The following is a 57,671-nucleotide window of genomic DNA, read 5'->3' on the forward strand; positions in this document are numbered from 1 at the left end:
TTGAGAGCTGCTTATAAGCCTGGTTTTCGTCTAAGAAAAAATAGTACTATGAAAAAAATATTACTCTTGGGAGGCTCTAATTCGATAATAAAGGCCGGACTCAATTTAGGGTTATGTGACATTGATGATATTCAACTCGCATTAGGCGCATCTTCGTGTTTACAAAATATACACGCAATAGTCAGCAACAATACGTTGATCCAACAGGTAGATGTCGTTGTGACAGAATCGAATGTCAATGATAGCTATAATGTAAGCAACGTAGGGTATTGTATCGTTCGAATGAAAGAGTCCATCAGGCTCTACTATGAAGAACTGTATAGGCTGGGGAAGGCTGTTTTCGTTTTATTATTGCCGGTTAAACAATATTCTAGTCGCTCTCCAGAAAAAATAGTCGTAGATCAGATCAACAATGTTCATAGAGAGTTGGCAAATGAGTACGGCTACTATTTAGTTGATGTTGACAAAGCTCTTTCTAGTTCAGTGTTTTCAACATTTGAAGAAAGGGTATTGCAGCCTGACAGCTTGCATATGAATGATGCTTTCATGTACTGTTTGGGTGCTAACCTACGTAACTATATCCTACGGAGTGAGTTTGAAGTTAGAGAGCAGTTCCCGTCAAATTATTACGCCATCAATCTTGAACCAACGGGAGAAAAATCAAACTCAAAGTTTAGTAGATCTACAAGCCGTATTGCGAAGAAGACTTTTGTTCACAATGAACAGGGGCTTTGTGTTGGTGTTGAAACATGGTCAGATGGTCCAAGCCAGTTGATTATAGAAGACGCGAATAGAAAAATAGTAAAAGGATTTAATAAAAACCTTTCTTTTAATGAGTTGGATGCTTTTCAATCAAAAAGCTTTTCTCTAGAATCAGTTATAGGTCCTGCGATGATATCTACTGAAAACAGTGTGAATGTGAAGACCCCTACTATGATTGAGCACCTTACTAATATCACTTCTTTACTATTTATAAAAAATACTGTTAGTTATGTGAATAAAAATATTTCTAATAACGTTATTGATATCAGTTCGTTAATACCCGATTTTAATCCGTTCTTAAGTGCTGCTGAAAAACTACCATTTTATATTGCTAATGACAGTGACGCGAACATTTTAAGAAGTGCCGCTTTGCAGTTAGAAAAGAAAAATGTCTCATTAAGCCTAAAACTAATGACACTTGCAGCTAAAATAAGACCAAGTGGGGTTTATATTAAGAGCAAGGTTAAAGAGTATAAAGCATTGATATCACAAAGAAGAGAAGAACAAGGTTAATAGCGCGTGATCAAAACCCTCAAGGCGATTTTTTGGTCATTGCCTTTCTCTAATGCGTTGTATAGTAAAGTGGTAGCTAGGATGCCTGAACAAGTCACGCTTGGTCTTATTAAGCGAAAGCAACTTCAAGAGCTAGCTTCATTCGCGGCAACTTCAGATAAAAAGGTGCTTCTTATACTTGACTTGAGTAGGGGCGGCTATGACATTGATGTATTAATTTCCACAGTTCGTTCAGTTCGTAGTCAGAGTTTCTCTGACTGGCAGTTGCTTGTTACAGGTGAAGTTGAAGAGGCAAAATGCCGTATTAAATCGGTGTTTCAAGATGATAGAGTGCTATTCGAGCAATTAGAAGTGGGTTCTTACACATTCGTAGCCGAACTTTATCCTGGACAACAGTTGAACTCTATGGCGCTGAGTGCGTTATTACATTTTTCTTCTGACGACACAAATGTTCTATATTCAGATAGTATGGAAACCATAAGTGGAAAGGGAAAAGCGATACTTCGATCAGGTTGGAACTTGGAGTTGGCTTATTCACAGTATTACTTAGGTGCTTTTGTTCTTTATCGTGCTTCTGTGTTTGGTGATTTGCATACTTGGTTGGTAAAACCTTCTCATTTTCAACGAGTATTACACATTATTGCCAATACTTACTCAGAAGTTAACGCTATCCATGTACCTTACATGCTCTATAGTGACAGTTCCGAAACACCTAACTACAGTGCTGATTCTGATGCAATCGCATTGGAGCGATACCTAAATAGTACATATAACATCGACAGAAAAGCCAATGTCAAAGTAGTTAATGGCATGGTGCCTAGATCAAATAGGGTTGTTTGGCCTACACCAGCTATTCCTCCTCTTGTTTCCGTAATTATCCCAACTAAGAATGGTAAAAATCTGGTGGAGCAGTGTATCGATAGTATACTCCGCTGCAAAAAGTCAATACCTCTGGAAATCATTCTGGTCGACAATCAATCAGATGAATATGAGTCTTTACATTACTTTGATTGTCTTGAGCGTGATGAGACTGTGCGGCTGCTTCGATATAATCGACAATTTAACTATTCAGCTATAAACAATTTTGCTGTAGAACATGCTCGTGGTGATCTGATCGTGTTTATGAATAACGATATTGAGCTTATTGATAACCTTTGGTTAGATGAGTTTGTTCGCCAACTTAGCCGAGATACAGTTGGGTGTGTTGGTGCGAAGCTTTACTATCCAAATGATACAATTCAGCATGCCGGAGTAATTCTAGGTTTAGGTCGTTGTGCAGGGCACAGCCATAAACACTTTGCACGAGATGATGATGGATATTTAAATAGATTAAAGCTGGTCCAAAACTATCAAGCTGTCACGGCTGCTTTGTTGGGAGTGCGAAAGGACGTTTTTGAACAAGTTGGTGGCTTTAACGAGGTAGATCTTAAAGTTGCATTTAATGATGTCGACTTTTGTCTTAAAGTACAGCAGGCTGGTTACAGTAACGTTTGGTCACCATATATTGAAGCGTACCATCATGAATCTATTAGTCGAGGAGATGACTTCTCACCACATCACCGACAAAGGTTTTTCAGTGAAGTCGCATATATGCAAACTACATGGAAGCTAGATTCTATAACGGATCATCACTATAACCCATGGCTTACATTGGGCAAAGAAGACTTCTCGGTAGACCACACAAGCTTGTACGATAAGTAAGCAGTATCATGAATATTGCAAGATAAACTAAAGATAAATTGGTCACAACAGTTGGAATTAAAAAAAATAATTATTCACGCAGGACCTGGTAAAACAGGGACTTCCGCTTTGCAGAAATGGTTGAACAGTAACCGTGAGCTCCTATCTAGTCATGGCGTTTACTATCCTAAGCATTCTGTGGCAGGGCACGACATCAGTTCTGGTCATATGGGACTGTTATTAAGAGAGAAAGACAAACAGTGGGTGCTGGATGACAGTAAGTTCAATAATCTGATTTCAAAATTTGAGTCGATGGACGAACATACTCTTTTATTGTCATCAGAGTTTTTCTTTCGATTAATACCAGACCTTGTAAAACGCTTGCCAGATGCAGAGTTTCTTTTATACGTTAGAAACCCTACTGAAATGCTGGAGTCCAGCTATAACCAGGGGGTAAAGCGTCATGGGTATTTTCATAAGCTAAAAACCCCTGAAAAGGCCCCTAATCAATTCTGGAATACGTTAGACAAAATACTGTGTGCTAATGAACCTATAAAAATGGTCCTTAGGCCCTATCATAAAGAGTGTTTCCACAATGGAAGCATTGTCGCCGATTTTCTGTTTAGTTTAGGAATTGAGTACAGAATCGAAGATAGCCGTATCAATCCATCTTATACTCTTCCCGCGTTGGAATTTAAGCGTCTCGCGAACTATTTTCCATTGGAAAAGCTTTCTCATCGACTCGACAGTGCACTTCAAGGTTATACAAAGGGTAGCCAGCGTTATTCATTGATAGAGCCAGAAATGTTTGCTAAGTTGAATCGCGAAAGCATGAGTAGCTTGCAGGGGTTCCTTGAGAAGTATGATTTTGGTAGTTTGCAACCACTTCTAGGCAAGTTTTCTCAAGCCAAACAAAAGTCTTTTGTGGAGCAGCACGCCACTCAAAGCGAGCTTGGAGAGGTTTGGCAATATCTAAATGAAATCGATCGTACTTTGTCGATAGAACTAAGAGATTTAGTGGCGAAGCATGCAAACATCCCATTAGATAATGAAACGTTCTATGCGGTTCTTGGTGTTACTTCAAAAGTGCGGGATATTTCTGACATCATGGATAGGGAACTCATAGAGAGCGTAGGGCGGTTTACAATCTCGCCCGACAAGCGTGGTAAGGTATTGTTTGAGTTGGCTCGCTACCATGAAACTAAGGGTGAGCTTAATTTGTCAGTGTCGTATTCTAGCGCCGCTCACTATTACTCGCCTCACAATCAGCGTTTCTTCAGTTTCTACATTAAGCAACTTGTAAAAGTAAATGAGCTTACAGCATCATCAACGGCTAACTCAGACAGTAAGAGAAAACTCAGTCAGCGCGTTCAAGGGCTATTGCAATTGAGACGCAAGAAGTGAGTTAGTATGATTATTTATATGAAATTTAAGAATTCAGTTGAGAGTCAATACATTGGCTAGTATTTCTCTAACATTGTTTGCGCTGACAATCTTTGGCCTTGTCTACTTTCAGTCTAAGCCCGAAAGGGTATTTGGCATTCTGTTAATTATGTTAAGTACATTGGGCCTGGTCACAACTCAGCAAATAGTGGACAGCTTTGCCAATGTAGGCGTTCTCACACTAGTAATGCTGATGGTCTGCTCCCTTGCTTTAGAGAAAACTAAGTTCTTGCGAGTGGTTGCAAAGTTTGTCATGAAACCAAGTTACAAGCGCTCGTGGATAAACCTGTTTGCATTTAGCGCACTGTTCTCGGCTTTTTTGAACAACACTGCGGTTGTTTCGAGTATGCTCGCTCCTATTCGTAACAACCGCCATCATGCTGCAAGTAAATTGCTTATACCGTTGTCCTATGCTGCTATTTTAGGGGGAACGCTGACCCTCGTGGGTACTTCAACAAACCTGATTGTAAATTCGATGGTTGTTGAGGCTAATTATTCGCCGTTAGGTTTTTTTGAGTTTACTAAAGTCGGTAGTTTGCTTTTAATTAGTTGTGGTGCAGTCTTGATGGTGACTTCTAGGTGGTTGCCTCATCGTGTACAAGATACTGCTCGCGCTGCAGACTATTTTATCGACGTTCAAGTAGATGAAGACTCCCCACTGCTTGGTCAATCAATAGAAGCGAACGGATTGAGAAACTTAGAATCGCTCTTTTTGGTGGAGTTGGTTCGCGGTAAACAGCTTATATCTCCGGTAGCGCCAACAGAAGTTCTGCAAGAGGGGGATCGTTTGCTTTTTAGTGGTGACATTAAAAAGGTCACACTATTAAAGCAGTTTAGCGGACTTTCGATGTTTGCGACTGAAAATGGTTTGCCTCTCAACAATTTGTCAGAAGTAATCGTGAGACCAGAAAGCACTTTGGTGGGTAAAACACTCAAGCGAGCAGGCTTTCGAGCTCTGTTTGACGCGGCAGTGGTTGCTATTAAGCGCGATGGCCAGCGCATTTCTGGTAAATTGGGTGATGTTACTCTACAGCAGGGCGACTTTTTGATTCTGGCCGTAGGTGAGGATTACAAGTCTCGACACAATATCAACAAGAACTTTTATGAACTTAGCGGTGTAGAGACTGAAAAAACCTTATCTAGCAGCCGAGAATGGTTAGCGGTGGTTGGTTTTGGGTTGGCGATAGGCTTGTCAGCGCTAGGTATTGTGCCTTTGTTTACAGGTATGTTGGTGTTACTAGGGTGTTTGTTGTTAACAAACACGCTGAACACCAGTGAGATTTTACAAAGACTACCTGTTCAAATTTGGCTAATCATTTCCTCTGCTCTAGCGCTTTCTTTTGCCTTTACAAATACTGGCGTCGACCAACTTTTGGGGTCTTGGATAATTGGTTATCAGGACACTCTCAGCCCATTTATGCTTTTGGTATTGGTCTACATCAGTACATGGGTGTTAACCGAGTTGGTTACAAACAATGCAGCTGCTGCACTGATGCTGCCCATTGCTATAGGATTGGCAAATGGTCTCGGAATTGACCCTATGGCGTACATTATGATTGTCGCTTTTGGAGCGAGCGCTAGTTTTGTGAGTCCTTATGGGTACCAAACTAACTTGATGGTGTTTACTGCGGGTCAGTATAGATTGGCAGACTTTGTAAAAGTTGGATTACCTGTAGCGATCACTTATGGCTTTGTTGCTGTTGGGGCAACGGCTTGGCTTTATCTTTGAGATAATTGTGAGTTACTTCCTCGCATCGGTGCAATAGCGACGTCGTTTCTCGAAGCGCAGCGCTCTCGCTCCTGCCCAGCTTGAAAACATATCTTATAACCAAAGGCTCAGTGCTGAGACTTCTCACTGAGTCCCAAATTGATTATTCTGTGCACATACAGAATGGAAATTCGTCCTAAGGTTCTTAGGGCACAACTATCTAAAATGGAAATCGGAATGAAAATTTCTCCAGAAAGAATGACTCACCTAAAACAGCTGGAAGCTGAGTCGATTCACATTATGCGTGAAGTCGCGGCCGAGTTTGATAACCCGGTTATGCTGTATTCGGTGGGTAAAGACTCGTCGGTAATGTTGCACCTTGCGCAAAAAGCGTTTGCGCCTGCCATTCCGCCGTTCCCACTTATGCACGTAGACACTACGTGGAAATTCAAAGAAATGATTGAATTTCGTGACTACATGGCTAAAAAGCTAGGCATGAAGTTGATTGTGCATCAAAACCCTGAAGGGTTGGCGATGGACATCAGCCCATTTACTCACGGCAGTTCTATGCACACCGACGTTATGAAAACTCAAGGTCTTAAACAAGCCCTCGACAAACATGGGTTTGACGCAGCCTTTGGTGGCGCACGTCGTGATGAAGAAAAATCTCGCGCAAAAGAGCGTGTGTACTCGTTCCGTGATGAACACCACCGTTGGGATCCTAAAAACCAACGTCCAGAGCTGTGGAACATTTATAACGGTAAAGTAAACAAGGGCGAATCGATTCGTGTCTTCCCTTTGTCTAACTGGACCGAGCTCGATATTTGGCAGTACATCTACCTAGAAGACATCGAAATCCCAGGCTTGTACCTGTCTGCTAAGCGCCCAGTGATTGAGCGTGATGGAATGCTTATCATGAAAGATGATGACCGCATGGAGCTGAAAGAAGGCGAAGTGATTGAAGAGAAAATGGTTCGCTTCCGTACATTGGGTTGTTACCCACTGACTGGTGCAGTGGAATCTGATGCTGCAACTCTGCCAGAAATCATTCAGGAAATGCTGCTAACGACAACGTCTGAGCGCCAAGGTCGAGCGATTGACCACGACTCTTCTGGTTCGATGGAGAAGAAAAAGCGCGAAGGGTATTTTTAGGGGCGAGGAGCGAGAGGCGAGGGCGGCTTCGCCTTCGAGTGGGGGATACCCACACTTCGTTTGGAATAACCTTTGTGTAGTATATTATGAATTCTCCTTATCAAAGAAAAGATAATGACTCGGTGAGTGATGATGTGGTTTGGCATAATTCCACGGTGACTCATGAAGACCGAGTTGAATTGAAAAAACAGACGCCGGCTATTTTGTGGTTTACGGGGCTAAGTGGCTCGGGTAAGTCAACAGTGGCCAACGCCGTTGAAAGCAAGTTGCTCAGTCTAGGCAAGCACAGCTACCTACTCGACGGCGATAATGTACGCCACGGCCTAAATAAAGACTTGGGTTTTGGGGATACCGATCGTGTTGAGAACATTCGCCGCATTGGTGAGGTCGCTAAACTGTTTGTCGATTCTGGCACGCTAGTGCTTACTGCGTTTATCTCGCCATTTGTGTCAGACAGAGAGCAAGCTCGCGCATTAGTCGAAGATGGCCAGTTTTTGGAAGTCTTTGTGGATACGCCGCTTTCTGTATGTGAGCAGCGCGATCCTAAAGGCCTTTATAAAAAAGCGCGAGCCGGTGAAATCAAAAATTTCACTGGTATCGACTCTGCTTATGAAGCACCAACCTCTCCAGAAATTCACCTTCTAACAGAAGGTAAATCGGTAGAAGAGTGTGCGGAGTTTGTCGTTGCTGAGCTAAAACGGTTGGGATACCTCTCGTCAGAGGAAGGTACGTCGTCTCAAGGGAGAGCCGTATGATGCATTACGATGTGTTTAATGGTGATGCCGACGGGATTTGCGCGTTGTTGCAAATTCGTCTGGCCAATCCTCTCAAGACTAAGCTTATTACTGGCGTTAAACGTGACATTAAGTTGCTGTCCCAAGTTGCCAATCAAAACGATGTGAGTGGTGTGACTGCATTGGATATCTCTATGGAGAAGAACCTAGAGCCACTGCATGCGATTTTAGAGCAAGAGATCCCTGTCTTTTATTGCGACCATCACCGTCATGGCGACGTACCCGCGTCGAACTGCCTTACTGCGCTAATCGACCTCGATGCCGAAACCTGTACCAGTTTGCTGATCAACAAACACCTAAACGGAGCCTTTGCAAAATGGGCTGTCGTCGGCGCGTTTGGCGATAACATGTTTGTACGTGCAAATGCGCTAGCGCAAGAGCTAGGGCTTAGCGATATCGACGTCGAGTTTCTAAAAGAACTAGGCACGCTCATTAACTATAACGGTTATGGCGCGACGCTAGACGATTTGCATATTGCTCCTGCAGAGCTCTATCAGGCATTGCGTCAATTTGATTGTCCTTTGGCACTGCGTGACGACAAAGATTCCCCTTATTACGTGCTTAAAAAAGGGTATGAGTCCGATTATGCCAATGTTGAAGCGTTAACACCGATTCAAGACAGTGCAGTCGCAAAAGTCTTTGAACTGCCGTGTGAAGCATGGGCAAGACGAATCAGCGGCGTATTTGGTAATGAGTTGGCAAATTTGGCTCCGAGTACGGCTCATGGTGTGTTAACACTGAATGCGAATGGGGAAGACTACACTGTGAGTGTTCGTGCCCCACTGAGCAACAGAACCGGTGCCGATGAGATATGTTCGTCTTTCCCAACAGGGGGAGGGCGCAAGGCCGCTGCGGGGATTAATCAATTACCGGTGGGCGAGAAGGGTGAGTTTGTGCGTCGGTTGATGGAGTTTTACGCAAGTTAAAGGGGCGGGGACGCTTTGCTTCGGGGGCGCTGTTGCTTCGGGGAGCGAGGGGTTTCGTAAGTCTCATGATAAACAGTTAAAGGAGTTGGGGTGAATTACGAATCGTTGGAAGTTTGGCAAAGGAGTGTTGAAGTTTCGGTTCGTGTTTATCAACTGCTTGAAGGTACACGGGATTTTGGGTTTAAAGACCAAATTTGCCGTAGTGCGGTGTCTGTGCCTAGCAATATTGCTGAAGGCTGTGAACGGATACATTCAAAAGAAAAAATCAACTTTTTGTCAATCGCAAAAGGTTCTGTGGGTGAGTTAAAAACGCAGTTGATCATTGGCCAGCGAATTGGGCATATAGCCCAGAAGGACGCTAACCAATTAACAACTGAGTGTGAAACCATATCAAGAATGATTGGTGCCCTAATTACCCACAACAAGAAACGAATGAACTAAAAACAATTAAATTTTTAGGCCAGGGGCCTAACGCAACTGTAGTGAGAAAGGACAATCGTCCACCCGCTCCCCGCAGCGAAGCGTCCCCGCTCCTCGCCTCCCAAAAAACAAGGATATGAAATGTCACATTCTTCAGACTTAATCGCTACAGATATAGAAGCGTACTTAAAAGTCCATGAAAATAAAGACTTACTGCGTTTCTTAACATGCGGTAACGTAGATGACGGTAAATCTACGCTTATCGGTCGTTTGCTATTTGATAGTAAGCTTATTTACGAAGATCAAATGGCTGCGATTGAGAAAGACTCGCAAAAGTTCAACACCACAGACGAAGCGTTCGATTTAGCGTTGTTGGTGGATGGTCTTCAGTCTGAGCGCGAGCAAGGCATTACCATTGATGTTGCGTACCGTTACTTCTCGACAGACAAGCGTAAGTTCATTATCGCCGATACTCCAGGACACGAGCAGTACACTCGCAACATGGTCACTGGTGCGTCTACCTGTGATTTGGCCATTGTGATGGTTGATGCCCGCCACGGCATTCAAACACAAACTCGTCGCCACAGTTACATTTGTAGCTTGCTAGGCATTAAGCACATTATTGTTGCCATCAACAAAATGGACTTGATGGATTACAGCCAAGACGTTTACCAAAAGATCAAAGCGGATTACCGCGAAATGGCGCAAAACTTCAATATTGACGACATTCGTTTTGTGCCAATTTCTGCGCTTAAAGGCGACAACGTTGTGACGCCAAGTGAAGAGATGGACTGGTACCCAGGTGCTACTCTGATGAAGCTTTTGGAAACGGTTAAAATTGATCAAGATAAAAATCTTGAGAGCATGCGTTTCCCAGTACAGTACGTTAACCGTCCAAACCTTAACTTCCGTGGTTTCTGTGGCACTCTTGCTTCAGGTATCGTTCAGATTGGTGACGAAGTTACCGCGCTTCCATCGGGCAAGACGTCTCGCATCAAATCAATCTTTACCTTCGACGGTGAACTAGACAGTGCTCAGCCAGGTCAAGCGATCACTATTACCCTTGAAGATGAAATTGACGTCTCTCGTGGTGACATGTTGGTACATACAGGTCATGAGCCTGCGGTTACTAACAAACTGTCTGGTCACGTTGTGTGGATGGATGAGAATCCAATGCGCACCCACAAAGAGTACATCTTTAAGTTCGCGACTAAGTCTTGCACAGGTAAGGTGTCGAAAATCGATCACAAGATCGATGTCAACACGCTGAAGCAACACGCCGAGAACGCTGAAATTTTAGAGCTAAACGAAATCGCATTGTCTGATATTTCACTTACGGACAAAGTAGCTGTCGACCACTACGACAGCTTGCCGCAAACTGGCGCATTTGTTGTCATTGACCGTCACACTAACGTAACCGTTGGTGCTGGTATGGTGGCTAGCATTGCTGGCGAAGCCGATCAGAACGCTCGTGAATACAGCGCTGCTGAGAAAGAGCTTAATGCCTACGTACGCAAGCACTTCCCAGAATGGGGCTGTTCTGAAGTATAAGTAAGCTTAAAGCTTGGGGTCAGAGTCGATTGACTCTGCCCCCTTTTTTTTGTCTAAAATTGAGGTTTGCCTCGAAGGTAATTCGTTTACTTGCTTCATGATTTGTCCATTCAAGTTCCATGCTTGGGGTCAGAGTCGATTGACTCTGACCCCTTTTCTTTCATCCAAAAATGAGGTTTGCCTCGAAGATCATTCGTTTGTTTGCTCTACGATTTAACCAAATATGTTCTAGTGTTTTGCATTGTTAAAATGCTAGCGAGACAGGACATGGCTAGACAATTGCGAAATATGCCACAAGGAATGGCTCAACATGTGATTCAGCGAGGCAACAATCGTCAAGCTTGCTTTGTAGATGACATGGATAGGCATGCTTACCTCTCTTGGTTGAACAAGTACGCCCTTAAATATCAGGTCCATATTCATGCATGGGTGTTAATGTCTAACCATGTACATATGTTATGTACCCCTCATAGCCAAGATGGGATTTCGAAAATGATGCAGTCTCTTGGTCGCGCGTATGTGCTTTACTTCAACCGTAAACACGAACGTACTGGAACCTTGTGGGAAGGGCGATTTAAAGCATCCACTGTGGATACTCAGCACTATTTATGGGTGGTTTCACATTATATTGAGATGAACCCAGTACGGGCTGAAATGGTGTCTAAGCCAATCGACTATAAGTGGAGTAGTTACCACACGAATGCACTGGGAAAACCCTCAGACTTAATCACGCCTCACCCTCTCTATGAGGCAATAGGCGAAGATAAGCAAACGCGTTTAGAAGCCTACCAAGCCATATTTGAAGAATTGGGGTCAGAGTCAATTGACTCTGACCCCAATTAATTCACCAAAAATGTAATCAAAAGTTCCTTCAACCGTTAATAGGTCGTGCTTGTGTTAGAATTAACGGATTAACATCGTGAAGCGGCTTTTCTCATACAATGGCGAATCAACCTAAACAATCAAGTGAACACTCTCTCAACGTTACCTACTCACAACATGAAGAAGAGATCGATCTTCGTGAATGTCTCATCATTATTTCGCGAGGCAAATGGTTAATAGCAATATTGACTGCAATAGTTGTTTTTATTGCCGCAACGTATGTAAAGCTACAACCAGCTATCTACCAATCCAAAGTATCATTCATTGTTTCAACGGGGCCACACTGGAATACTGATTTTCAGCCGGGAATAGAAAAGTATATCCTTCCTATTATCTCTAGCGAATCGTTTCAAAACCAAATGAAAATCGACTTTGAGGATGATTTCGAGTTTCCAACCGTGTCGGTCGATAGAGCTGGTGTTTATACTGCGACCGTTGAGCGGTCGACCGCAAAGGATGCGTATACTGCAGTTAGTCATTTTGTTGGCGAGCTAAACACCGTGTACAAAGCGCGGTTACATTCTGAAGTTAAAGTGCAGAGTAAAGTCGTTGAGTCGCTCGCAACATCTCAAGAAACTGAGCATCTAAACATCATTGCGGATAATTTGAAGATTGCTGAAGCACTGTTGTTGAATGAGGATTTTTCAGTTGTTCAAGTGTTGAACGCACCTAATATGCCACGAACACAAGCTAACTCAAATGGGGCAATTATTATTGTATTAGCAGCGATATTTGGTTTGATTTTGAGTTTGACGATCATATTTGTACGTCACGCTTGCCAACAATCGCCCAATTGCAATTCTCGTAACTAATGGGGTCAGAGTCAATTGACTCTGACCCCAATAGTTAGGCGTTAGTGTAGTTTTCTCTTCTTGGCATCCAACGCTCGATGATTTTGTCGCATTGTGGGCGGTGGTGCGTGTGGAGTTGTTGGGCGAGCCTTTGGACTAAAGGGATCAGTGCTTGGTCTCTCATGAGATCGGCGATTTTTAGGTCGGCAATGCCGGTTTGTTTGGTGCCTAGTAGTTCGCCAGGGCCGCGGATCTCTAAATCTTTTTGTGCGATCACAAACCCGTCGTTGCTTTCACGAAGTACCCCTAAGCGCTTTTGAGCGGTTTTGGACAGTGGCGGATGATAGAGCAGTACGCAGTGGCTCGCGACTTTTCCTCGCCCTACGCGGCCACGTAATTGGTGAAGCTGAGCAAGGCCTAAACGTTCAGGGTTTTCAATCACCATTAGACTGGCGTTAGGCACATCCACGCCGACTTCTATCACGGTGGTTGCGACCAAAAGATGCAGCTGGTTATCTTTAAACTGCTGCATGATCGCTTGCTTCTCTTTGGGCTTCATCCGGCCATGAACCAGTCCAATGTTAAGCTCGGGAAGAAGTAGCTTCAACTCTTCGGCGGTTATTTCGGCCGCTTGTGCTTCCAATACTTCCGATTCATCAATCAATGTGCACACCCAATAAGCTTGCTTGCCTTCACTTAGGCATGCATTGCGGATGCGCTCGATAATGTCGCGTCTTTTGGAGTCGGGGATCACCACGGTTTGGATGGGTGTTCTACCCGGTGGCAGTTCATCAATGACGGACGTTTCTAAGTCAGCGTAAGCGGTCATGGCGAGCGTTCTTGGAATCGGTGTCGCGGTCATGATCAGCTGGTGCGGGTAGACGCCTTGCTGGTGGCCTTTATTTCTTAGCTCTAAACGTTGATGAACGCCAAATCGGTGCTGTTCATCAATGATCACCAGCGCCAGTTTTTCAAAGCTAACCGCCTCTTGGAAGATCGCATGGGTGCCCACCACCATTTTGGCTTCGCCACTGGCAACACGCTCTATTTGCAGCTGTTTGGCTTTACCCGTCACTTTACCCGCTAGCCATGCAACTTGGACACCAAGTGGTGATAACCATTGTTCAAAGTTGAGCGCGTGCTGCTCTGCAAGCAGTTCTGTTGGGGCCATTAATGCTACTTGATAGCCTTGCTCGATAGCATTGAGCGCACTTAATGCAGCGACTAAGGTTTTTCCCGAGCCAACGTCACCTTGTACCAACCTCATCATTGGGTGTGATTGTCTTAGGTCGCTTTCTATCTCACTGACGACTCGGCTTTGTGCGTTGGTGGGTGAAAAAGGCAAATTGGCGAGCAGTTGCGGCTTTAATGACGTTGATGTGGCAATAGGCCATGCAGCATGCTGATGTCCTTGTGCTTTAACAAGTAACATAGACAGGTTCTGCGCCAGTAACTCTTCGATGATCAATCGCAATTGAGCAGGGTGTTGTCCTTTTTCAAACAGCGCCAGATTGGTGTCGGGTGGCGGTCTGTGAAGGGTATGCAGGGCCTGCTTAATGCTTATCTGCTGTGGATATAGGTTGTCTGGCAATAGGTCCTGAACCGCCATTGAATCGAGCAGTGACAGCGCTTGTTCGGTAATAGCACGTAAAGTGAGTTGCTTAAGTCCATCTGTAGTGGGATAGACTGGAGTCAATGAACTCTCGATTTTAGTGGTTGGCGCTTGGCTGTCTGCCTGAAAGCTAAACTCGGGGTGAACAATCTCAAACCCATATTGTCCACGTTTGATTTCGCCATAGGCGTGCACCCAACGCCCTTCACTAAATTGGTTTTTCATTCCTGCAGTGAAGTTGAAAAAGCGCAAGGTTACACTACCAAAGCCATCGCTGATCTTAACGGTTAACATCTTTCGGCGTGCAAAAACGGTGTCTACGGCTTTTACCTCACCCAGCACCGCACACCACAATCCCGCATGAAGCGCACGAACAGGGTAAACAGTGGTGCGATCTTCATAACGATGGGGTAAGTGAAACAGTGCGTCTTGGCAGGTCACAATATCTATTTTTGCCAGTTTCTCGGCAACTTTGGCCCCAACGCCTTTTAGCTCAGTAATGGGAATGCTCGACAGTAATTGTGACACTCAGTCTCCTTGCAGTGCATGCATAAACACTTTTAAAAACGCGTTGTTAGTATAAACCTGTGAAAGGTGTGTTGAAAATGGTGCTCTCGGCATAGAGGGCGTATTTAGTCGCAAGTCTTAACTCTGTCGACTAACTTCATTGACCCTGGCAGTAGCATTGAGTGGTATTTTGCATCAACCAATTGGTAATCCATGCTAGGTGCAAACCACATCGTAACCTCGTCGGCCCCTTTTTGCTTAATGGGAATAACTTGTAGCTCGCCCCATTGCGAATAGCGTTTGGTCTGTTGCGGTTCGACACTATAACGGTAGTGCTCAAGCGTATCTGACGCTTGTCGAGTCAATTGAAATTGTTCAACACCTTGCAATAACATGTAGCGAAGTTGCGCCGAAATGGTGTCAACGTCCAGGATAGGTCTGTCAGGATTGGTAAACTGCATATGCTGTTGATTCACTAGCATCACCGATTGATGACCGCCTTCAGCAATGTCGACGGTCATTTCACGGTTTTTGAATCCAGAGACATCCTGAGTAAACTCCGTGGTGACAAAGCCTTTTTGGTCATTCCAGACAAACTTAGCGTGCTGCTCAAAACGTGTGCCTATACCGAGTATTCCAGCGTAGCTGCTAGAGGATATTGCCCCTCCGCTCTCGCTCCACACCTCTTTACGAATTAACCAGCCGGTTTTTATGCCCGCAAAATAGACATGATACTTTAGCGTGTTCTCGCAGCTGAATGTTGAATTAGGAAATGCTATGGATTGCTGAGCAAGCACCAAACGAGACACTAAGATCAAACATGCAGCAGCAATGTATAGGGTCTTCATCGGTTATCACTCAAGGCCAAAATATCAATAGAGTCGTTATTTTGCCCGTATCGACGCGGCTTTACAATTTGCGAGGCGCTCTAAGTGCATAAATAGGCAACGATACTGTCCGTCTTCAGGTTAAGAATGCGCCTTATCGATACTCAATAAAGTGATACGCAACAGTATTGACCCATTGTTCAATACTTTGAATTTGATGATCGGGCAGTAAACTGCATCGATACTGCTCAATGATTTGCGGGACGTGGCTAAATAGATCATCGAGGTAGTGGGTTGCTGTCACTTCGCTTAGTCCTATAGCACAGCCAAAATCGATGAAGTCTCGGCCTGTATAAACGCCGTGCTGTGCAAACCCAGGGCAAGCATTCTGATTACCTTCTTCAAATTGACGCAGTGGCAATGCCATGGACGGCTCCATAATAAATGGATAGGCAGACACGGCGACATAGTCGTACACCGGTGCCAGTCTCATATGTCCACAATCATCATAAATGATGGCAAAATTTCGCAGGTGTAGATCACAATTCCCCAGTAGATAGGCAGCGATCACTCGTTTATAAAACTCATCTTCCAATACTGGGTTAGCAACTAAATGCTGTTTCAAAAAGTGGTATACCCGCTCGTAGCTAATGTATGAATGCTCGGTGTTGGGGTCGGTCTCACCGTATTTACAGGTGGCATTCATTGCGGCATCGAGTTGCTCTTGGTGGATAGGATTGCCATCATTGTCGCGATCAAAGCGCTTTATAACAAAGGCTCGTTCAATGGGACTATCTCTTTCTGGGATAAAATTTGCGAGCCAACAGTTAGGAACATCAAACCCCAGTTCCTGCATAATAGTCATGGTCGTGAATTCATTTTCAGCTAGGTAAGGGAGCTCGCGGGTAGAGGGTTTTACAATGCAGTCGCAACTCTCTGCCGAGTGATGATCCAGAGCCAGCTCCATCGTCAACTTGGGCTGAGCCCCAGAAATGCACTGCCCTCGATAGTGTAAGGTTAATTCGTGTTCAAACTGTCTCGCACTAAAAGGTAAAAACTGCCCAATGCTATGCTCATAACGTTGATAAGAAAAATGTTGTTTCATCTCTGTCCCCTTGTGATCTTTACTGCGCCAATCAAGTCATCTCCGTTGTTTATGAGCAGCGTGAAAAGGTCGTCATGGGCAATTCGCTGTGAACGACACATTTTATTTTTGAGCCAGCCTTCGGCGACGAGACTGGCAAAATATGGGTGTAAATGGGGGAGAGTGTAGGGCGACTCGCTAACAGGTAAGCTCAATGACAGCGGTTGCCCATGATAGTTCTGCTGATATTGAAACGAGTATGCGTGGGCCTCTTTATGCAGAGAGCCCACGAATTCCCCGTAAAGGAATACTTGTGCTGTTGTAGTCATTTGTATCCTCACGCTCTAGCCAACGCGTTGTTAGCGTTGAATCTTTTGACGAAATTTGTCTTGGAATTATTTTTTGTGGAGCCTGTTTTCCCAAGTACGAGAATAAGCTTAGAGAAGTTATTTAAAAAAACAGCTCAAATGTTATCAGTTTGTTGGTTATTTGCGCTATTTGCTCGGTTTTTGCGAGATATGCCGCAAAATATCGCGATTTAATTAGAGTGAAGTTTCAATAAATACGCCGAATTTTGTGATCTACATTCAAATTAGAGCTTGCTAATGGAGGGTTGGAGGGGGTACAAAAGGTGATTTTCATCAAGTTTTGCTTTTCCGCGAAGCGCTCGGTTTCATCGAGTAGCAATAGGGTATTTTTAATTGTGGCGGAAAATGGTTTTATTTTGAGAAAATCAAACAAGGTGACGAAGATTCGTTAGAGGTTTCAATCTGGGTTGTTCAACGAAACGGTTTTCACGGAAGGAAAACCGTAGCATTGAATCAATCGAATTTACTTGTCGGTAAATAACGTTTCGTATTTCACGAATTCCGTCGTGGTATCACCAAAGTACAGCGTGCCATCCAGCTCTGTGGCTACGCGCAATAGGTAATCTTTAGAGGACGGAGGAGGAAGCGTCGCAACCCAGCTTCTATTTTCGGTGTCGTTTGCCACCATGTCGATGGGTTGGCCTTGTTCACTTTCGTTCGCCACGACTGACACAATCACACCTTCCAGTGCGTGTTTAGAGGTCATGCTGATTTCCCAGCCTTGTTGGCTAAGAGACTCAGAACGAAATTTGATTTTAAATTCACCGTTTTCCATATCACACAGACCACTGGTGTAACGGCAGTTGGACTTACTAATAAGCTTGTAGCTTTCCCCTTTTTTGGCTGCGTGCGGTTTTTCGGATACCGCGAGATCGACACCAAAATAGGCGATAACAGCAAGAACGGGCGTAATAACTACAGCAAGAATAAAGTGTTTATTTTTAAACATACAACTGACTTTTTATTATGGATAATAACAACTTAGAACAGTTTTTAACCGCAGCAAAATGCAAAGTCTAAAACTGTGGCGTAGGTAGAAAGGTTGGTAAAAAGAAAGCCCTATCTTGCGATAGGGCTTAGACAAGTGATTAGTGGTCGATTGCGTCGCCAGCACCTGCAGGAACACGTACGTGCTCTACAAGGTCTTTCACTTCTTGTGGTGTTTCATCGGTTACTTTCGATACTAGGAAAGCAACAATGAAGTTAAACACGGCACCAATTGCACCAAATGCATTTGGCTCAATGCCTAGGAACCAGTTTGTACCCCAGCTTTCTAGGTATTTCCAATCAGCAATAAATAGAATGCCTTTGTGTTGGAATACGTAGAACAGAGTAATACTGATACCCGCGATCATACCTGCGATCGCACCTTCTTTGTTTATGTTCTTACTGAAGATACCCATCATCAATACAGGGAAGATGGAGGAAGCGGCTAGACCAAAGGCCAGTGCTACCGTACCTGCTGCAAATCCTGGCGGGTTAAGCCCTAGATAACCTGCAACCGCAATGGCGACGGCCATTGAAATCCGTGAGGCGAGCAGCTCTTTCTTCTCCGATATGTTGGGATTGATGACCCCTTTTATCAAGTCATGGGATATTGCGGAGGATATGGCCAACAATAAACCTGCCGCTGTGGACAGTGCCGCAGCAAGACCACCGGCAGCAACCAATGCAATTACCCAGTTTGGTAACTTAGCGATTTCTGGGTTAGCCAATACCATGATGTCATTATCCACTTTAAGCTCGTTTGTCGCCGCGCTAGAAGTGTAGTTAATGTTGCCATCACCGTTTTTATCATCAAAGCCAAGTAGGCCAGTTTTTTCCCAATTTTTAAACCAGTCAGGACGCTCGTCATAAACAAGGTGCTGGCCAGGTGCTGGGTTTACCGTATCCATTAGGTTCAAACGAGCCATCGCAGCTACTGCAGGAGCGGTAGTGTATAGGATCGCGATGAACACAAGTGCCCAACCTGCCGAGGTACGTGCATCACGCACTTTTGGCACAGTAAAGAAACGAATGATTACGTGAGGAAGACCCGCAGTACCAATCATGAGTGACATGGTGTACACAAACATATTGAGTGTGTCACCGCGCACATGAGTGGTGTATTCGGTAAACCCGAGTTCGGTCACCACTTGGTCGAGCCTGTCGAGTAAGTAGACATCGGTGCCAACCATGGTACTACCCAGACCAATCTGAGGAAGCGCGTGGCCAGTTAATTGCAAAGAAATGAATATTGCTGGAATAGTGTAAGCTAAAATGAGTACGCAATATTGTGCAATCTGTGTATAGGTAATGCCTTTCATGCCGCCCATAACCGCGTACATAAATACAATACACATACCGATTAGTAGGCCTGTGTCGTAGTCCACTTCCAAGAAGCGACCAAAGGCAACACCTACCCCTTTCATCTGACCGATAACGTAAGTGACCGACGCAATGATCAAACAGATAACCGCTACGATACGGGCTGTTTTAGAGTAGAAACGCTCGCCGACGAACTCTGGTACGGTGAATTTACCAAATTTACGCAAGTAAGGTGCGAGGAGAAGTGCAAGCAGTACATAACCACCTGTCCAACCCATTAAGAACACCGAGCCACCGTAGCCCATAAAGGCAATGAGGCCGGCCATCGAAATGAACGATGCAGCAGACATCCAGTCAGCCGCGGTTGCCATGCCGTTTGCGATAGGGTGAATACCACCGCCCGCAACATAGAACTCTTTAGTTGATCCAGCACGAGCCCAGATCGCAATGCCGATATACAGTGCAAAGGTTGCACCGACGACTAAGTAAGTAATGGTTTTAAGATCCATCTTCAGCAGCCCCTATTCTTCAACGCCAAATTCGCGGTCGATTTGTCGCATCTTCCACGCATAGTAAAAAATAATGGCCAAGAAGGTATAAATTGAACCTTGTTGAGCGAACCAGAAGCCAAGCTTGTAGCCTCCGATCTGTATATTGTTTAGTGCATCAACAAATAAGATGCCACAGCCAAACGAGACCACAAACCAGACAATCATTAAGCTAATCATCAGTTTCACGTTTTTGTCCCAGTAGGCTTTGGCTTTAGCTTCGTCTTTAAACGCCATTGCCGTCTCCTTACGGTATTGTTATCGGTCACTCGCGCAGCTTAGTGCAACGCTTGTTGAGTGTTAATGAAATGTTGCATCATTTACATTAGCAATCCTTTAACAAGAGTTCTTTTCAACTTTAGTCGCGCGATAAAAGTCGAAGAATGTCTAATAATTAGCAAGTTTTGTGAGCTAGGGACGGGTATGAGCGTGTTGTGATAATGTTAACTTAGACGTAAGTAGTAGAGTTTGTGCTTACAACACAAAAATAATGTACAGCGATGGGAGACTTTAGTCGGGCAACAAAGGGACATTTGAAGCTGTCATCATCAAATATCCCGATTGTGTTTGCAAAAAAAACGCAGTAAGAAGGAGATGTCTAACTTTCAGGTTGCATCTGTTGCAGCATAATCACCGCTTGGGTGCGGTTCTTAACCCCTAGCTTGCGGAAAATTGCTGTCATGTGCGCCTTAATGGTTGCTTCCGATACATTGAGCTCATAGGCGATCTGCTTGTTGAGCAATCCGTCATTGAGCATACCCAGAACCTTATACTGCTGCGGTGTTAAGGTGGCAATTTTGGTCGCTAGATCATCAGAAGCGGCTTTGTTAGTGATCAACTCTGCTGGGAAGTAGGGATCGCCATTGAGCACTTGCTTAAGTGCATCGGTGAGCGTTCGCATATCGCTCGACTTAGGAATAAAGCCAAATGCGCCATGCGTTTTAACCTGAGTGACAATGCTGGCATCTTCGCTGGCCGACACCACCACAATAGGAATGTCTGGGTAGTCGGCTCGCATCTGGATCAGTCCAGACATGCCGTTTGCACCAGGCATCTTAAGATCCAGCAACACCAAATCTGGCTCGTCTTGGGTCTCAAGCAGCTGCACTAATGACTCCAGAGAGTCCGCTTCAAGTAGGTTTGCGCCGCTAATGGCCATGTGCACAGCTTGAAATAACGCGTTGCGAAATAGCGGGTGATCATCGGCGATAACTATCGAGTAACTTGCATCCATGACTATGTACTCTTATCCGTTAGAACTTATTGAAATGATTATGGTTCTGAATGGCGGATTGGACAATATTTGTACCCGAAAAGTCTGAGGGGGGTCACTATGGTTGTCGCTTTAATGCAGCTGGTTCTGTCACACGTCAATTACCAAGGGAAATTTGTTACTTGTTACCGCTGCTCTTCTTATCCTCAATGACGTATCCAAATGATAGGAAGTTCAACGTGGGCGTTAGGATCGCAGGTAAAATGGCATAAGCGAACACTCCTAAATTGAAGAGATCCGTGAGCATTAGACCACCGGCAACTGAGAGTGCAACATTCACGCAATTAGTTAATGTAGGGACTTCTAAGTTCGCGCCACACGCGGAATGAGTGATGTTGGTGCTGTAGAAGTGCGAAAAACGGTCTTTTCTTGAGATAGGTTTTTGGCATTTTGGACAAGATTTGATTAGGTGTTTGTTGTAGTTCATATCAATAACAACGCTAAATTTGGTTAGGTCAATTTAAAAGTGGATGAACAGATTTAATGCGATTGATTGTCTTCGTTGAGCTACTGCTTTTGATTGATTTACCTGAAAATATAGAAGGCCAATTAAACAGTTTGATTCTAAAACTTTCATGCATCGTGAGCCCTTTAGGTACAACTGTTTTTAGTGATTTTTAAGCCGCTACTAAATTACAATATTAGGCTTGGCTACTTTTCTATTTACATTTCAATAGATCTAGCAATCTCCTTACAGATTTTTTTAGTTAGGAATGATGTTTCTTCAGGTTCATTTTTTGCAAGAAAGTCTTCTAATTCAGTTTCAAATTCCCTTTCTAGATTTCCTTCGAAGCGTTGAAGAATATTAAAAAACTGCGCATCAAAATGACATTTATGTCTATTTAAACATTCCAATGATTCGGTTAGTACACGGTCTATCTCATTGTTGTTTAATAGTAGGCTTATTAATAGAGAATATGCAGAGTGACTATATATATCCGGAGTTAAGGCCGAACTAGCCAACCGTTTTGATAGTTGTATACGCTCTGACACAGGCGTGCAATTATTGTCGTATAGGAGGTAATAGTATAACCAACGAGCGTTACTAGGCTCTTCTCTATGTTGCATTGTAAGTAATTTAAGATTTCTTTCAGATTTATATTGGAAGTGAGTTGTGGATTTGTCGTAACCACTATGAGTAAAGGTAATAGGCAGTTTTTTAACGGTAGCGCTACGTGCTTCTATATACTCATGTACTCTACCATGAAATCTATGTTTTCCATTGTTGGGTAAAATCCTGATTAGAGAGTGTGTTATTCTAGACTCTGAAATAATTCTTGGGCATCCAAGTGAGTAATCCTCTCCATTTACTAAATACCTATGAATGGAATTTCTAATACTATTATTAGGGTCATCTATCAATCTTTCATCCGCATCTATGAAGATTATCCACTCATTGCTACAGTAATCTATTGCAGCATTTCTTGCTTCAGAAAAGGAGTTATTCCAAGAGCCTTGATATATTAGAACCTTATCACTAGGATAATTGCGAGCTAAACTAATTGTACTATCAGTGCTACCTGTATCATAAATAATTAGCTCATCTATGGATTCTATAATGGAACTTATGCAGTCATAGATATTTTTCTCTTCATCTTTAGTGATTATTACTGCACTAAATTTAATATCACTAACCATTATTATGATACCTTAAGTAGTAGAATATCGCCGACGATATCATGCCCAACACTTGTGTGGTTGTATTTTCTAAAGAACCACTGTGGTAGAATGAATAAATCGCTGAAACAAGAAAGAAGATGAATATTAAAATAAGTGTTAATTTCATATCACGTCCCATTTTGCCCGCTTTAAAAAAGCGGGCCGATTATTTTACCTAGCTCCACCCACACATCCGTATGGTGATGGCGTAGGAATTGGTCTATTAGATATATATCGGCCGAGGGCACGACCAATATCATAGGATAGATCACCAGGATTGCCACCACTGACTTTTAACAATTCACTTTCATCTAGTGTTTTATTTACCTTTTCCATTTGAAATATCTCCTATTTTTTCTCGTTGTATCCATCTCTAAATCCACGGGAAAATTTGTAAATCTCATTGGCAGCGGCAACTAATCCAGCCGCTGCACCTATTGCGACAATAACAGGAGGAATGCCACCAGAAACTTTCTGTAAATTGTCTTTGTTTAATTCTCTCATAATTATATCCTTTTAATTTATTACTTCATTATTGAAGCTATATAATTATGGGTGAAAGTTTCATTAAATAAACTACTCGTATGGGTAGTTATATATTTGTTGTTTTCTATAAAATAGTACTCAAATTTAATATGGTCACATTTTATGAACAATGTAATGGATGATTTGGGAGCAGCTTCAAATTAGTGATGCAACGAAATGAAAACTTAAAGTATCCAAGAGAGGCGGATCGATATTTGGTTATAGATAAGGTGGGGAACACTCATAACTCCAACACCCGATCAGCACTTCGAATAGTCTCCGGCCGATGCGCCACAATCACGCGGGTTATGTTTAACCGCTTAATATTCTCATTCACGATCGCCTCGTTGGTTACATCCAAGTGCGAGGTGGCTTCATCCAAAAACAGGATTTTTGGGCGTCTATAGAGGGCTCTAGCCAACAGTACCCTCTGTTTTTGCCCTCCTGAAAGCGCAGCACCCATATCACCGATTAGAGTGTTGTAGTTCATTGGCATCGTCATAATATCGTCGTGAACGTTTGCCATGCAGGCGCACTCGACTAGCCAATCTCGGTCTAAGTTTGCGTCAAAAAAAGCGATGTTGTCTGCGATGGAGCCAGAGACTAAATGGTCGTCTTGCATAACGGCAGCAATTTGTTGTCGGTAATTGTCGATGCTGTGAATGTCGCTGCCATCGATTGTGATTGTGCCGGAGCTGGGAGTGAGTAATCCCATCAGGCATTTCACTAGGGTGGTTTTTCCGCAGCCGGACGGTCCGGTGATTGCGATGGAGTCACCGGCGTTAATCGTAAAAGATAACTCGGTAAAAGCGGGAGGCTCAGAGTCACTGTAGCGGTAGCTGATGTTGTGGATGCGTAGTTGCCCATTAATGTTTTGTACAAGCGGGATACCGCTGCGGGCGGTCTCTGTTGGGGTTAGAGCAATATCGGCTAGGCGCTCCAAATGCACGCTGAGCATTTTGATTTCGATGCCTTTTGAAATGAGCGAGTCGATGCTGTTGGTGAAATGGTTTTTGTAACTCATGAACGCATACAACATGCCGATGGACAAGACGTTTCCCATCACTGCGGTTGCAGCAAAATAGACCACCAAAATGTTCTCTATGCCAAACAGCAGTGCGTTTGCTAGCGAGAAACTGAGCGTCCATTTGCCTATGGCGATGTCTTGATTCATCGCATCGGCGTATCTGTTGTGCCAAAGGTTTTGTCGCTCGCTTTCTTTGCCAAATACTTTGACGCTTTGTATGGCGCGAACGGTTTCCATAAAGTTTGAGTTTTCTTTGGCGTGACTAATAATGCTGTTTTCGGTAAGTCGCTTTATAGGCCTATACAGTGCCGCGCGCAACATCGCGTAAAGGGCGACACTCGCCAAAACAATCAAGGTGAGTTTAACGCTATACAGCAGCATCATTACCAGCGTTACTATCGCGAGTACACCGTCAACGATAACCGACACAATTCCAGTGCTAAGGAGCTCTTTAATTTCGTGTAGCGACCCAAACCTCGACACAATGTCGCCCATGTGGCGCTTTTCAAAGTAGTCCATCGGCAGGTGCACTATGTGCCGAAATAGATTGGCTGCCATTTGAATGCTGAGTTTGCTCGATAAGTGAAGCACCAACAGGCCTCGTAACCACTCGGTTAACGACTGAACCAGCATCAATAAGGCAAAGCCTATGGCAAGCACTGCCAGTAACTGGGTATCTCGTGTGAGCAGTACATCGTCTATGACAGTTTGCATATAAAAGGGGCTGGCTATGGCAAATATCTGCAATAGCAGTGACAGCAGTAATATTTGTAAGATGTGCCGTTTTAGCCCCGTAACACGCGTCCATAGCTGGTGGAAGTGCAGCGTTTGTTTGTATTCTGCTGCCGAAAACTGTTGTGAAGGGGTGAGCTCTAAGGCAATTCCGGTGAAGTGATTAGAAAACTCAGACAACGTCATACTTTTTTGGCCGCTTGCGGGGTCGTGGATCACCGCATGTTTGCTATTAACGTGTTTGAGTACCACAAAATGGTTCATGTCCCAGTGAAGCACGCAGGGAGTTTGCAACTGGGGGAGGTGCTCCATATCGAGTTGAAGAGCGCGGCCGATGAGGTCTAATTGACTCGCCATACTCATTAACTGTTTTAAGTTCACTCCATGGTTAGACACCGAAAAACGCTGCCGAAAGTGCGCCAGATCGCCGCGATACCCATGGAAATGCGCAACCATCGCCAAGCACGCCAAGCCACACTCTGCCGCTTCGGTTTGACGTACCACAGGCAGATGCTGTGACGTCCCTAGTTTCAATAATGTATGTGTCGACACTACACAAATCTCCCTTTTAAACTGAGTAATGGCTCGAGCAACCACTCCAGCAATGAGCGCTCATCCAGCCGAATGTGAGCGTCAAACTGAATGCCTGGCTGCAGTGAAAAGCTCTTGCCGTAGGCCTGCACCTGTTGTGAGTCGATTTTCACCGTGACCCTATAGCTTGGCTGGCTAATATGCAGAGGGAGATGCTGCCATTCATTGGGAATGAGCACATTTTTACTGATCTCGACGACCTCTCCTTGGTAGACCCCAAACTTTTGAAACGGAAAAGCGGTGTATTTGAGCGCGACGCTTTGCCCAGGTTGAATAAAACCAATCGCGTGAGAAGGCACCAGCAATTCACCTTGCAACGTACTGTGTTGTGGTAAGACGCTGAGCAGTGGCGTTTGGCTGGAGACATGTTGTCCCTGGTGCAGCTGCATACTGCTAATCACGCCAGCTTGCTCTGCACGTAGTACAAATTGATGGTTGGATTGCGCGTCAAGCAGCTGGCGTTGCAGTTGGTAATGCTGTGCTTTAAGCTGATCGAGTTGGTTTTTCTGCTCGGTAGGCAGCAGGCTAAGCTGTTGGTCAATGTTGATGAGTTGCTGATGATTTTGGCTTTGTTGCTGCAGCAGGTTTTCTCGCTGCGCAACTAAATTTAGGTACTGGCGGTGTACTTCATTATGTTGCACCTGCGTGATGTGCTTTTGCTTTAGTAGCCCATCGAGGGCAGAGAGCTGCTGCGCAGAAAGTCGCTGCTGCAGCTCCAGTGTCTCCAGTTGCGCCTCAATGTGAGTGAGTCGCTGCTCGATGCCTTTTCGGTCTAAAGACAGTTGTTGGGTGCGATGTTCAATGGTGTGCAGAACGCGATCTTGTTGTTCTTGAAGCAGGGCTTGCTGGCCTTGCAGTACGCTGATGTGAGCCGCGAGGGTCTCTTTACCTGCGGTGCTGACTTTTGACGAGCCAATAATGGCCAGCGGTTGCCCTAACTCAACATTAACCCCTTCTTCTACTAAGACTTTTTTTACAATACCGGACTGCGGGGAATACACTTTAAGAATGCCTTTATCTGGCATCAGCACGCCGGTAACACGCTCTTGCCGCGCAAAGCTGGCGTGGGCTAGGAAGGTGCCAAAAATGACAACAAGCGTAAGTAGAACACCCACTACCATAGGCTGAGACAACGGTTGTAGCAGCAGTACATCGCCTTCCAGACGAGTCTGTTGCTGCTTAAGGGCTTTGCGCCGAAACAGTGTGCTTCTCATTTTGACGCCTCAACACCGAGTAGGAAGGCTTGGTCATTGAGCAGTCGCGCGGTTAACTCGGTGCGACATTGCACCTCGTGAATCCGAAACAGTTGCTTGCAGTGATACTTTACGGTGTTTTCAGAAATGTAGAGCTGGCGCGCAATCTGCTTATTGGACAGTCCTTGGCAAAGAAGTTGCGCGACTCGTTGCTGTTTCATGGCTCATCTCCCCACGTAATGACGTTATGAGTGTTGGCTGAGCGTGGTTTATCTTCCAAGTGAATTTGGCTTGATTGAGAGAGGTTTATCGTTCTTGTATGTAACGACATAAAGGCATGCAAAGAAACGGGATCTGGCTAGTAAATTGATGCCCTCAAGTGCAGGGAAGTGCTAGCCTCAGAGAATTGGCTCCAAGATAACTGTACGGAGACAACTGTGCAGGTTTTGGTATTAAAAAGGCCAAGCGATGTGTGAGTCGCTTGGCTGTAATGTTGGCTTCTAGCGTCGCTTTGCGCTGACTAGAAAACTGTACATAGAAAACTATATATAGAAAACTATGTATAGAAACTACGGCTGAAGAGTTAAGTGCGCATTGAGATGCTGACTGAACCGGTCTGCATTCATAAACCCAGTCACGCGGGCTTGGGTGATTTTTTGTCCCCGTTCATTCCAAAACTCAATGGTCGGCAAACCAAGAACGCCTAGCTCTTTTAATAACTCAATGTCTTGGACGCGGTTTTTGGTGACATCCGCTTGCAGTAGCACCATGTTTTCCAATAGCGGCTCAACTTGAGCGTCGTGGAAGGTGTATTTTTCAAACTCCTTACATGCGCTGCACCAGTCGGCATAAAAATCGAGCATGACTGGCTTGCCTTCAAGCTTGGCACGAGCCAACTGTTTATTAAGATCAAACACGGTGTCAATTTTGACAAACTCAATGCTCGATGCCGGAGCTTGTTGCGCAGCGTGAATGTCGAGCAACGGCTTGGTTGACGCAACGATGCCCAGTACTGCTACGATTCCAATCAGGCTCTGTTTCCATCCGCCAAACTCAAAGCTGTTCTTCGCTTTAAATAACCAGCCGAAGGTGGCAAAACCGAGCAACGCCCACAATATTGCACTCCACAGATCTGGCAATATGCGCTCTAAGAAAAACAGAGGCGCGGCAAGCAGGATAAAGCCAAAGAACACTTTTACGCGCTCCATCCAAAGTCCGGATTTTGGCAGGAGCTTATTACCATAAACCGCCACCAAAATAAGAGGGATACCCATACCCAGTGCCAACGCATACAGTGCGAGTGCGCCAGTTAGCAGATCACCGCTTTGTGCAACGTATAGTAGTGCACCAGAAAGCGGTGCGGTTGTGCAGGGCGAGCATACCAAACCAGAGATTGCTCCCATGGTAAATACGCCAGCGGTGTTACCGCCACTTTGAGCATTGCTCCACTGGTTGAGTTTGGTCTGCACACTGCTTGGCAGTTGCAGGGTGTATACCCCAAACATAGACAGTGCCAGCAATACAAACAACACGCTGATGGTGATCAAGATTGCAGGGTGTTGTAGGGCCGCTTGAAACTGTACGCCCATTGACGCGACGACCAACCCTAATAGGGTGTAGGTGAGCGCCATACCTTGAACGTAGATAAAGGACAATTTAAAGGCATGTCGAGGCGTTGTATTTCCTTGGCCGACCACGATGGAGGTGATAATTGGGTACATCGGAAATACGCAGGGCGTAAACGCAAGTCCCACACCTAGCAGTAGAAACAGCACTGGCGTCCACCCGTTGTCACCGAGTTTGGAGGCAAACGAGGCGTCTTGGCTTAAAGGTGCTGCTGAGCTTCCTATATCGGTTGCGGCGGCATTTGCAACCAAACTGATTGGAAAGGTGCGGCGTTCCGGTGGGTAGCAAAAACCCGCTTTTGCGCAGCCTTGGTACTCTACCGTGAGTTCTGCGTCGCTTGAGGTAACGGCGTCGAGGGTAAGCGTCGCCACAACGGGCTCGGTGTAAATATTGACGTCACCAAAAAACTCATCTTTGTATGGCGCTCCATCGACAAGATCGACGTTCACAATGGTGGCATCGGTTGCCTTAAAGGACATTCTGGATTGATAGAGGTAATAGTCTGGGGCAACGTCCCACTCAACCTTAATTTGATGTTGGCTTTGTGACACTTGAATAGGAAAAGCTTCATCAACAGGCACAAAACTGTTGCCACCATTAAAACTGCTGCTCGATGAAAAATCGGCAAAAGCAGAAAAAGACACTAGGGTGCAGAGCAGTAAACAAAAATGCTTGAGAGTTCGCATGAAAAAGGCGGTTTCCTTAGTTCTGTGGTTGTGCTGTTACATTAGACCGTCATTGCCGATGAATTGTTTCATCTCATTAGGCTATAGAGTACTGGAAAATTCACTGCAATGCATCGCTGGTCATTGGTTGCCTTTTTAGACTGTTAGTAAAACGAAAAAATCCCAACCAAATGGTTGGGATTTACTGCGAGTAAGTGGACTGTGCTGATTCCTTCAGTCCACTGTGCATAGATAAATTCAGCTATGCAAAACTTAAATTTGCTTCGCAATTACAAAATTACGCTACCCCAAACAAACCCAAGAGTTACGGCGGTACTGATTGTTACCACGCCAGGAATAAAGAATGGGTGGTTAAACACGTATTTGCCGATGCGCGTCGAGCCAGTGTCGTCCATCTCGACCGCGGCCAAAAGCGTTGGGTACGTTGGTAGAACAAACAGCGCACTTACTGCAGCAAAAGAGGCGACTGCGGTGAGCGGTGCAACGCCAATTGCCAGCGCGGCAGGCATAAGTGCCACTGTTGTCGCGCCTTGAGAGTAAAGAAGCATAGAGGCAAAAAACAGTACCAAAGAGAGCATCCATGGGTAGTCAGCCAATAGGGTGCCGGCAACTTCTTTGATCTCGTTGACATGTGACTGAACAAACGTCGAGCCTAGCCAAGCAACACCAAGAACACACACACAAGCGGTCATGCCTGAGCGGAATGTTGCCGCGGCAGGAATGTTGTTGGTGTCTATTTTACAGGTTAAGACGATAAGTGCTGCTGCGCCAAGCATGAATGTCATGATCGCTTCATTACGTCCAAGTGCAGGATCTTCAATAAGCCCTACAGAGCCTGAAATCGCCACAGCGTAGGTCACAACGGCAAGGATTGCGGCAATGAAAATATAGGTGGCTTTTTTTGCGGTAGGAAGAAGCGTACGTTGCTCAGGACCTTTTACTTTGATAAGCCCTGCTTCTAATCGGCGAATGTATTCCGAATCATCTTTCAGCTCACAACCCATATAGTTTGCCACAAACGCACCGACCATACAGGCGATGAATGTGGTTGGGATACAAACTGCAAGAAGACTGAGGTAATCAATACCATGCGGGTCCAGCATCGCGGCAAACGCCACGACAGCTGCAGAAATTGGCGACGCTGTAATCGCGATCTGAGAGGCAACAACCGCAATAGACAGTGGACGTGATGGACGTACACCTTGACCTTTGGCCACTTCGGCAATCACCGGAAGCGTCGAGAACGCGGTATGACCCGTCCCTGCCATCAGTGTCATAACAAAGGTGACGATCGGTGCGTAAAAAGTGATGTGTTGAGGGTTTTTCCGCAGAAAGTCCTCAGAGATTTGCACCAACCAGTCCATACCGCCGGCTACTTGCATAGCGGCAATGGCCGTGATCACCGACATAATGATCAGTATTACGTCAATTGGAATATAGGCTTGCGATGTCGGGACACCTAACAGCAGTGACAAAACGACAACGCCAGCGCCACCGGCTAGACCAATGCCGATGCCACCCATGCGGGCACCCAAATAGATAAACAGCAGAACAACAAATAGCTCTATAACAACCATGTGTTTTTCCTTTAATAAAATTAATATTTGAACGGTTAAAAAGTCCCCTGCAGAACTCAGCTTGCAGGGGATGGAGTTAGTATCGTTTGGCTCTGTATTGTGGATTCATCAGATTCTCAACCGAGAATATCTCGTCGAGATCCGACTCAGTTAGCAGGCCGCGCTCAAGTACGACTTCACGGACGCTCTTGCCTGTCTGGGCACAGATTTTACCGACGATGTCGCCTTCATGATGGCCAATGTATGGGTTTAAGTAGGTCACAATACCGATAGAGTTAAGAACGTAGGCTTCACACACTTCACGATTGACGGTGATCCCGCTGATGCATTTGTCGCGTAAGTTTACGCACGCATTGCTGAGAATGTCTAAAGACTCAAACATGGCTTGCGCGATAACCGGTTCCATAACATTGAGTTGCAGTTGCCCACCCTCAGCAGCAAAAGAGATGGTGTTGTCGTTGCCCAGCACTTTAAAGCAGACCTGGTTCACCACCTCTGGCACGACTGGGTTTACTTTAGCTGGCATGATTGATGAGCCGGCTTGCAGCTCTGGTAAGTTCAACTCGTTTAGACCAGCGCGTGGACCCGACGAGAGCAGCCTTAGGTCATTACACACTTTAGACAGTTTAACCGCTAGGCGTTTTAAGGCGCCGTGGATCATGACGTAGGCGCCACAATCGGAAGTCGCTTCAATTAAGTCTTCGGCAGGTACGCAGTCCAAACCGGTCACAACAGCAAGCTCTTTTACGGCCAGTTCTTGATACCCTTTTGCCGCATTTAAGCCGGTACCAATTGCGGTTGCTCCCAAGTTGACTTCTAGCAGCAGTTTGCTGGTGTATTGCAGGTTACGGATTTCTTCGTTAAGCGTTACTGCCCACGCGTGGAACTCTTGCCCTACGGTCATTGGCACGGCGTCTTGCAATTGAGTTCGGCCCATTTTTAGTACATCAGCAAACTCTTCGCTTTTGACATCAAACGCACCTTTTAGGTACTCAATCGACTCTATTAGCTTGCTGACACTGTTATAAACTGCAATGCGAAACCCAGTAGGGTAGGCACAGTTGGTGGATTGGCTCTTATTGACATGGTCATTAGGGTTAATAAATTCATACTGACCTTTTTCTTTGCCCATCAGTTCTAGGGCGACATTCGCGATCACCTCGTTGGCATTCATGTTGACAGAGGTGCCAGCGCCACCTTGAAAGACATCCGATGGGAACTGATCCATGCATTTCCCCGTATCGAGAATAAGGTCGCAGGCATCGATGATGTGCTTGGCAATGTCGGCCGGAATAACGCTTAACTCGGCGTTGGCGATAGCGGCTGCTTTTTTGGTCATGATCATACCGCGTACAAACTCAGGGACATCTGAAATCGTAGTGCTGGATATGTTGAAGTTTTCGATGGCGCGTAAGGTATGAATACCGTAATACGCATCAGCAGGTACGTGGCGTTGGCCTAGGAGATCTTCTTCTACACGCGTTGCTGATTGAACAGGGGATTGCGTCATATTGGATCCTTTTTTATGTGTATTGTCAGCTAAATATAGGTGGTAATTCACCGATGAATGCTAACTCTCTAAAAAGAATCCGTTCATGAGGGCAGCCAGTAATGTCTCCCATTACCGATTGAGCGTAAGTGTAATCGCAAACCCACCATGAAAAACCTATATGCATCAAATTATTTCCTTAAAACCTAAATAATTGACCTAACATTGACCTAAGTAAAAGTGAGTAAATGTGTTTCGAGTAACTTGAGATTAAATCGTCGCCTCAGTAGAGTGAGAGACAAGATGACTTGATCGAGATTAGGAATATGATTGAGTCCATAACCAGAAGGTAGAAGTATGTTTGCAATATTGTTAACTCTGTTTATTGTGGTGCCAATCGTCGAGATTGCCCTGTTTATTCAAGTAGGCGGAGCATTAGGTGTTGGCATGACAGTGGCATTGGTTGTGATCACTGCATTAGTCGGCGCTTCTTTGGTACGTAGCCAAGGGCTGCAAACCATTATGTCGGTGCAAAATAGGCTCCAACAAGGCGAGATGCCAGCGCAACAGATCGTTGAAGGCGTGATGTTAGCGGTTGCAGGCGTATTGTTGTTAACCCCAGGTTTTATGACCGATGCGTTTGGCATGATTGTACTAATGCCAGCACCTCGCGCGGCCATCGCCAAACAGTTAATGAGCCGTGTGCAAGTGCAAGCGAGCAGCGCGCAGTTTGGCCACTTTGAACAGCATGGACAACACAACCCAGGTCATAACCCATTTCAGCAGTCAGATCGCTTTGATTCGATGTCGGACGGAAATACCTTTGAAGGCGAATACGAACGCAAAGACGACGAAGAGCGCAAATAAAACGTCCCATTAGTACCGGCAAACCCAAACCAAAAAGGGAGCACAGCGTGCTCCCTTTTTGTTTTCGCTTCCAGCCCCTCGCAGCGCAGCGTCCCCGCTCCTCGCAGCGCAGCGTCCCCGCCCCACCTAAACCGCACCATCAAAACCCATCTGCCGCCAAGCTTCAAACGCAATAATAGCAACCGCATTAGACAGATTTAGGCTTCGAGCATCAGGCATCATCGGGATCCGAATACGCTGTTCCATCGGTAAGCTTTCGATGACCTCACTAGGCAAGCCACGAGTTTCTGGACCAAACAACAATACATCCCCCGATTGGTACTGGGCATCAACATGGTGTCCGGTGGTTTTGGTGGTGCATGCAAATAAGCGGTATGGTTGATCACGCTGCTCTAAATACGCCATAAACGCGTCGAAATCTTTATGGCGTGTTACGCGGGCCAGATCGTGATAGTCCAGTCCTGCACGTCGAACCTTCTTTTCTTCTAGATCAAACCCTAATGGTTCAATCAGATGCAAATTCGCACCACAGTTGGCGCACAAACGGATAATATTGCCAGTATTAGGCGCAATTTCGGGTTCATACAGAGCAATATCAAACATACCAAAACAACCTTTAATGAATAGTGTTTCCAAGGCTAAAGAGTTCCTTGCAACATTTCAATCAAAGAACGGCTGCAATCTCCAATTCTCGTCAAACAACAACCGACAAACAAAAACCCCGCGCCATTGGCCACGGGGTTTTTAATGCTGGTGATTATTAAACAATGGGTAGGATTATCTCCACTCTTAAGCCTTTTCTTGGGCTTTCTAGCGCTCTTATTGAACCGCTGTGCTGTGCTACTGCGCTAGAGGCAATCGCCAATCCTAATCCAGCACCGCCCGAATCACGATCACGGGCTGTCGAGACTCGATAGAAGGGGCGGAATATTTCGTCACGCTCATGCTCTTCTACCCCAGGGCCATCATCATCAACCAAAATGGTCAGTGAGGTGGCGCTGGCCGCAAACATAATATCCACTTTTTGTGTGCAGTAGTGGATGGCGTTGCGCACTATGTTTTCCACGGCACTTTCTAGCAGTTGAGAGTTACCGTTAAGTTTTACTTGAGGCAGTGCATTGTAGTTGAGCGTGACTTCGCACTGCTCCGCTTCAAAGCACGCGTCTTCTAACATGTCGTAGAACAGCTCTTTTACGGTGTGGTTTTCGCGCGTTTGGTGCGCGTCAATCTGCATTCTCGATAGTTTAAGCAGCTCACTGATCATGCGCTCTAATCGGTCTGCTTCTGTTTCTATGCGTCTTAATTCATCGGACTCGCCCAGTTTACGGCAGGCCAGTGCGTTGGCCATTTTAAGTCGAGTTAATGGTGAGCGAAGTTCGTGAGAAATGTCCGACAACAACCGCTGTTGCGAGGAGACCATGTTGTTGACCGACAGCACCATTTGGTTAAATGCTTTGCCGGTTTGCCTAAAGTCGACACTCCCTTTTTCCAGCTTAGGATCGGGGGTGAACTCGCCTCTGGCTACGCGTTTTGCGGCTATTTCTAGGCGGCGGGCGGGTTGGCTTAATGCCCATGCGAGTGATATTAGTAGGGGAGTGCTGACTAACATCACTACAACAAGCATTTGGAATGGCTTATCGAACAGTTGCAGTACCAGCGGGGGAGGAAGATCCCACTTAAAGCCTGCGTACATGGTCAGCTCTTCACCGGCAATAATCACAGGAAATGGACCCGCAAGCATAAAGCGCCCGAACAACTGCTGTTTAGGAGATTCGGATTCGGTAAAATTGGTAATGAAGTTTTGCAACGCGCGCTGCTTCATACCATTTTCATTACTTATGATGTTGTCTTCTTTATCGACTAGGTAGTAGCGGGCATCTCGTCCACCCACAATGGTGCGATCGATTTCTTTTACCGCGGTAGGTAAACTTTCGTAGTGTTGATAGCGGCGTTCGAAGCGTTCGACCACTTTGGTGATTTCATTGAGGCGATCTTTAGACATCAGCGTCGGTTTACGAGGGTCCATTTTTTGTACTGCAAACACGGTCAACAGCACCAATAGAATAGTGGTCCAAAAAATCGCAAAGATTCGGCCGTACAGACTCGATACTCGACACCAACCAGGGATTTTCATTTATACCTCGACTAACAAATAACCGCGGCCACGCAAGGTTTTGATCCTTGGTTTGCCGTCTTCGCGCTCAGGGAGCTTCTTACGTAAATTGGACACGTGCATGTCAATGGCTCGATCAAATGGAGCAAGACGCTTTCCAAGCACTTCTAAACTTAAGTCTTCTTTAGTGACAATGTTGCCTGGGTTTTTAATGAAGTATTCCAGAAGCGCAAATTCGGTAGACGTAAGATCTAAAGCTTGCTCTTGGCAACTGGCTTCTTGCGTTCCCGAGTTAACACAAATGTCCAAATAACAGAGTGAATCCGAGGTTTTTACCTCTTCAACTTTAGGTTGAGTGCGACGCAAAATAGCGCGAATGCGCGCGAGTAGTTCACGGTCGCTAAAAGGCTTAGGCAAGAAGTCATCAGCACCTAAGTCGAGGCCGATGACGCGATCCCACTCTTCCCCTTTAGCGGTTAAAAACAGAACCGGTGTTTCCCAGTTTTCGCGAAGCTTCTTTAGCATCTCAATACCATTGAGCCTAGGCATCATAATATCTAGGCAGACTAGATCAATCGAGTCGTTAACCGCTTCTAATCCCGCTTGTCCGTCATTGGCCACTGACACTTGATACCCTTCAAGCGTCAGTATATCGCTCAATAGTCCAGTGAGTTCTTTGTCGTCGTCAACAAGTAGAATATGTGCCATTTGTACCTCTTAATTATGTGTCAGCGACTCTCCTTAAAGTTACTAAAGTGTAACCTCGTTTAACTGAGCCGAATCAGTTCTTTACTTTTCTTTACAGTCTCTATACGTCGGTTTACCTTGCAGCGCTTATTCTAAACTCATCAACGGCCAACGAGCCACACTACATAACCAAAGATGGAGATCATCCCATGAAAATGAAAAAAATTGCTCTAGCAGCTGTCCTAATCCCACTAGCGCTAGGTTCTGCGAGCGCAATGGCGTTTGGTGGTGGTAAAGGTGGCGAACAACGCGGCGGAATGGATAATCGCATGCTTCGTCAACTCGACCTAACTGATGAGCAAAAAGACCAGCTAAAAGAAATTGCACAAACACAACGTGATGCTAAACGCGGCGCAATGGTAGAAAATCGACAAGCGCGCATGGCAGAAATGCAAGCGGCTAAAACCGCAGAACTTGACCTAGTACTGGCAGCCGACTTCGATGAAGCTCAAGCGCAAGAATTGGCGGCTAAAATGGTTGAAATGCAGCAATCTCGTTACGTAGAGAAACTACAACTTCAACACGAAATGATGAGTGTGTTAACCGATGAGCAAAAAGCTGAGCTAAAAACACTGCAAGCTGAGCGCATGGCTGAAATGGCCGAAAAAGATGGAAAAGGCGGTAAAAAAGGCGGCAAAAAAGGCTGGTAATCGCTCCAAACTGAACGTTTAACTCCCTGCTATCCATGGCACAGTTCGCCCCTTACTTTCGAGTTTGGGGCGTTTTTTTGTTTGTAGAGTCGGGAATGGCTTAATCTTAATCGGCGACCTGTTATACTTTGGCTACGATTCTCTTCTCTTGTTCTCTATTGTGAAAACTGAATATGCACGCTTGGTAACAACCGCCGCGTGGTTAGCAACCGCAGTTGCGTCACTTCTCTTGATTGTAAAAATTGCCGCATGGTGGGTCACGGGCTCCGTCAGTTTGCTGGCAGCGTTGATCGATTCTTTGTTGGATATAGGCGCGTCTGGCGTTAACTTAATGGTGATCAAATATGCGCTGCAACCTGCAGACAAAGAACATACCTTTGGGCATGGTAAGGCCGAATCTTTAGCGGCTTTGGCACAGGCGATGTTTATTTCTGGCTCTGCTCTGTTCTTATTGTTGCATGGCGTGGAGAGATTGTTCCACCCTCAAGATATGGCTCAGCCTCAAATTGGTATCTATGTGACGTTATTCGCCACCTTCGTCACTTTTGGGTTGGTACGTTTTCAAAAATACGTGGTGTCTAAAACTGGCAGCCAAGCTATCGCCGCCGATTCTTTGCATTATCAAACCGACCTGTATATGAATGCGGCCATCATGGTCGCTATTGGTTTATCTTGGTATGGATTTGGGCAAGCAGATGCGGTATTTGCTATTGGTATCGGCTTCTATATTTTGTATTCTGCATTCCAGATGCTTAAAGAAGCCATACAGTCTTTGTTAGACAGACAATTGCCACAAGAAGAGCTGGACGAAATTATGGCGATGAGCCGTGAAGTCGACGGTGTATATGGTATTCACCAATTGCGCACACGCATGTCGGGTCCAGTGCGGTTTATTCAACTGCACTTGGAATTGGATGATGATCTCCCACTGCGAGAGGCGCATCGGATCGCCGATGAAGTAGAAGATAAAATAATGCAGCGCTTTGAGCATTCAGATGTGTTGATACACCAAGACCCTAAATCTGTCGTACCCATCAAAGAGCGAGATCAATTACAACCTTGGTAAAGGGCGGACGCTTTTGCCTACGCGATTACGTTAGCCTAGCTCATGGCGAAGGTGGAGAGTGGGGGCGGAGAAAGTGATGTCACTGGGGACTTGTTGAATGTGCCACAAGTGACTATCTTTGTAAGCAGACGTAGAATCTGATGTGAATCAACACTATTTTTTGTTTATATTGTAATACTGTTACAAAAGTAGCTTAGTTTCAGATATTGTCGCGGTAATGTGTTGTTTTGGTAGGGCTCAATAACGCGCAACAATTGATGCGACAATCACAACAAAAATTTGTAATTTTCCCAACTGTTTGAGGGTGAACATGATTAAAAAAATCGGTGTACTAACCAGTGGTGGCGACGCGCCAGGAATGAACGCAGCGATCCGCGGTGTGGTACGTACAGCTTTGTCAAAAGACCTTGAAGTGTACGGTGTATTTGACGGCTATCTTGGCCTGTATGAAGACCGAATCAAAAAACTGGATCGTTCAAGTGTCTCTGACGTGATCAACCGCGGTGGTACTTTCCTTGGTTCAGCACGCTTCCCAGAGTTTAAAGAAGTGGAAGTTCGTGAGCAAGCGATCAAAAACCTTAAAAAGCACGGCATCGAAGCCCTAGTAGTTATCGGTGGTGACGGCTCTTACATGGGTGCGAAGAAACTGACTGAAATGGGCTACCCTTGTATCGGTCTTCCGGGCACCATCGATAACGATATCGCAGGTACCGATTACACCATTGGTTACCTGACAGCACTGAACACCGTTATTGATGCTATTGACCGTCTGCGTGACACGTCTTCGTCTCACCAACGCATCTCTATCGTAGAGATCATGGGACGCCACTGTGGTGATTTGACGCTAATGTCTGCGATTGCGGGTGGTTGTGAATACATCATTACTCCTGAGCAGCAATGGAGCAAAGAAGAGCTTATTGATGAGCTTAACGAAGGCATGAAAAAAGGTAAGAAACACGCCATTATTGCCCTTACTGAGCTGATGATGGATGCCAACGATCTGGCAAAAAGCATTGAAGAGTCAACCGGTCGCGAAACTCGTGCAACGGTTCTTGGCCACATTCAACGTGGCGGTCGTCCGACTGCATTTGACCGCGTATTGGCATCGCGCATGGGTAACTATGCGGTACACCTATTGATGGAAGGCCATGGCGGTCGTTGTGTGGGTATCCAAAAAGAAGAGTTGGTTCACCACGACATCATTGACGCGATTGAAAACATGAAGCGTCCAGTGCGTAAAGACTTGTACGAGGTTGCGGAAGAGTTGTTCTAACTCTGGGTTGAACGTAGAACGTTTTTTTTGAAACCGCCTGATTGGGCGGTTTTTTTGTGGCTGAGAGGAGGTGAGGGGCGAGGGGCGAGAAGCTAGGGGCGAGGGCGCTTTGCTGCGAGGAGCGGGGACGCTGCGCTGCGAGGGGCGAGGAGCGAGAAACGAGAAACGAGGACGCTGCGCTGCGAGGAGCGAGGAGCGAGGAGCGAGGGGCGAAAAGCGAGGAGCTAGGGGCGAAAAGCGAGGAGCTAGGGGCTAGGGGCGAAGGGCTAGGAGCTTGAAATTGGCGCGTAAAAAAGGCCACCTTGTGGTGGCCTCTTGGTATTTGAATGGCGTGTAATTACGCTTTTGCTTTTGCTGCTGCTTTAGCGATAGCTGCGAAGCTTTTCGCGTCTAGTGCTGCGCCGCCAACTAGAGCGCCGTCGATGTCTGGGCATGCGAAGTATGCTTCAGCATTTTCAGGCTTAACAGAACCGCCGTATTGGATGATTACTTGATCAGCAATCGCTTGGCTCTTAGTTGCAATGTGAGCACGGATAGAAGCGTGGATGCGTTGTGCATCTTCAGCTGTCGCTGCTTTACCAGTACCGATAGCCCAGATTGGCTCGTACGCGATGATTGCGTCTTGAAGCGCGTCAACACCTAGAAGGTTGATAACAGCGTCGATTTGACGTGCACATACCGCTTCTGTTTCGCCAGCTTCGTTTTGTGCTTCAGATTCACCGATACATAGAACAGGCGTTAGGCCGTTTTCTTTTAGGAAACCGAATTTCTTAGCAACAAACTCGTCTGATTCTGCGTGGTATTCACGACGCTCAGAGTGACCGATGATGATGTGAGAAGCACCAAACTCTTTAAGCATTGCAGGAGACATGTCGCCAGTGAATGCACCGCTGTTGTTAACGTCAGTGTTTTGAGCACCAAGGATCACAGCGCTACCAGCGTCAGTCAGAGTACGCTCTGCAAGATCGATGAACAGTGCTGGTGGAGCAACAGCAACGTCTACGCCTGTTACGCCTTCTAATTCCGCATTAAGACCAGTAAGCAAGTCAACAACCATTTCCTTGCTACCATTTAGTTTCCAGTTACCCATAACTACAGGCTGACGCATAGCATCCTCTCTATCATTTCAATGTAAAAAATAAACAAATATGGTGTAGGAATATAACAGAAATAATCAGATTTTACATGACACGAGTCATGACTTTACGGTTATTTTCTACCCTAGAGAAAGAGTGTAGACGGAATGCTCGAGATGTGTGGAATAAATTCGCAACACCTAATTGAACCAACAAGTAGATAGCTGGAAGCCGTTGAGACCGTGGTTGCGATAGTCACAGCCACAGTGTCTGATTTCAATAGCAGTAAATATCGAGATGGTTATGGCTGGTGTTGGCCAATCTAATGGCGACCAAACTGCACAACTGTTGCTGAATAGGTCGGGGTTTCGGGCTGTTCGCCGCGTAATTCACCCAATGCGGTGTTGAGCTTACGCAACTGTTTTTGCAGCTCTGCGTACAGTTTTACATTGACCTGATGCGGGTTATTGCAGCTTTCTATGACCCTATCTATGTGGCTCTGTTGCGCGCGCAGCCTTGGTTGCATTTCAGGGGAGGCGTTGATAATGGCGTGTTCAATTTGCTGTTGTCGGTAGCGTTCAAATTGCTGCGGGTCGTCCTTGGCCATTTTGACCAAAGCGTCAAAGTCGAGTTTGTCTTCGTGATACACCAACTGCATAGCTCACCTTCCTTGCACTGCCTGTTTATTAAGCATACGAGGTGAGTCAGAGATAATGTTTCTCATTTTTGAGAGGAATAGAGTGCGTTAAATCAGCCAAGTGGTGTGATTTTGTAGACGCAGCGACGCTGTCCAGAAACAATATGTTCATTGCGTTCAAGGAGAGCATGCTCTTTTAATACCTGTTTAAAGATGCGTTGTTCAGAGTGACACAGTGATGGACATCGCTTAGCCGCTTGACAAATAGGGCAATGATTTTCAATCAATAAGAAGTGGTCAGGAAGAACTTTCAGCTCAACCATATACCCTTCCTGATCGCGCAATTCACACAGTATTTGTAATTTTTGCTGCAAACTTTGCCCAGATTGCATAGCCGCTTTATAGGTTTTGAGGGCTTTTTCTTCACGTTGCAACGTGATCTTTTCGACCCCTTCGTTTCCGTATAAAGATTCGATGGCGTCAATAAATTGAATGGCCAGTTCGCCATGGCGGTCAGTAAATTGTGCATGACCTTTCGCCGTAAGTGTCCAGTGTCGGGTTGGTCGTCCAACTTTGGCTTTAATATCGTGAAAGCTGAGGATGCCGTCTTCCTCAAGAGCAAGAAGGTGCTGACGAGCGCCCATGGTCGTGATATTAAGATCCACCGATAACTGCTTGGCAGTTACCGTTCCTTGGCGTTTTACTTTTTGCAGTATCAGATCAACCGTTTTCATACCACTCCCTCTGGTGTGCCAAAGATTATCCTTGAATCGATAAATAAAGTAAACGGTTTGTTAATTGTGCTGGAATGAAAAAGGCTCCTAGAATCTAGGAGCCTTGATAATGATCGAGTCGACGTTAACGGATTACAAAATGAAATCGCGTACTTCGTCGTCTTTACGCTCGAGGTAGTGAATAGACTTGATACGACGGATCGTACGGCAGCGACCGCGGATCAGCAAAGTCTCGGTGGTTGCGATGTTACCTTGACGAGTGATCCCTTCAAGGAGGTCACCTTTGGTGATCCCCGTTGCTGCGAAGACTACGTTATCGCTGCGCGCCATGTCGTCCATTTTTAAACGAATGTTGGCTTCGACACCCATCTCCTTACAACGTTTGAGCTCTTCTTCGCCCCAGCGACGGTTTTCTTCAGTATCGCCTTTTACATCGTGACGCGCCATGAGACGGCCATGCATGTCGCCATCGAGTGCGCGAATAACCGCAGCAGAAACAACGCCTTCTGGTGCGCCGCCGATGCAGTACATGACATCGACTTCGCTGTCTGGCATACAGGTAAGAATGGAGGCCGCAACGTCACCGTCGGGCACTGCAAATACACGTACCCCCATTGCTTGCATTTCGGCAATGATGGCGTCGTGGCGTGGTTTGGCTAAGGTGATCACGGTAAGTGCATCTAATGGCTTGTTGAGTGCCTTAGCGATATTCACTAAGTTGTCGGTGAGCGGTTGGTCGAGGTCAATCACCCCTTTCGCTCCAGGGCCAACAACCAGCTTTTCCATGTACATGTCAGGCGCTTTTAAGAAACTGCCCTTTTCGCCCGCCGCTAACACAGCCAGTGCGTTTGATTGACCCATTGCCGTCATGCGTGTCCCTTCAATAGGGTCTACGGCGATGTCTACGGCGTCACCGCCAAGGCCAACTTGTTCGCCAATGTACAACATCGGAGCGTCATCAATTTCACCTTCACCGATAACAATCTCGCCGCTAATGTCCGTTTTATTTAGCAGGTTGCGCATCACTTCTACCGCAGCACCATCTGCGGCATTTTTGTCGCCACGTCCAAGCCATTTGTATCCAGCTAACGCTGCGCCTTCTGTCACTCGTGAAAAAGCCATTGCTAAATCGCGTTTCATTATGTCCTCACTTGCTTAGGGAGTGCATGTAGTCACATGCAGTAAAATTCAATTTGAAAAGCTGTAAATAATTGCGCGGGATTCTAGCATACTTTCAACCAAACGTTTGCGCTGTAGATTGATGTACCTCATTGTTGTGTCGGTTTGCCGATGGTTTTTTAACCTGCTTAGTTGCAGAAAAGCGGCTTTGCAAGTTTTCGGTCAATAACGGTTTAAAAAATGCCCAATCAATCAAAAAAACACAGATAGGGAGTGCCCAAATGCGTTAGCCTAAGTAGAATGATCCGAATAACTAAGAACTATCCCAAGATAACTAGGTAGGCAGATATGTCGTTAGAAGTATTAGAACAGCTAGAGCAGAAGATCCAAACTGCTGTAGACACCATTGCTCTATTGCAAATGGAAGTAGAAGAACTAAAAGAGCAAAAAGGCGAACTTGAGCAAAAAGCGAATTCTCTACAAAGCGGTTATGCTGAACTAGAGCAGCAAAATGCACAGCTTAAGACTGATCACGAAGCGTGGCAAACTCGCATTCGTGGCCTACTTGGTAAGATGGAAGAAGTCGAGTAATTCGACGACTTTCAAAAAAATCCCTAGCGAGTGAACTTAGCGCGATGCCGAGTTTTCCCGCTAGGGATTTTTTTATGTGCTCAGTAAATGGCTGCTTGGACTGTTCCATTTGGATTTTTGATGAATGGACAACAATTGCTGATCAAAGCTGGTATAAATTTGTTCTATGGCGGCGGTGGCTAAATCGAAATAATATTCTGCTGAGCAGTGTGGCGTTGAGCTGAGTAGATTAAGGTCAATCACCTCCAGTAATTGAATCAGCTTGGCGTTATTGTCCACGTGAAGGGCATTGAGATTCTCTTTAATTGCCGTATGCAAGTACTTGAGCCGTATTCTTTCGACGCTCGAGCATTGCCCCGTTGCTGCCACACCTGTTCCGACAGCTCTTGCTTGCCCCACCCACTCGGCAGCTTCCAATTGGTCTTGCCACAGATAGCGTACTGAGTCCCCTTGGGCATTTTTAAGTTCGTACAGCTTATGAAATTCGCAACTGTCATCAATCAGATACAGCAGGTTTGCAATCATTTTGCTGTGTTGGCTAATGCAGTTCATTGACGTGAGAGTCGAATAGTTCCGCGACAATTGCTGCCAGTGCAGCACAATACCTTGCCAGTTTGGATTGTGTGCAAGCCACGAATTGTTGTTGTTGAGCCAAGTAATATGGTCGTTTACCTCAGCTTGCAGTACAGGCAGTCGAGCACTTAATGATGCATCCCCACATAACACCCCGTTGCTCACCCCGCGGTGTTGCTGGATTAGGTTGAGCATTTGTCGAAATGAAGCCAAATAAGTAAGCCCATCTCTAACATGGCGCTGATATCGCTTAGTCGCATGGATCTGCACGCCGATGGCGATGCCGATTAAGCTCAGTAGTAAGAATCCTATTGATAGGGTCAGTAGATGAGACGATGCGCTGATCATAGTGTGTCCTCTTCCATGTGAGTGATCGCTTTTAAATGTGCGGCGACATTGGCATTTTGAGTGGCTAGATTAGCGTTACTTGTTGCGCTGCTTGCAACGCTTTCAATACTTTGAGAAATCTCCCTTGATGCACTGGCTTGCTGTTCTGAAGCACTTGCGATGCCAGCAATTTCTAACGTTAAGTGCTCGATGATGGTGACCGTTTCATCGATGGTTTTAATAGTGTTTTCGGTGCCTTGTTGGCTTTCTAAACTGGCCGCGTTGACCTTTTGAAGCTGCTCAATGGCCTGCGTCATATTGGTCGATACATCATTCACCTGCGCGGTGATCGCTTGCGCGGATTGATGACTTCGCTGCGCAAGATTTCTCACTTCGTCTGCGACAACACTAAACCCACGTCCATACTCTCCGGCCCTTGCGGCTTCGATGGCCGCATTGAGCGCCAACAGATTGGTTTGTTCAGCGATATCGCGAATGAAGGTCGACATTTCCTCAACCGAATGCAGCTTACTTTCAAGGCTTTTAAGGCTGGTTTCCATCTGCACAATATTGTCACTGACATCGGTTACTTGTTGCTGAGTTTGTTGCATCATCTGTTTTCCGCGATCGCACTGGATCTGTCCTTCACTGATCGCAGCATGGGTCTTGGCAACGTGCTGGGTGACTTCTTCGATGCTTTGGCTCATTTCTGTCATGGCCGCAGCGGCAGTAAGAGTATCTTGCGCTTGTTGTTCACATAGCTGAGCCACAGCTTCTGAGTTGTGTGATAGCTCGCTGGCTGAAAAGTGCATTTCGTGTTGCTTCGCAACCAGACTTTTTTCGGTTCGATTAGTCAGCCGTGTTAAATCATCTAGAATAGGAAACAGGGGTTTAAGTGGGCCTTTGCCAACCGAAGTAAACGAGAACGGTGCACCCTCAATATGGTGTGTCAGTTCGTTACTCAACTGCTGCATATCCTTTTGCAGCAGCCGAGTAAAATAGAGGTTGCAGGTCAAAAGTGCAGCGAAAACTGCGATGCTTGATTGCATATACTCAAATGAAAGTAATCCTAAACCAATCACCGTGCCCAAAATCGTCCACCGATAAAGGCCAGATGCACTCATTTGTATCCATGTCGTAGTCATATACCGATCCTTGCATGACGCTGATATGAACTTATTTAGCAAGTTGCGTTCCAGTGATCTAGGTATTATTTTACAGAGGCTTATATGGTTGTTATGCCAATGGTTGCTGGCGTTATTTAAATTTTTTGAGCTGATAACTAAAGAGTGGTGCACCATGTTGGGGAAACGGCGTGCACCCTAAAGGCTCAGCGAGGTACTCACACGGAGTGGTACATTGACGGATTTGAAACAATACAATGTGATTACTGTAGATCGCCATTTATGTGCCACAGATGCCGTGGCAAAGTTCTAATACGGCGCTTTTATTCTAGATGAAGATCTAGGGGGGTCTTACTTGGGCGGCCTCCAATTTCTCGTGCGAGCTTTGGCACCATATACCCAGATACTTCTTTTACTAGACCTTGCATTAACTGCCGAGCATCGTCATCGCAGACGTAATAGTGCGCGGCTCCTTTAACTTTATCGAGCGCAAACAGGTAGTAGGGCTGAATGCCCGCATCAAACAGCGATTCACACAAATTTACCAAGGTATCGACACAGTTGTTGATGCCCTTGAGCAATACTGCTTGGTTTAACAAGTGAACATTGGCCTTTTTAAGCTTTGCCATCGCATGGCTTACGTCGTGGTTTATCTCGTTAGGATGGTTGATGTGAGTGACTAATATCACCTTAAAGCGAGACAGTTCTAGCATATCGCACAGCGCATCAGTGATACGCGATGGGATCACAACAGGAAGCCGTGTATGGATGCGCAGCCTCTTAATGTGCGGCACTTTTTCCAGTTGTGTGATCAGCCAGTAGAGTTCACTGTCTTTCGCCATCAGTGGGTCGCCACCCGACAAAATCACTTCATTAATTTGCGGGTGTTGAGCAATGTAGTCAATGTTGGTTTGCCAAACGTGTTTATTGCCTGGGTTGTCTTGATAAGGAAAGTGACGTCTAAAGCAGTATCGACAGTTAATGGCGCACCCGCCCTTTAAGACCATAAGTGCGCGATTTTTATATTTGTGCAGCAGTCCTGGCTGGCTGTTGTGCTGCTCTTCGAGAGGATCGGTTAAAAAGCCGGGTACCTCCTCGAATTCCTGTTCAGAGGGTAAAACTTGCAGCAGCAACGGATCGTTTGGGTTGCCTTTTTCCATTCTTGCCACAAAACTTAACGGTACGCGTTGCGCGAACAATGTACGTGCTTCAAACCCTTTTTTAAGTGCACTTGAGTCAATTTCGAGTAGATTGAGCAGCTTTTGGGGATCTGAGATCCCATTGGCTAGTTCAAATAGCCAGTTTTGCTCAACAGTTTCGATATTTCGGGTTATGATGTGCGGCATTAAAAACACTCTAATCAGTTTAAGAGGAAAACATGGCTACTGTAAGTACCAATGAATTTAAAGGCGGCCTAAAGCTGATGCTTGATAACGAGCCTTGCACAATCCTGGAAAACGAATACGTTAAGCCAGGTAAAGGACAAGCATTTAACCGCGTGAAAATCCGTAAGCTGTTGTCTGGTAAAGTTTTAGAAAAGACATTTAAGTCTGGCGAATCATTTGAACAAGCAGACGTTATGGATATCGACCTAGATTATCTCTATAACGACGGCGAATTCTACCACTTTATGAACAACGAAACGTTTGAGCAACTTGCTGCAGACGTGAAAGCTGTGGGCGAAAACGCGAAGTGGTTGGTTGAAAACAACACCTGCATGCTAACGTTGTGGAATGGTACGCCAATTACGGTAACACCACCAAACTTTGTTGAACTTGAAGTGGTTGAGACCGATCCTGGCCTTAAAGGTGATACTCAAGGTACGGGCGGTAAGCCTGCAACACTGACAACTGGTGCTGTGGTTCGTGTTCCTCTGTTCATTCAGATTGGCGAAGTGGTTAAAGTTGATACACGTTCTGGCGAATACGTAGGCCGTGTAAAGTAATCAGCCAACATTGGTGATGTGCTCATTAAGAAAATGCCGAACAGCAAAGCGTTCGGCATTTTTTATGCGCGGAACTCATACCCATCGAAGTCATTAACAAGCAAGAAAATTGCTTTGGTTGGTATAATTGTTTTGGGTGGTATAAATGGGTGCCTAGATACAGAAAGAGCGACAGGATGTCCCGTCGCTCTTTGGTTAGTGCTTTTGTCTTCTACCTAAACCATGTAGATGAATATTACGGATAACACCGTAATAAAGCCTGCCACGAAGTAACACAACACTTTACCTAACGTACCCGCATGGATTTTCAGGTCATGCATACCATGGTGTAAGCGGTGCATGGCATGCCACATGGGCAGCGCAAGCGTACCAATGACAAACAAAGCGCCAATAAAGCTTGTGACAAAGTCGGCAACACGTTCATAGCTCATTGCTTCAGCATCAATAATACCCAGCGGGGCTAAGATCCCTAATACCAAAACGGTCACTGGGGTGATCATCGCAAACCAAGTACCACCGGCACCAAATAGGCCCCACCAAATTGGCTCTTCAGAGCGACGCGGATTTTTATTAACCATCTTTATTGCTCCTTATACAATGATCAACACAATCAAAGAGATGATTGCTACAGCAGCCCATTGTGATAAGACAATGATCTTCTTATCCAATGTTTTGCCTTTGATTTTGATGGGCATCACTTGTGGCATCATGCCGAAGAAAGTGTGCGCGTGAAATAGACTGCCCGCGAGTGCAACGATGTTGATCGCAATAACGACAGGATTAGCCATAAAGGCAAGCCAAGCTTCCCAGCTATCGGCGCCTTTGACCAGACTGGCTAGCCCAGCGGTAAGAAACAGAGTAAACAAGATCAGTGGCAGTACTGTTGCTTCACGCAGCATGTACATACGGTAGAACGGGTGATTGTTCCACCAAGTCGCCTTCATTGGTTTTACATACGGCTTACGCTTAGTCATGTGAAGCCCCCTCTGGTTTAAACATTGCAATCACATAGTCTTTTGACGACTCGATTTTACCTTGGTTGACGGCAGCAGCAGGATCGACACTTTTCGGGCAGACTTCAGAGCAGTAACCGACAAACGTACAGCCCCAAGCGCCATTTTCACCATTGATCAGCTTCATGCGCTCATCTTTACCGTTGTCACGGCTGTCCAGGTTGTAACGATGCGCAAGAGTCAGCGCTGCTGGACCGATAAACTCAGGGTTTAGACCAAACTGAGGACACGCGGCATAACACAAACCACAGTTAATGCAGGCAGCAAACTGCTTGTAGCGAGCCATTTGCTCTGGTGTTTGAAGGTTGGTGCCGTCTTCTGGCGTGCGATCATTACCAATAATGTATGGCTTGATGGCTTCAAGACGCTCAATAAACGGAGTCATATCCACGATGAGATCTTTCTCAATTGGGAAATTCGCAAGTGCTTCAATTGTGACGCCAGTTGGATACTCACGCAGGAAGGTTTTACACGCCAGCTTTGGCACGTTGTTCACCATGATCCCACAAGAGCCACATATGGCCATCCGACAAGACCAGCGATACGCTAAGTCTTTGTCTAGATTATCTTTAATGTAGCCAATAGCATCGAGAATCGACATCGTCTCGTCAAAGGGCACATCAAAGGTTTGCAGGTACGGAGCGTCATCTTTTTCTGGGTCATAACGCGAGATACTGACTTTTTGAATACGATTTGGAGACATGATTATTGCTCTCCTTGCTGTGTTTGATTGGACTCAGTAGCCTCTGCTGCTGCTTTCTCTTCAGCGGCGGCTTTCTCAGCGGCTTCACCATAAAGACGAGCTTTAGGCTGCGATTTGGTGATCGTCACCTTGCTGTAATCGATGGTTGGGGCGCTGTCGGCTTGATAGAACGACAAACTGTGTTTAAGGAAGTTGTCGTCATCACGCTCAGTGCATCCATCGTCAAGACGTTGGTGGGCGCCGCGAGATTCTTTACGCAAAATCGCCGAGTGCGCCATAGCTTCAGCAACATCCAGTCCATAACCAATTTCGATGGCGTATAGAAGGTCAGTATTGAATACGCTGCCCTTATCTTTGATGCTGATGTTTTTGTAGCGCTGTTTTAGCTCGGCCAATTTGTCGATGGTTTGTTGCATCAAATCTTCACGACGATAAATACCACAACCCGCTTCCATCGCATGACCCATTTCAGTACGGATATCAGACCAGTTTTCGTCGCCTTCTTGACTGCGAAGCGCGTCAATACGTGCTTGGACATCATCAATTTGGGCTTGAATGGCGTCATCGTTCCAACCGCTAAACTCGGTGGCACGTTTTACCGCGTGCTCACCCGCAACGCGGCCAAATACCACAAACTCGGCCAAAGAGTTTGACCCCAGGCGGTTTGCACCATGTAAGCCTACAGAGGCACACTCACCGACCGCAAACAGACCTTTGATTCGTGTTTCACACTGTGGATCGGTTTCAATTCCGCCCATGGTGTAGTGAACGGTAGGTCGAATTGGAATTGGCTCTTTAGCCGGATCGACATTGACGTACGCTTTAGCCAGTTCACAAATGAATGGCAGGCGCTCTTGCAGGTACTCTTCCCCTAAGTGGCGAAGATCGAGGTGAACCACATCACCCAGTGGGTGCTCGATGGTATTGCCTTTTTGCTGCTCGTGCCAGAACGCTTGCGAGACCTTATCGCGCGGGCCAAGTTCCATGTATTTGTTCTTTGGCTCACCGACTGGGGTTTCAGGCCCCATGCCGTAATCTTGTAGATAACGATAGCCGTCTTTATTGACGATGATGCCACCTTCACCACGACACCCTTCGGTCATGAGGATGCCGGTGCCCGGCAGACCTGTTGGGTGGTATTGCACAAATTCCATATCACGCAGTGGCACGCCGTGACGATAAGCCATCGCCATGCCGTCGCCTGTCACAATGCCGCCATTGGTATTGGTGTGGTAAACGCGACCAGCGCCACCGGTTGCAAGTACCACCGATTTAGCTTTGATGGCAACCAGTTCACCTTCAGACATATGAATGGCAATCAGACCTTGAACTTCGCCGTCATCGACCAATAAGTCGACCACAAAGTACTCGTCGTAACGTTTGATTTGTGGATATTTAATGGAGGTTTGAAACAGAGTATGAAGCATGTGGAAGCCGGTTTTATCGGCCGCGAACCACGTACGTTCTACTTTCATGCCGCCAAAGCGGCGCACGTTGACTTCGCCATTCTCTTTGCGGCTCCAAGGGCAGCCCCACTGTTCCATTTGGATCATTTCGCGTGTGGCATTTTCGACAAAGTATTCCACAACGTCTTGCTCACACAACCAATCGCCACCGCCTACGGTGTCGTTAAAGTGATTGTCTAAGCTGTCTTCGTCTTTTACAACGGCGGCGGATCCACCTTCTGCGGCCACAGTATGGGAACGCATTGGATAGACTTTGGAAATGAGTGCAATTTCAAGATCTGGATTCGCTTCGGCAGCGGCGATAGCGGTACGAAGTCCCGCACCTCCAGCGCCAATGACAGCGATATCTGTGGTTATGGTTTTCACAGTTACCCTCCACAAGGTCAAAGATGCCACGTTCACAGTCATGTTCGCATGAGGGTGAGGGGCATGAGGAATGTTAAATCATCAAAGAAACTAGGGGTATAGTAGAGCTTTACCTTGACGATTAAATTGACTCTGGCTCCTTTTTCACTCAATTTTGCCAAGTGAGTCATGGATTTGTTGCGAACTGTGACGCTGCTCTTAATTTTACGTTTGCTGACAATAATCCAACAAAAGACTTAGAAACAAAGGCTTGCAGAGATTTTTTGTAAAAGTTTTTATGTCGATTGGTTGAGCGAATATTGTGGGTTGCAAGATTCTGCACGCGCTTTATTATCGGCAGCGACCATTGAAAGAGGAAGTACCAAGTGAATCAAGATTGGAAACCTAGTGCATCGATAGCATCGCTAAAGCAGCGCGCTCAAATTATTGCGTCTGTACGTCAGTTTTTTAGCCAGCGTGATGTATGGGAAGCCGATACTCCGGCGCTTAGCCAAGCGACAGTGACCGATATTCACTTGCACACCTTCTCCACACAGTTTATTGGCCCTGGCTTTGCCAATGGGCAGACGCTGTATTGCATGACCAGTCCCGAATTTCACATGAAGCGGCTCCTTGCTGCGGGCAGTGGCTGCATATATCAAATCAACAAAGCGTTTCGTAACGAAGAATCGGGTCGCTTCCACAATCCTGAATTTACCATGCTTGAGTGGTATCGAGTGGGGTTTGATCATCACGCGCTAATGGATGAAATGTCCGAGCTCTTACAATTGATTCTGCCCATCACGCACTGCGATAGAACGACCTATCAGCAAGCGTTCATCGCGCAATTATCCTTATGTCCGCTGGAAGCCAGTGTTGAACAGTTGCAACAAAAAGTGGCTGAACTTGGGATGGCAGATTTAGCGCACACCGAATCAGATCGAGATACCCTGCTGCAGATACTATTTAGTGTGGGTGTCGAGCCAAACATTGGGCAGCAGGCTCCGGTAATGGTGTACGATTTTCCTGCTTCTCAAGCGGCTTTGGCAAAGATTAATGACTCTGACCTCAGAGTTGCCGATCGATTTGAGGTGTACTTTAAAGGTGTTGAGCTGGCCAATGGATTTCACGAGCTGCAAAACGCCGATGAACAGCTGCGCCGCTTTGAACAAGATAATCAAAAAAGACAGTCTATGGGGCTGCCACAACAGCCTATTGACCATCATTTGATTGCGGCATTGCAGGCCGGCCTTCCCCATTGTGCGGGTGTGGCGTTAGGGGTCGATCGTTTGGTTATGCTAGCGACACAGGCAACGCACATTGATGAGGTGTTGGCGTTTCCCGTATCGCGGGCATAATTTAACTGACGATGAGCGCGGTACCGACAACGGCAAGCGCCGCCCCCAGCCAAGAGTATCGATTGGGACGCTGCTTGGTGTAGAGCCACAGCAGGGGCAGTACCATAATAGGCGTGGTTGATGACAGCAGTGCGACCATGCCGACATTACCTTCTTGCAGCGCAAATAAAATCAGCGTCATACCCACGGCCATGGCTAAAAAACCATTGACCACAGTAATGGAGAACATCTTTACGTTCATCGGGTTGTGCGCTTTGGCCAGTTTGGCTCCGCTGATTAAAAACAGTGAGTGAGCAATGAACGCGGTGATCATTCGGATGGCCGATGCGGCAATAGGATCGGCTTCGGTTTGCATGACGGGTTTAGCGATTATTCCGCCCAGTGCCTGACATAATGCAGCGGTAAGGCCCAGCCCCACGGCAAACCACAGGTTTCCACGGATAGATTCCCAAGCGTGGCTATTACCACGGCGTCCGAAGTAGATGGCAAACACCACGCCACTAAACACCAGTATGGCCCCAAGCATTTCTAGGCCTTGAAAGCGCTCGTCGAACAACCAAAACCCAAGCAATGCAGAGAACAGTGCGTGGCACGAAAACAACAGCCCAGCTTGCCTTGGCCCCATACGATTCATACACGCAAACAGTGCTGTGTCCCCAATGAATATGCCGATTAATCCAGACAGTGCCATTGGCCACAGGTAGCTCATTTCGATGCTTGACCAGCCACCAACCACAAACGCCATTATGGTTAATATGACTGCAGTGGCACCCATGCGCCATCGACTATACGCAAATGGACCTAAATGCTTGGCAGGTGTTACAGAGATTAGGCTTGAAAACGCCCATAAAAAGGCGGCCGCAAGGGCCATCCATTCGTAACCCATTAGGGCTCCCAATGCGGTAGTAGTAAAAACAGACAAGCCGCTACTTAATCATAGCGGCTTGTTTGATGCAATATTTTCGCTAAAACAGATTGTTAGGTGAGAATCATCAACGCGACAAACAGAATCGAAAGACCGACGACTCCGACGATAATACCCGCTTTAGCCATATCTCTACTTTCTATCAAACCCGTCGAGTAGGCTAATGAGTTTGGTGGGGTAGAGACAGGCAGGATCATACCCAGTGAGGCCGCAAAGGCGACAACAACAAGTAATCCCTGCATCCCGCCAAAGGACTCAAGACTGCTCATTGAGCTGCCAATGGCTGCGGCAATGGGCATCAGTAAGTTGGCGGTGGCGGTGTTGGACATAAAGTTTGCCATTAACCAGCACACTAAAGCCAAGGTAACAATAACCGCAAATGCCGACAGCGATTCATAATCAATGGCGTGCGCTAGCGCTACCGCAAGTCCTGTTTTCTCAAGGCCAATACCAATGGCAATACCACCAGCCACTAGCCACAGTACATCCCAGTTGATTTGTTTAATCTCTGACTTGCCCATAATGCCGGTTAGGGTGAATACTGCCAGCGGTATGATGGATACCACGTAAGTATTCATACCGTGCCACTTGGTGGTGAGCCACAGCAAGATGGTGGCGATGAAGGTGACGTACACCACGATGGCGCGCCAGTGTTTACTAAACTGGCCACTAAGCTCTAGACGAAGCGACTTTTGCTGAGCAGGAAACAGCTTTTGCAGCAGCAGCCATGCGATGGCCAATTGCACAATGACAAAGGGCAGGCCAAAGCTCATCCACGTTAGGAAATCAATGCTGTTTTCACCCGTGAGGTATTGCAATGCAATGGCGTTAGGCGGGGTACCAATGGGCGTTGCCATCCCGCCGGTATTTGCAGCAATAGGAATACACAGAACCAGTGCTTTTATACCCGTGTCCCCTTTAGGGGCGGCAGCAACGATGGGGCTGAGCAGCGCCAACATCATTACCGTCGTCGCAGTGTTGGACATAAACATTGAGAAAATGGCGGTTATTAGCATTAACCCGAGCATGATAAATCTGGGCTGTTCACCAAAAGGCTTAAGTAACACACGGGCTAAATTGTTGTCGAGATTGTATTTTGCGGCCGAAATGGCTAACGCGAACCCGCCCATGAATAGAATAATAATAGGGGATGAAAATGCGCCAAAAATATCGGTATAAGGAACCAAAACGCCTAGGTTTTCTGCGCTCGAAGCGCTGGTTAGGGAGGCGAGCCCTTTGTTGGAAATGAATATCAACTCCAAGGTAATGATCAATATGGACGTGGCAAAGACAGGTACGGGCTCCAACACCCAAAGTAGCGCAGCCATTACAAATATGGCGAGCAGACGATGTTGCGTCACGGTGAGATCGTGTATCGGGATTGCTGAGGTTGGAAGGATATAAATGAATAACGGGATCAAGGTGCATACTGCCAATTTGATCGCAGTATGTCGGTGTGGTCCTAACATTGCAAAGCTCCGTGCAAGCTGCCCAATTGAATGAAGTGAACAGCATACCGAATATAAAAATCAGGGTCTTAGATCGCGGTAGAGTATTTAATCAGTGACCGAGGGAATCGGCCTAAATGTTGTTTATGGTCAAAAAAGGAACGTGTATGTTGGCGTTTTGCCCAGAGAATGGCGACCAACTTTTTCGCCATTGGCTCAGCGCGTCATAAACGCATGCTCAAAAGCAATTGTGGCATTGTCTGAAGGACTTTATGCGACTGCCGGGGGAGTTGATATAAAAAGACCAGCTCATTTCTCGCAGGGCAAGATAAGGGCTGGTCATGTCATTGCCGAGGTGCGGTGTGGCTACTCTTCGATATCGTCGACGTCGTTATCTAGGTCGAAGTCAACCTCTAACGGCTCTTGCGAAATAATGATGCCAGTGTTATCCGCGTATAGGTAATCTTCTGGTAAAAATGTCACCCCACCAAAATTGACAGGCACATCGATGTCACCGATGTTTTGCGCCGCAGCGCCAACCGGAATTGAGGCTAAGGCTTGAATGCCGATACTCATGTCTTCGAGATCATCAACCTCACGAACACAGCCGTAAACCACGATGCCTTCCCACTCATTTTCTTCAGCCAATGACGCTAATTCTGCATCAATGAGTGCTCGTCGAAGTGAACCGCCGCCATCGATCAGCAACACGCGACCGTCACCATCTTCTTCGAGAATGGAGCGGATGATACCGTTGTCTTCAAAACATTTTACCGTGGTCAATTGACCTGCGAATGATGCGCTCCCACCAAAATTACTGAACATGGGCTCAACAACATCAACCTGATCTAGGTAGACATCGCATAGGGCAGACGTATTGTATTCCATTCTCGTTACACCTTTATCGGCTAGCATGAAGTTTGAGTATATCCCTAAGCTATTGGAATTCAATGATTAGAAGCAATCTTTCCTCAACAAACGTTGCGAGGTCACGCTTATTAATCCACCAACAGCGCAACGATAAATATCACATTAACCATCAGTGCGGTTTTGACCACATCGCCCATTAATGGTGCGACCTGCGAGGGGTAGTCACACTCTTTAATCTTGCCACAGTGCACCGCAATTGGGGCGAGCGCGATGGAGTAAATCGCGATCGACAAAATTGAAGCGTCGATAAACACCAGATAGCAGGCAAACAGAGCCCACGCCAACCCGCACAATATTAAGTGATATTGTTTCGCGCTTTGTAAGCCAATGCGCACAGGGACGGTGTGTTTTCCGCTGGCTTCATCGTTATCGATGTCACGCATATTGTTAATGTTGAGCACTGCTACCGACAGTAAACCACTGGCGGCGGCAGGAATAAGAGATAACCGGTTAAATACACCCGTGTGCAAAATTTCACTGCCAATCACGCCAACAAATCCAAAGAACAGTAGCACGGCAAGATCGCCTAGTCCCAAATACCCGTATGGCCGTTTGCCGACCGTATAAGCGACGGCGGCTAGCATTGAGCTGATCCCCACACCTAAATAGAGTACGATTTGAGTTGGCGTATTCACCGAGATCATCACCAACGCTAAGCCGGATATCAGTGTTAGTACGGACGTGACCCAAAGGGCCTTTTTCATGGTAGGTAAACTGATTTCCCCAGACTGCACGGCGCGAGTGGGGCCGATGCGTTGTTCGTTGTCAGTACCTTTTATTGCGTCCCCATAATCATTGGCCAGATTCGACAGTATTTGCAGTAATGACGCGGTGATGATTGCGAGCACTAAGGTACTTACTGAGAGCGCGCCATTGGTATACGCCAATGTACTGCCCAATAATATGGAACAAAGAGCAAGGGGGAGTGTTTTTGGCCGAGTTGCGCCAATCCACGCTTGTATAGGTATGGTGTTCATTCAATGTGTGTTGGTATCGATTAATGCGTCGAGTATATCAAAAGCGTCGCTTTAGTTCAGGGTTGTCCGCTTTACTGTGATGATGCAATCATAAGCGTCACTCAACAACTAAAAAAAGAGCCCAAAGTGTAGCTGCACCTTAGGCTCTTTAGGGGAGGAGTCTTTAGTTATTTATTTAAACGTACGTTGACGCGTTTTCTCTAGACGCTCAAGGATCTTCTCAATACGGTCTGGGTGGACCATAAATTCTTGGAAGCCTTTCATGCCTTCAGTCGCCATTGCAGGATCGGTATCGCGGTCATAGAACTGAGCCGTACCGTCTGCAGAACCCAGCATTGCCACGCCTTTATCCAGGAATGGGTCAGATTTAGCTTTGGCTTTGTTGTTGGTTGGAATTTGCAGCAGCATTTCGTTAATCAACTGCTGATTTTCTGGCAATGCAACAAAGGCTAGGAACTTACGCGCGTCTTCTTTGTTCTTCGCTTTCGATGGAATGTGAATCGTATCCATTGGTGCATCTTCCGCCATACCTACAGAAGGGTCGATGCTTGGGAACTGGAAAAAGCCCATTTTGCCATCAAGTTCTTTGGGGAAGTTTGGCGTAATGAAGTTGCCCATTAGGTACATTGCGGCTTCACCGTTGTACAAGAAGGGTTGCGCTTCCTGCCACGAGTAAGACGCGTGGTTTTCTAGGTAGTAACCTGGCTCAACCAGTTCTGCCCAGTTGGCAAAGGTTTTCTTCACGCGATCATCGGTGTAGGGCACTTTACCGTCCATCAACTCAATGTGGAAGTCCAGACCGTTAGTACGCATGTTGATGTAATCAAACCAACCCGCAGCCGTCCATAGGTATTTGGTACCGATGGTAAACGGTGCCACGTTGTTTTCTTTTAATGTCGCAGATGCCGCTTTTAGCTCATCCCACGTTTTTGGCTCGCTAATACCATATTGATCAAAGATATCTTTACGGTAGTACACGCCCCATTGGTAGTAGGTGTATGGCACACCATATTGCTTGCCGTTTACGGTCATCGCAGGTTGCGCCGCCGCAAAGTCTTCGTTCATGCCGTTCGCCGTCCACATATCGCTGACGTCTTCAAATAGACCACGGTCAACGAACGCTTTCATACGGTTACCAGCGTACCAGAACACAACATCAGGTGGCGAGGTAACCAGCCAGTTACGAATCGTGGTTTTGTATGACTCGTGGTCGTACAGGTTATATTTTACTTCGATATCTGGATTCGCTTGCTCAAAGCGGTTGATGATCTCAGCCCATGCTTCTTTAGGTGCTGGGTCGGAGGCATCGGAGTTAATGACCAGAGTACCAGCCATTGCAGACGTCGCAACTGTTGCTGCGAGTGCTGTAGTAGCGGCAATGTGTTTCACGTATTTCATAGGTAAGGTCCTT

55 protein-coding genes (1 of these 55 only partly in view) are annotated in these 57,671 nt (G+C 46.1%); 19 read left to right on the forward strand and 36 right to left on the reverse strand.

Features of this window, described 5'->3' with window-relative positions; all coding sequences use genetic code 11:
* The 12 genes from ST37_RS04210 to ST37_RS04265 all read left to right on the forward strand — a co-directional run.
* Window positions 1-17 carry the 3' end of a hypothetical protein gene (locus ST37_RS04210; protein WP_084884057.1) on the forward strand. It extends 1,312 nt beyond the left edge of the window, so the window shows 17 of its 1,329 coding nt (coding positions 1,313-1,329); its start codon lies off the left edge, out of view; it ends in the stop codon at window positions 15-17.
* Window positions 18-48: 31 nt separating this feature from the next.
* Window positions 49-1,275: an SGNH/GDSL hydrolase family protein gene (locus ST37_RS04215; protein WP_084884059.1), complete on the forward strand. Its 1,227-nt coding sequence runs from the start codon at window positions 49-51 to the stop codon at window positions 1,273-1,275.
* A 6-nt stretch (window positions 1,276-1,281) separates the two neighbouring features.
* The gene (locus tag ST37_RS04220; protein WP_143698121.1) at window positions 1,282-2,976 is read left to right on the forward strand and encodes a glycosyltransferase family 2 protein; all 1,695 of its coding nucleotides are present in this window, start codon (window positions 1,282-1,284) and stop codon (window positions 2,974-2,976) included.
* A 108-nt stretch (window positions 2,977-3,084) separates the two neighbouring features.
* Window positions 3,085-4,359: a hypothetical protein gene (locus ST37_RS04225; RefSeq protein WP_143698122.1), complete on the forward strand. Its 1,275-nt coding sequence runs from the start codon at window positions 3,085-3,087 to the stop codon at window positions 4,357-4,359.
* Between the two features lie 148 nt (window positions 4,360-4,507).
* On the forward strand, window positions 4,508-6,127 hold the full coding sequence (locus ST37_RS04230; RefSeq protein WP_172400927.1) for an SLC13 family permease: 1,620 nt from the start codon (window positions 4,508-4,510) through the stop codon (window positions 6,125-6,127).
* Window positions 6,128-6,343: 216 nt separating this feature from the next.
* On the forward strand, window positions 6,344-7,258 hold the full coding sequence (cysD, locus tag ST37_RS04235; RefSeq protein ID WP_084884066.1) for a sulfate adenylyltransferase subunit CysD: 915 nt from the start codon (window positions 6,344-6,346) through the stop codon (window positions 7,256-7,258).
* A gap of 86 nt (window positions 7,259-7,344) precedes the next feature.
* Window positions 7,345-8,013 (forward strand): adenylyl-sulfate kinase, encoded by a 669-nt coding sequence (gene cysC, locus ST37_RS04240; RefSeq protein ID WP_084884067.1) that lies wholly within the window; start codon window positions 7,345-7,347, stop codon window positions 8,011-8,013.
* Entirely contained in the window at window positions 8,013-8,978 is a 966-nt protein-coding gene (locus ST37_RS04245; RefSeq protein ID WP_084884164.1) for an acetyltransferase, read from the forward strand. The genes cysC and ST37_RS04245 overlap by 1 nt, the downstream gene beginning before the upstream one ends.
* Before the next feature lie 90 nt (window positions 8,979-9,068).
* Window positions 9,069-9,419: a four helix bundle protein gene (locus ST37_RS04250; protein ID WP_084884068.1), complete on the forward strand. Its 351-nt coding sequence runs from the start codon at window positions 9,069-9,071 to the stop codon at window positions 9,417-9,419.
* Between the two features lie 120 nt (window positions 9,420-9,539).
* Complete coding sequence (gene cysN / locus ST37_RS04255) at window positions 9,540-10,949, forward strand: sulfate adenylyltransferase subunit CysN (protein WP_084884069.1); 1,410 nt, start codon at window positions 9,540-9,542, stop codon at window positions 10,947-10,949.
* Between the two features lie 267 nt (window positions 10,950-11,216).
* Window positions 11,217-11,792 carry a transposase gene (locus ST37_RS04260; RefSeq protein ID WP_084884165.1) on the forward strand — a complete coding sequence of 192 codons (576 nt, stop codon included), beginning with the start codon at window positions 11,217-11,219 and terminating at the stop codon, window positions 11,790-11,792.
* 98 nt (window positions 11,793-11,890) lie between these two features.
* Entirely contained in the window at window positions 11,891-12,643 is a 753-nt protein-coding gene (locus ST37_RS04265) for a Wzz/FepE/Etk N-terminal domain-containing protein (protein ID WP_084884072.1), read from the forward strand.
* Window positions 12,644-12,677: 34 nt separating this feature from the next.
* Here ST37_RS04265 and recG read toward each other — a convergent pair whose 3' ends face one another.
* The 17 genes from recG to aspA all read right to left on the reverse strand — a co-directional run bounded on the left by recG (window position 12,678) and on the right by aspA (window position 32,274).
* Complete coding sequence (gene recG / locus ST37_RS04270) at window positions 12,678-14,762, reverse strand: ATP-dependent DNA helicase RecG (protein ID WP_084884073.1); 2,085 nt, start codon at window positions 14,760-14,762, stop codon at window positions 12,678-12,680.
* A gap of 104 nt (window positions 14,763-14,866) precedes the next feature.
* The gene (locus tag ST37_RS04275) at window positions 14,867-15,589 is read right to left on the reverse strand and encodes a hypothetical protein (RefSeq protein ID WP_084884075.1); all 723 of its coding nucleotides are present in this window, start codon (window positions 15,587-15,589) and stop codon (window positions 14,867-14,869) included.
* A gap of 133 nt (window positions 15,590-15,722) precedes the next feature.
* Window positions 15,723-16,673, reverse strand: coding sequence for a HipA domain-containing protein (locus tag ST37_RS04280; protein WP_084884077.1), 951 nt, complete (start codon window positions 16,671-16,673; stop codon window positions 15,723-15,725).
* Window positions 16,670-16,981, reverse strand: coding sequence for a HipA N-terminal domain-containing protein (locus tag ST37_RS04285; protein ID WP_084884079.1), 312 nt, complete (start codon window positions 16,979-16,981; stop codon window positions 16,670-16,672). Before ST37_RS04285 ends, ST37_RS04280 begins: the two co-directional genes overlap by 4 nt.
* 502 nt (window positions 16,982-17,483) lie before the next feature.
* Window positions 17,484-17,969 carry a hypothetical protein gene (locus ST37_RS04295; RefSeq protein ID WP_084884082.1) on the reverse strand — a complete coding sequence of 162 codons (486 nt, stop codon included), beginning with the start codon at window positions 17,967-17,969 and terminating at the stop codon, window positions 17,484-17,486.
* A gap of 139 nt (window positions 17,970-18,108) precedes the next feature.
* On the reverse strand, window positions 18,109-19,836 hold the full coding sequence (locus tag ST37_RS04300; RefSeq protein WP_084884083.1) for a sodium:solute symporter family protein: 1,728 nt from the start codon (window positions 19,834-19,836) through the stop codon (window positions 18,109-18,111).
* A 12-nt stretch (window positions 19,837-19,848) separates the two neighbouring features.
* Complete coding sequence (locus tag ST37_RS04305) at window positions 19,849-20,112, reverse strand: DUF4212 domain-containing protein (RefSeq protein WP_084884085.1); 264 nt, start codon at window positions 20,110-20,112, stop codon at window positions 19,849-19,851.
* Between the two features lie 361 nt (window positions 20,113-20,473).
* On the reverse strand, window positions 20,474-21,109 hold the full coding sequence (locus ST37_RS04310; protein ID WP_084884086.1) for a response regulator transcription factor: 636 nt from the start codon (window positions 21,107-21,109) through the stop codon (window positions 20,474-20,476).
* Between the two features lie 157 nt (window positions 21,110-21,266).
* Window positions 21,267-21,575, reverse strand: a complete 309-nt coding sequence (locus ST37_RS19690) for a hypothetical protein (RefSeq protein WP_143698123.1) — start codon at window positions 21,573-21,575, stop codon at window positions 21,267-21,269.
* 236 nt (window positions 21,576-21,811) lie between these two features.
* Window positions 21,812-22,786, reverse strand: coding sequence for a glycosyltransferase family 2 protein (locus ST37_RS04315; protein WP_084884088.1), 975 nt, complete (start codon window positions 22,784-22,786; stop codon window positions 21,812-21,814).
* 369 nt (window positions 22,787-23,155) lie between these two features.
* The gene (locus ST37_RS04320; protein ID WP_084884089.1) at window positions 23,156-23,311 is read right to left on the reverse strand and encodes a class IIb bacteriocin, lactobin A/cerein 7B family; all 156 of its coding nucleotides are present in this window, start codon (window positions 23,309-23,311) and stop codon (window positions 23,156-23,158) included.
* A 262-nt stretch (window positions 23,312-23,573) separates the two neighbouring features.
* Window positions 23,574-25,643: a peptidase domain-containing ABC transporter gene (locus ST37_RS04325; RefSeq protein WP_197687446.1), complete on the reverse strand. Its 2,070-nt coding sequence runs from the start codon at window positions 25,641-25,643 to the stop codon at window positions 23,574-23,576.
* Window positions 25,643-26,896: an HlyD family efflux transporter periplasmic adaptor subunit gene (locus ST37_RS04330; protein ID WP_084884091.1), complete on the reverse strand. Its 1,254-nt coding sequence runs from the start codon at window positions 26,894-26,896 to the stop codon at window positions 25,643-25,645. Before ST37_RS04330 ends, ST37_RS04325 begins: the two co-directional genes overlap by 1 nt.
* Entirely contained in the window at window positions 26,893-27,096 is a 204-nt protein-coding gene (locus ST37_RS04335) for a LuxR C-terminal-related transcriptional regulator (RefSeq protein WP_084884092.1), read from the reverse strand. The genes ST37_RS04330 and ST37_RS04335 overlap by 4 nt, the downstream gene beginning before the upstream one ends.
* 348 nt (window positions 27,097-27,444) lie before the next feature.
* Window positions 27,445-29,187: a protein-disulfide reductase DsbD gene (locus ST37_RS04340; RefSeq protein WP_084884094.1), complete on the reverse strand. Its 1,743-nt coding sequence runs from the start codon at window positions 29,185-29,187 to the stop codon at window positions 27,445-27,447.
* A gap of 269 nt (window positions 29,188-29,456) precedes the next feature.
* The gene (locus ST37_RS04345) at window positions 29,457-30,764 is read right to left on the reverse strand and encodes an anaerobic C4-dicarboxylate transporter (protein ID WP_084884095.1); all 1,308 of its coding nucleotides are present in this window, start codon (window positions 30,762-30,764) and stop codon (window positions 29,457-29,459) included.
* A 76-nt stretch (window positions 30,765-30,840) separates the two neighbouring features.
* Window positions 30,841-32,274 carry an aspartate ammonia-lyase gene (gene aspA / locus ST37_RS04350; protein WP_084884097.1) on the reverse strand — a complete coding sequence of 478 codons (1,434 nt, stop codon included), beginning with the start codon at window positions 32,272-32,274 and terminating at the stop codon, window positions 30,841-30,843.
* A 336-nt stretch (window positions 32,275-32,610) separates the two neighbouring features.
* Here aspA and ST37_RS04355 point away from each other — a divergent pair, with 336 nt between their 5' ends.
* Complete coding sequence (locus ST37_RS04355) at window positions 32,611-33,120, forward strand: FxsA family protein (protein WP_084884098.1); 510 nt, start codon at window positions 32,611-32,613, stop codon at window positions 33,118-33,120.
* Window positions 33,121-33,246: 126 nt separating this feature from the next.
* Here the strand turns inward: ST37_RS04355 and trmL are convergent, their stop codons facing one another.
* The 3 genes from trmL to ST37_RS04370 all read right to left on the reverse strand — a co-directional run bounded on the left by trmL (window position 33,247) and on the right by ST37_RS04370 (window position 35,941).
* Entirely contained in the window at window positions 33,247-33,723 is a 477-nt protein-coding gene (gene trmL / locus ST37_RS04360) for a tRNA (uridine(34)/cytosine(34)/5-carboxymethylaminomethyluridine(34)-2'-O)-methyltransferase TrmL (RefSeq protein WP_084884167.1), read from the reverse strand.
* 157 nt (window positions 33,724-33,880) lie between these two features.
* On the reverse strand, window positions 33,881-35,254 hold the full coding sequence (cpxA, locus tag ST37_RS04365; RefSeq protein ID WP_084884100.1) for an envelope stress sensor histidine kinase CpxA: 1,374 nt from the start codon (window positions 35,252-35,254) through the stop codon (window positions 33,881-33,883).
* The gene (locus ST37_RS04370) at window positions 35,255-35,941 is read right to left on the reverse strand and encodes a response regulator (RefSeq protein ID WP_084884102.1); all 687 of its coding nucleotides are present in this window, start codon (window positions 35,939-35,941) and stop codon (window positions 35,255-35,257) included.
* Window positions 35,942-36,129: 188 nt separating this feature from the next.
* On the opposite strand from ST37_RS04370, the gene ST37_RS04375 reads away from it, so the two are divergent.
* From ST37_RS04375 to pfkA, 3 genes are all read left to right on the forward strand, one after another.
* The gene (locus tag ST37_RS04375; RefSeq protein ID WP_084884103.1) at window positions 36,130-36,630 is read left to right on the forward strand and encodes a CpxP family protein; all 501 of its coding nucleotides are present in this window, start codon (window positions 36,130-36,132) and stop codon (window positions 36,628-36,630) included.
* A gap of 160 nt (window positions 36,631-36,790) precedes the next feature.
* A complete protein-coding gene (gene fieF / locus ST37_RS04380) occupies window positions 36,791-37,696 on the forward strand; it encodes a CDF family cation-efflux transporter FieF (protein ID WP_084884169.1) in 906 nt (301 codons plus the stop codon).
* 310 nt (window positions 37,697-38,006) lie between these two features.
* Window positions 38,007-38,969 (forward strand): 6-phosphofructokinase, encoded by a 963-nt coding sequence (gene pfkA / locus ST37_RS04385; RefSeq protein WP_084884105.1) that lies wholly within the window; start codon window positions 38,007-38,009, stop codon window positions 38,967-38,969.
* Between the two features lie 337 nt (window positions 38,970-39,306).
* On the opposite strand, the gene tpiA is transcribed toward pfkA, so the two are convergent.
* The 4 genes from tpiA to glpX all read right to left on the reverse strand — a co-directional run bounded on the left by tpiA (window position 39,307) and on the right by glpX (window position 42,556).
* On the reverse strand, window positions 39,307-40,077 hold the full coding sequence (gene tpiA / locus ST37_RS04390) for a triose-phosphate isomerase (RefSeq protein ID WP_084884106.1): 771 nt from the start codon (window positions 40,075-40,077) through the stop codon (window positions 39,307-39,309).
* Window positions 40,078-40,367: 290 nt separating this feature from the next.
* Window positions 40,368-40,703 (reverse strand): DUF3135 domain-containing protein, encoded by a 336-nt coding sequence (locus ST37_RS04395; protein WP_084884108.1) that lies wholly within the window; start codon window positions 40,701-40,703, stop codon window positions 40,368-40,370.
* Window positions 40,704-40,795: 92 nt separating this feature from the next.
* Window positions 40,796-41,416: a metalloregulator ArsR/SmtB family transcription factor gene (locus ST37_RS04400; RefSeq protein WP_084884109.1), complete on the reverse strand. Its 621-nt coding sequence runs from the start codon at window positions 41,414-41,416 to the stop codon at window positions 40,796-40,798.
* A 132-nt stretch (window positions 41,417-41,548) separates the two neighbouring features.
* On the reverse strand, window positions 41,549-42,556 hold the full coding sequence (glpX, locus tag ST37_RS04405; protein ID WP_084884111.1) for a class II fructose-bisphosphatase: 1,008 nt from the start codon (window positions 42,554-42,556) through the stop codon (window positions 41,549-41,551).
* Between the two features lie 327 nt (window positions 42,557-42,883).
* On the opposite strand from glpX, the gene zapB reads away from it, so the two are divergent.
* Window positions 42,884-43,126 (forward strand): cell division protein ZapB, encoded by a 243-nt coding sequence (gene zapB / locus ST37_RS04410; RefSeq protein ID WP_084884113.1) that lies wholly within the window; start codon window positions 42,884-42,886, stop codon window positions 43,124-43,126.
* A 72-nt stretch (window positions 43,127-43,198) separates the two neighbouring features.
* On the opposite strand, the gene ST37_RS04415 is transcribed toward zapB, so the two are convergent.
* From ST37_RS04415 to epmB, 3 genes are all read right to left on the reverse strand, one after another.
* Window positions 43,199-44,047: a hypothetical protein gene (locus tag ST37_RS04415; RefSeq protein ID WP_084884115.1), complete on the reverse strand. Its 849-nt coding sequence runs from the start codon at window positions 44,045-44,047 to the stop codon at window positions 43,199-43,201.
* A complete protein-coding gene (locus ST37_RS04420) occupies window positions 44,044-45,171 on the reverse strand; it encodes a methyl-accepting chemotaxis protein (RefSeq protein WP_172400928.1) in 1,128 nt (375 codons plus the stop codon). The genes ST37_RS04415 and ST37_RS04420 overlap by 4 nt, the downstream gene beginning before the upstream one ends.
* A 302-nt stretch (window positions 45,172-45,473) precedes the next feature.
* A complete protein-coding gene (epmB, locus tag ST37_RS04425) occupies window positions 45,474-46,496 on the reverse strand; it encodes an EF-P beta-lysylation protein EpmB (RefSeq protein WP_084884118.1) in 1,023 nt (340 codons plus the stop codon).
* 32 nt (window positions 46,497-46,528) lie between these two features.
* Between epmB and efp the strand changes: the two genes are divergently transcribed.
* Window positions 46,529-47,095, forward strand: a complete 567-nt coding sequence (efp, locus tag ST37_RS04430) for an elongation factor P (RefSeq protein WP_084884120.1) — start codon at window positions 46,529-46,531, stop codon at window positions 47,093-47,095.
* Between the two features lie 215 nt (window positions 47,096-47,310).
* Here efp and frdD read toward each other — a convergent pair whose 3' ends face one another.
* The 4 genes from frdD to frdA are packed head-to-tail and all read right to left on the reverse strand — an operon-like array spanning window position 47,311 to window position 50,643.
* Window positions 47,311-47,673, reverse strand: coding sequence for a fumarate reductase subunit FrdD (gene frdD, locus ST37_RS04435; RefSeq protein ID WP_084884121.1), 363 nt, complete (start codon window positions 47,671-47,673; stop codon window positions 47,311-47,313).
* A 12-nt stretch (window positions 47,674-47,685) separates the two neighbouring features.
* A complete protein-coding gene (frdC, locus tag ST37_RS04440; RefSeq protein ID WP_084884122.1) occupies window positions 47,686-48,069 on the reverse strand; it encodes a fumarate reductase subunit FrdC in 384 nt (127 codons plus the stop codon).
* Window positions 48,062-48,811: a succinate dehydrogenase/fumarate reductase iron-sulfur subunit gene (locus tag ST37_RS04445; protein WP_084884124.1), complete on the reverse strand. Its 750-nt coding sequence runs from the start codon at window positions 48,809-48,811 to the stop codon at window positions 48,062-48,064. Before ST37_RS04445 ends, frdC begins: the two co-directional genes overlap by 8 nt.
* Before the next feature lie 2 nt (window positions 48,812-48,813).
* The gene (gene frdA / locus ST37_RS04450; protein ID WP_084884126.1) at window positions 48,814-50,643 is read right to left on the reverse strand and encodes a fumarate reductase (quinol) flavoprotein subunit; all 1,830 of its coding nucleotides are present in this window, start codon (window positions 50,641-50,643) and stop codon (window positions 48,814-48,816) included.
* A gap of 365 nt (window positions 50,644-51,008) precedes the next feature.
* On the opposite strand from frdA, the gene epmA reads away from it, so the two are divergent.
* On the forward strand, window positions 51,009-51,980 hold the full coding sequence (epmA, locus tag ST37_RS04455; protein WP_084884127.1) for an elongation factor P--(R)-beta-lysine ligase: 972 nt from the start codon (window positions 51,009-51,011) through the stop codon (window positions 51,978-51,980).
* A gap of 1 nt (window position 51,981) precedes the next feature.
* Here epmA and ST37_RS04460 read toward each other — a convergent pair whose 3' ends face one another.
* The 5 genes from ST37_RS04460 to ST37_RS04480 form a co-directional block, all read right to left on the reverse strand.
* Window positions 51,982-52,866: a DMT family transporter gene (locus tag ST37_RS04460; RefSeq protein WP_084884129.1), complete on the reverse strand. Its 885-nt coding sequence runs from the start codon at window positions 52,864-52,866 to the stop codon at window positions 51,982-51,984.
* 92 nt (window positions 52,867-52,958) lie between these two features.
* A complete protein-coding gene (locus ST37_RS04465) occupies window positions 52,959-54,374 on the reverse strand; it encodes an SLC13 family permease (protein ID WP_084884131.1) in 1,416 nt (471 codons plus the stop codon).
* 345 nt (window positions 54,375-54,719) lie between these two features.
* Window positions 54,720-55,241 carry a ribonuclease E activity regulator RraA gene (gene rraA / locus ST37_RS04470; RefSeq protein ID WP_084884132.1) on the reverse strand — a complete coding sequence of 174 codons (522 nt, stop codon included), beginning with the start codon at window positions 55,239-55,241 and terminating at the stop codon, window positions 54,720-54,722.
* Between the two features lie 110 nt (window positions 55,242-55,351).
* Window positions 55,352-56,260, reverse strand: a complete 909-nt coding sequence (locus tag ST37_RS04475; RefSeq protein ID WP_084884134.1) for a 1,4-dihydroxy-2-naphthoate polyprenyltransferase — start codon at window positions 56,258-56,260, stop codon at window positions 55,352-55,354.
* A gap of 171 nt (window positions 56,261-56,431) precedes the next feature.
* Entirely contained in the window at window positions 56,432-57,658 is a 1,227-nt protein-coding gene (locus tag ST37_RS04480; protein WP_084884135.1) for an extracellular solute-binding protein, read from the reverse strand.
* Window positions 57,659-57,671: the final 13 nt, after the last annotated feature.

The sequence above is a fragment of the Vibrio sp. qd031 genome (assembly GCF_002100145.1).
Taxonomy (GTDB): Bacteria; Pseudomonadota; Gammaproteobacteria; order Enterobacterales; family Vibrionaceae; genus Vibrio.

Bases quoted from the DNA above. Each gene is read 5' to 3' on its own strand.
- ST37_RS04215 (WP_084884059.1), top strand. From the start codon at position 49: ATGAAAAAAATATTACTCTTGGGAGGCTCTAATTCGATAATAAAGGCC.
- ST37_RS04230 (WP_172400927.1), top strand. From the start codon at position 4,508: ATGTTAAGTACATTGGGCCTGGTCACAACTCAGCAAATAGTGGACAGC.
- cysD (WP_084884066.1), top strand. From the start codon at position 6,344: ATGAAAATTTCTCCAGAAAGAATGACTCACCTAAAACAGCTGGAAGCT.
- cysC (WP_084884067.1), top strand. From the start codon at position 7,345: ATGAATTCTCCTTATCAAAGAAAAGATAATGACTCGGTGAGTGATGAT.
- ST37_RS04245 (WP_084884164.1), top strand. From the start codon at position 8,013: ATGCATTACGATGTGTTTAATGGTGATGCCGACGGGATTTGCGCGTTG.
- cysN (WP_084884069.1), top strand. From the start codon at position 9,540: ATGTCACATTCTTCAGACTTAATCGCTACAGATATAGAAGCGTACTTA.
- ST37_RS04260 (WP_084884165.1), top strand. From the start codon at position 11,217: ATGGCTAGACAATTGCGAAATATGCCACAAGGAATGGCTCAACATGTG.
- ST37_RS04265 (WP_084884072.1), top strand. From the start codon at position 11,891: ATGGCGAATCAACCTAAACAATCAAGTGAACACTCTCTCAACGTTACC.
- ST37_RS04275 (WP_084884075.1), bottom strand. From the start codon at position 15,589: ATGAAGACCCTATACATTGCTGCTGCATGTTTGATCTTAGTGTCTCGT.
- ST37_RS04280 (WP_084884077.1), bottom strand. From the start codon at position 16,673: ATGAAACAACATTTTTCTTATCAACGTTATGAGCATAGCATTGGGCAG.
- ST37_RS04285 (WP_084884079.1), bottom strand. From the start codon at position 16,981: ATGACTACAACAGCACAAGTATTCCTTTACGGGGAATTCGTGGGCTCT.
- ST37_RS04295 (WP_084884082.1), bottom strand. From the start codon at position 17,969: ATGTTTAAAAATAAACACTTTATTCTTGCTGTAGTTATTACGCCCGTT.
- ST37_RS04300 (WP_084884083.1), bottom strand. From the start codon at position 19,836: ATGGATCTTAAAACCATTACTTACTTAGTCGTCGGTGCAACCTTTGCA.
- ST37_RS04305 (WP_084884085.1), bottom strand. From the start codon at position 20,112: ATGGCGTTTAAAGACGAAGCTAAAGCCAAAGCCTACTGGGACAAAAAC.
- ST37_RS04310 (WP_084884086.1), bottom strand. From the start codon at position 21,109: ATGGATGCAAGTTACTCGATAGTTATCGCCGATGATCACCCGCTATTT.
- ST37_RS19690 (WP_143698123.1), bottom strand. From the start codon at position 21,575: ATGAACTACAACAAACACCTAATCAAATCTTGTCCAAAATGCCAAAAA.
- ST37_RS04315 (WP_084884088.1), bottom strand. From the start codon at position 22,786: ATGGTTAGTGATATTAAATTTAGTGCAGTAATAATCACTAAAGATGAA.
- ST37_RS04320 (WP_084884089.1), bottom strand. From the start codon at position 23,311: ATGAGAGAATTAAACAAAGACAATTTACAGAAAGTTTCTGGTGGCATT.
- ST37_RS04330 (WP_084884091.1), bottom strand. From the start codon at position 26,896: ATGAGAAGCACACTGTTTCGGCGCAAAGCCCTTAAGCAGCAACAGACT.
- ST37_RS04335 (WP_084884092.1), bottom strand. From the start codon at position 27,096: ATGAAACAGCAACGAGTCGCGCAACTTCTTTGCCAAGGACTGTCCAAT.
- ST37_RS04340 (WP_084884094.1), bottom strand. From the start codon at position 29,187: ATGCGAACTCTCAAGCATTTTTGTTTACTGCTCTGCACCCTAGTGTCT.
- ST37_RS04345 (WP_084884095.1), bottom strand. From the start codon at position 30,764: ATGGTTGTTATAGAGCTATTTGTTGTTCTGCTGTTTATCTATTTGGGT.
- aspA (WP_084884097.1), bottom strand. From the start codon at position 32,274: ATGACGCAATCCCCTGTTCAATCAGCAACGCGTGTAGAAGAAGATCTC.
- ST37_RS04355 (WP_084884098.1), top strand. From the start codon at position 32,611: ATGTTTGCAATATTGTTAACTCTGTTTATTGTGGTGCCAATCGTCGAG.
- trmL (WP_084884167.1), bottom strand. From the start codon at position 33,723: ATGTTTGATATTGCTCTGTATGAACCCGAAATTGCGCCTAATACTGGC.
- cpxA (WP_084884100.1), bottom strand. From the start codon at position 35,254: ATGAAAATCCCTGGTTGGTGTCGAGTATCGAGTCTGTACGGCCGAATC.
- ST37_RS04370 (WP_084884102.1), bottom strand. From the start codon at position 35,941: ATGGCACATATTCTACTTGTTGACGACGACAAAGAACTCACTGGACTA.
- ST37_RS04375 (WP_084884103.1), top strand. From the start codon at position 36,130: ATGAAAATGAAAAAAATTGCTCTAGCAGCTGTCCTAATCCCACTAGCG.
- pfkA (WP_084884105.1), top strand. From the start codon at position 38,007: ATGATTAAAAAAATCGGTGTACTAACCAGTGGTGGCGACGCGCCAGGA.
- tpiA (WP_084884106.1), bottom strand. From the start codon at position 40,077: ATGCGTCAGCCTGTAGTTATGGGTAACTGGAAACTAAATGGTAGCAAG.
- ST37_RS04395 (WP_084884108.1), bottom strand. From the start codon at position 40,703: ATGCAGTTGGTGTATCACGAAGACAAACTCGACTTTGACGCTTTGGTC.
- ST37_RS04400 (WP_084884109.1), bottom strand. From the start codon at position 41,416: ATGAAAACGGTTGATCTGATACTGCAAAAAGTAAAACGCCAAGGAACG.
- glpX (WP_084884111.1), bottom strand. From the start codon at position 42,556: ATGAAACGCGATTTAGCAATGGCTTTTTCACGAGTGACAGAAGGCGCA.
- zapB (WP_084884113.1), top strand. From the start codon at position 42,884: ATGTCGTTAGAAGTATTAGAACAGCTAGAGCAGAAGATCCAAACTGCT.
- ST37_RS04415 (WP_084884115.1), bottom strand. From the start codon at position 44,047: ATGATCAGCGCATCGTCTCATCTACTGACCCTATCAATAGGATTCTTA.
- ST37_RS04420 (WP_172400928.1), bottom strand. From the start codon at position 45,171: ATGACTACGACATGGATACAAATGAGTGCATCTGGCCTTTATCGGTGG.
- epmB (WP_084884118.1), bottom strand. From the start codon at position 46,496: ATGCCGCACATCATAACCCGAAATATCGAAACTGTTGAGCAAAACTGG.
- efp (WP_084884120.1), top strand. From the start codon at position 46,529: ATGGCTACTGTAAGTACCAATGAATTTAAAGGCGGCCTAAAGCTGATG.
- frdD (WP_084884121.1), bottom strand. From the start codon at position 47,673: ATGGTTAATAAAAATCCGCGTCGCTCTGAAGAGCCAATTTGGTGGGGC.
- frdC (WP_084884122.1), bottom strand. From the start codon at position 48,069: ATGACTAAGCGTAAGCCGTATGTAAAACCAATGAAGGCGACTTGGTGG.
- ST37_RS04445 (WP_084884124.1), bottom strand. From the start codon at position 48,811: ATGTCTCCAAATCGTATTCAAAAAGTCAGTATCTCGCGTTATGACCCA.
- ST37_RS04460 (WP_084884129.1), bottom strand. From the start codon at position 52,866: ATGGGTTACGAATGGATGGCCCTTGCGGCCGCCTTTTTATGGGCGTTT.
- ST37_RS04465 (WP_084884131.1), bottom strand. From the start codon at position 54,374: ATGTTAGGACCACACCGACATACTGCGATCAAATTGGCAGTATGCACC.
- rraA (WP_084884132.1), bottom strand. From the start codon at position 55,241: ATGGAATACAATACGTCTGCCCTATGCGATGTCTACCTAGATCAGGTT.
- ST37_RS04475 (WP_084884134.1), bottom strand. From the start codon at position 56,260: ATGAACACCATACCTATACAAGCGTGGATTGGCGCAACTCGGCCAAAA.
- ST37_RS04480 (WP_084884135.1), bottom strand. From the start codon at position 57,658: ATGAAATACGTGAAACACATTGCCGCTACTACAGCACTCGCAGCAACA.